Raw genomic sequence first — 57,671 nt, 5'->3', positions numbered from 1 at the left:
AGCTGGCGGATCACCCGGTCTTTCTGGTGGTGGGCGGCGCGGTCATCGCCGCAGCCGTCACCTTTGTCACCGGGTTCCTGCTGGAGCGCATCTTCCACCGCCGCTGGTGGGACTATACCAGGCACCGGTTCCAGTTCGAGGGCTACATCTTCTTCCCGCTGCTGCTGGTGTGGGGCCTGCTGGCCCTGGCGTCCATCTGGTTCCTGGACCCCCTGCTGGCCGGGGTGCTGGACCGTATCCCCAGACTGGCCGGGCTGATCGCCCTGCTGGTGTGCTGGGGCGTGGTGGCGGTGGACTTTGTGGTGTCCCTGGTGTCGGTGCTCCAGCTCCGCTTCCGGCTGCGGCGCCTGGCCCGGCTGTCGGAGAACTTCCGGGACCTGTCCGACGTGTTCGGCAACGCTATCACCCGCCGGGTCCAGCGCCGGGTCCTCCGGGCCCACGAGCTGGAGGCGGAAAAGCTGCTGGAGGCCCAGACAGAGCGGGAAGAAAAGCGCGGCGTCTTTGCCGAGGGCTGCTGCTTCCACAAGCTGGTGTGGCTCTTTGTCATCGCCGCCTTTCTGGGGGATATCATCGAGACGCTGTTCTGCCGGGTGACGGCGGGGGTGTGGATGAGCCGGAGCAGTCTGATCTACGGCGCCTTCAGCGTGGTGTGGGGCCTGGGGGCGGTGATGTTCACCGCCGTGCTCTACAAGTACAAGGACCGCAGCGACCGGTACATCTTCCTGGCGGGCACCATCCTGGGCGGCGCCTACGAGTATGCGTGCAGCGTGTTCACCGAGTTGGCGTTCGGCACCGTGTTCTGGGATTACAGCCACCTCCCCTTCAACCTGGGGGGACGTATCAACCTGCTCTACTGCTTCTTCTGGGGCATTGCGGCGGTGGTGTGGCTCAAGGGCATCTACCCCGTGCTCTCCGGCCTGATCGAGCGCATTCCGCCCAAGATTGGCCGGATCGGCACCTGGGTGCTGATTGTGTTCATGGTGTGCAACATGGCGCTGTCGGCGCTGGCCCTGGCCCGGTACAACCAGCGGCAGACCGCGCCCGACGCACCCACCACCATCCTCTCCGACTTCCTGGACCGCCACTACCCCGACGAGCGGATCGCAAAGGTCTATCCCAACGCCATTCTGGTGGAGGAGTAAATAAGAGAAAACAGCCTGCGGCGCCTGAACAGGGGGCCGCAGGCTGTTTCCATGAAAGCCGGGACTTAACAAAAAGACGGGGATTTGGTATAATCGTGCCGTAACACCCGGAAAAGGGCGGGAGAGAAGGGGTTCTATGACAGCGGAACAGAAGACCAGCGTGCAGAACAGCATCGGCCGCCTGGTATTTGTGGGACTGTGCATCCTGCTGGAGGTACTTTGGATCGTCCTGCTCTACATCAGGCTCAACGAGTATTCGGCCATCCTCAGTGCCGTCACCCGTCTGGCGGCCCTGGTGATCGTGCTGAAGCTGTACGGAAAACACACCAATGCGGCCTTCAAGATGCCGTGGATGCTGCTTTTGCTGGCATTCCCGGTGCTGGGGGTGTGCCTGTACCTGCTGATGGGCCGGTCGGGCGCCACCCGGCGGATGGCCCGGCGGTTTGAAGCGGTGCACCAGACCCTGGCCAAGGGTGTGCCCGTCCGGCCGGACGTGGTGGAGGAGCTGAAGGCCCAGGGGGGCCCGGCGGGCAATCTGGCCGGCTACCTGCAGCGGTACGGGGGCTTCCCACTGTGCCGGAACACGGACGTGGACTTTTACGCCGACGCCGCCGACGGGCTGGAGGCCCAGCTCCGCGACCTGGAGCGGGCGGAGCGGTTCATCTTCATGGAGTACCACGCGGTACAGGAGGGCGCGGCCTTCGGCCGGCTGAAGGACGTGCTGGCCCGCAAGGCGGCCCAGGGCGTGGAGGTCCGCTTTATCTACGACGACATCGGCAGCATCGGCTTCATCAACCGGGACTTTATCCGCCGGATGGAGCAGGTGGGGGTGCAGTGCCGGGTGTTCAATCCGGTCATCCCGGTGTTCAACGTGTTTCTGAACAACCGGGACCACCGGAAGATCACGGTCATCGACGGCGCGGTGGGGTTCACCGGCGGGTACAATCTGGCCGACGAGTACTTCAACCTGACCCACCCCTTCGGCCGCTGGAAGGACACCGGCATCCGGCTGGAGGGGGACGCGGTGACCAGTCTGACGGCCCAGTTCCTGGAGATGTGGAACGCCATCCGCCCCACCGACGGAGACGTGAGCGCCTACCTGGCGCCGGTGCCCTATCAGAGCAGGGAGGGCGGCTTTGTCCAGCCCTACGCCGACAGCCCCCTGGACCAGGAGTTCGTGGGGGAGAACGTGTATCTGAGCATGGCCGAGGGGGCCAGGGAACGGGTGTGGTTCACCACGCCCTACCTCATCATCAGCGACGAGATGAACCGTGCCCTGGGTCTGGCGGCCCGGCGGGGGGTGGACGTGCGCATCATCACCCCCGGCATCCCGGACAAGAAGCTGGTGTACAGCGTCACCCGGTCCTACTACGCCGGGCTGGCCCGCAGCGGCGTGCGCATCTACGAGTACACCCCCGGGTTCATCCACGCCAAGCAGTGCGTGGCCGACGGGGAGACCGCCGTGGTGGGCACCATCAACATGGACTACCGCAGCCTGTACCTGCACTTTGAGAACGCGGTGCTCTTCCACGGCTGCGCCGCGGTGAAGCAGGTGGAGGAGGATTTCCGGAACACCTTCCCCCAGTGCCGGGAGGTGACCGGGCAGTACAGCTCGGGCCGCTCCGCCGTGCTGCGGGTGGGCCAGTGCCTGCTGCGGCTGTTCGCGCCGCTGCTGTGACGGCTCATCTCCCCGGAGCTGCTCCGGGATACACAGGGAGGACTTTGCCTTGAAAGAGAAAAAGATTTCCGTCTCGTCCAACACAGCGCTGAGCATTCTCATGCTGGTCCTGGTGGCTGTGCTGCTCCTGTTCAGCGTGTTTCTGGTCCGGGTGAAGCTGCTGGAGAACACCCAGAATTTGGGCATGGCCCTGGCCAAGAGCTACGCGGTGGAGGAGGAGATGCATCTGGACAGCTTCCGCCAGATCATCATCCTGGCCGCCCAGTACGTGGACGAGATTGACAGTGACGCGGGCAACGGCAGCGAGGTCCAGAGCTGGCTCCAGGACTATTTCTCCAAGCTGACCGTGATGCTGGGGGAGAACATGGTGGACCCCTACGCGGTGATCGACGGGGAGATCGTGGCGGCCAACCCGTGGGACGGGGACGCCGCCTACGACTACCGGTCCACGGATTGGTACCAGGACGCGCTGGCGGCCGGGGGCGAGGTGGTGTTCAGCGACGTGTATCAGGACGCCATCACCGGCGAGCCGGTGTTCACCATCTCCAAGGCGCTGGCACGCAGCGGCGACGTGCTGGCCATGGACGTGTACATCCACAGCCAGGGCCTCCACAACACCACCCAGACCCTGCCCGGCAACAGCTCCTACTATCTGTGCGACACCAACGGCACGCTGCTGTACACGGTGACCAGGTGGCAGACGGATGAGAAGACCCTGCAGATGTACGCCGATTATCTGATGGAGGGGATAAGGGACGGCTCCCTCTTTGCATACGACACCTCCATCACAGATATGGAGGGCGTGGAGCGGGGCGTGTACTACTCCACCATGAGCAACGGCTGGACGGTCATTATGACCATCCCCATCAGGACCATCCTGATGGGGGACCGGAACATGGTGGTGAATCTGCTGGCCGGGGTGGCGGTGCTGCTCTTTGCGGTGCTGACCGCCATGGTGATCCGGGATTTGCAGCAGAACAAGCGGATTAAAAAGGCGGGCAACACCATTCGGATTCTCAGCGACTCCTTTTACGCCGTCTACCGGGTGAACTTCCGCGAAGGGACCTATGAGGCCATCAAGATGTCCAGGGATCTGGAGTCCCAGATGCCCCGGACGGGAGGATACGACTTCCTGCTGGCCACGGTAAAGCAGGTGGTGGAGTCGGGGACCTACCAGGAATTTGAGCTGAGCTTTTCGCTGGAAAGCATCCGCCAGCGGGTGAGCGAGCACATCGCCGACTACGGCGGCGACTACCGGCGCCGCTTCGGCGAGATCTATAAATGGGTGAACATCCGCACCCTCTATGATGAGAAGCTGGCCCCCGACGAGGTGATTCTCTGCTTCCGGGACGTGGACATCGAGAAGCGCCAGCAGCTCCAGCACACCATCATCCTCCAGGAGGCCCTGGAGGCGGCCAAGAAGAGCACAAAGGCCAAGTCGGATTTCTTCAGCAGCATGTCCCACGACATGCGCACCCCGCTCAACGCCATCATCGGCTTCTCCCAGCTGGCTCAGAACAGCCAGGGGGACTGCTGCAAGATGTGGGACTACATGCAGAAGATCGAGTTCTCGGGCAAGCAGCTGCTGGCTCTCATCAACGACATCCTGGAGCTGTCCAAGATGGAGGCGGGGAAGAACGCCCTCAACAACAAGCGCTTCAACCTGAAGCAGTACGTGGAGGAGTCGGCGGGGATCTTCCGGACCCAGGCGGAGCACCAGGGCAAGCACTTCTCCGTCGAGCTGGACATCCACAACGAGGAGGTGGTGGGGGACGAGTTCAAGATCGGCCAGATCCTCAACAACCTCCTCTCCAACTCCCTGAAGTACAGCAATCCGGGGGCGGACATCCGGCTGGAGGTGCGCCAGTTCGACTTCCAGCGGCACAGCAAGTACCAGATCGTGGTGGAGGACACGGGCATCGGCATGTCCAAGAGCTTCCTGGAGCATCTGTTTGACCCCTACGCCCGGGAGACCTGCTTCACCAGCGCCGTCACCGTGGGCACCGGTCTGGGTATGCCCATCGTCAAGAGCCTGGTGCAGCAGATGAGCGGCGAGATCTCGGTGGAGAGCACCCTGGGGAAGGGGAGCAAGTTCACCGTCACCCTGCCGCTGGAGGCGGTCTCCGGGGAGGAGGACGCCCAGGAGAAGAAGGAGGAGCAGAGCAGCCCCTTCCAGCTGGCGGGGCGGAAGATTCTCCTGGCGGAGGACAACGAGCTGAATATGGAGATCGCCACCGAGATCCTCTCCATGAACGACGTGGAGGTGCTCCAGGCGGTCAACGGCGCGGAGGCGGTGCGCATCTTCCAGGCGGCGGCGCCCTACTCCATCGACGCCATCCTGATGGACATGCAGATGCCGGAGATGGACGGCTGTCAGGCGGCCAGGGCCATCCGGGCGCTGGACAAGCCGGACGCGGCCACGGTGCCCATCATCGCCGTCACCGCCAACGCCTTTGCCGAGGACATCGCCAAGACCACCGAGGCGGGCATGAACGGGCACATCTCCAAGCCCATCGATGTGTCCCTGCTCTACCAGGCGCTGGAGAAATGTATGAAGCACGAATAAAAGAAAACCGGGCCGCCCCTCAGCAGGGCGGCCCGGTTTTGTCCAAAGGACAGGAAAAGCGGGGCATGGCGTCTGCCATGCCCCGCTCTGTGTGCGCTGAAATCTGGATTTAGCCCAGCTGAGCCTTCGCCATCTCGGTGAGGGCGGTGAAGGCGGCCTTGTCGTTGACAGCCAGCTCGGCCAGCATCTTGCGGTTGATCTCCACGCCGGCCTTCTTCAGGCCGTTCATGAAGGTGGAGTAGTTCATGCCGTTCATCTTGCAGGCGGCGCTGATGCGGGTGATCCACAGCTGACGGAAGTCGCGCTTCTTCAGCCGGCGGCCGGTGTAGGCGTACTTCAGGGACTTCATGACCTGCTCTTTGGCCATCTTGAAGTGCTTGCTCTTGGCGCCCCAGTAGCCCTTGGCCAGCTTGAGGACCTTATTTCTTCTCTTGCGCGTCATCATCGCGCCTTTAACTCTAGCCATTTGTAAAAAGCCTCCTATGTTATGAGTAAAAGGGGGTGGCCCCTCCGGCTCTCAGCGAGCCTCCTCTCCGGGAAGGAGATGGTAAGGTTCTTATTTGTAGGGAATCATGCGCTTGATGGCGGACTCGTTGGTCTTGTCCGCGTAAGCGCCGGCGCGGAGGCCTCTCTTGCGCTTGGTGTCCTTGCCGTGGCCGTTGAGCAGGTGGGACTTGAAGGCGTGGGCGCGCTTGACCTTGCCGCTCTTGGTGAGGTTGAAGCGCTTCTTGGCGCCGCTGTGGGTTTTGAGCTTAGGCATTTTAGTGATCTCCTTTACTGTTAAATACCTGGGACAGCCGCCGGGACGGCGGTTTTACTTCTTGGCGTCCTTACCGACCTTGGAGGACAGGAAGATGGACATGTGCCGTCCGTCCAGCTTGGGGTCCTTGTCCAGCGTGGCCACGTCGGCGCACTGCTCGGCAAACTTGAGCAGCAGATCCTTGCCGATCTCGGTATGGGCCATTTCGCGGCCGCGGAAGCGGACCGTCACCTTGACCCGGTCGCCGTCGGCCAGGAACTTCTGCGCATTGCGGACTTTGACATTGAAGTCGTTGACGTCGATGCCGGGAGACATGCGCACTTCCTTGATTTCCACCACGCGCTGGTTCTTCCGCGCCTCCTTCTCCCGCTTCTGCTGCTCGAACTTGAACTTGCCGTAGTCCATGAGCTTGCAGACCGGGGGAACCGCGGTGGGAGAGATCTTGACCAGATCCAGGCCCTGCTCCATGGCCTTCTCCAGAGCCTCTCTGGCGGACATGATGCCCAGCTGAGCGCCGTCGGCGCCCACCAGACGGACCTCTCTGTCCCGAATCTCCTCGTTGAGCTGATGACCCTGTTTGCTGATAGGAAAGCACCTCCAATTCGTTAAGCAAGCCAAGCCTGCACCTGGCTGAAACCGCAAAAAAAGCGGCTACCAACCGGTACCCGCGTCCAACACAACAACACCCGCCGCATCCTGGGAGGCGGCGCGCGCTGAACCATGTTGACCTCTTTGCCTGGGGCTGGAGGTGAGGACGGAGGTACCGTTCCTGCTTTATTGTGCTGAGATACTATACCACATATCATACTCACAGTCAAGTAAAAAATTTGTATAGAGAATGTAGAAAAGTTTTGAGGGGGCATGCGGGGGAAATGTGGTCAAAAGAGGAGAAATGCTGTACTATTTGTTCAAAATGCCCGTGGCAGCGGCGGGATATGAAAGGTAACTTGTAAAAATTTCGAACTAAACGGTCAAATGACGATTGCTCTTTGCTTAAGACTGCGTTATAATAGCCTTGCCAGCCCAGTGAGGGACGGAGAGACGTCTGTTGCCGAACTGGGCCATCTGTTTCTTGAAAGGAAGGTAGATCACATTGAAGAAGTCTCGTAAGATCCTGGCTCTCATTCTGTCCCTGGCAATGGTCTTCGCTCTGGCCGCCTGCGGCAACCAGGAGACCGGCGGAGACACCAACAGCCCCGCTCCCTCCGGCAGTCAGCCTGTTGAGGGCAGCCAGACTCCCGCTACCCAGTCCGGCGGCGAGGAGAACACCGCTACCGACATCAAGGTGGCCATGATCACCGACTACGGCGACATCACTGACCAGTCCTTCAACCAGACCACCTATGAGGCCTGCAAGGCCTACTGCGATCCCGCCGGCATCCCCTTTGAGTACTACAAGCCCGTCGGCGACTCCACCCCCGAGCGTGTGGCCATGATCGACGCCGCTGTGGCCGACGGCTACAACGTCATCGTGATGCCCGGCTACGCCTTTGCCGAGGCCATCAAGGAGACCGCTGAGCTGTATCCCGACACCACCTTCATCGCCCTGGACGTGGGCGAGGGCGACCTGGACCCCAACGGTGAGGGCTACACCCTTCCCTCCAATGTGTACTGCGCCGTGTACCAGGAAGAGCTGTGCGGCTACATGGCCGGCTACGCCGCTGTGAAGCTGGGCTACACCCACCTGGGCTTCCTGGGCGGCATGGCCGTGCCCGCTGTCCAGCGCTACGGCTACGGCTACATCCAGGGCGCTGACGCCGCCGCCGCTGAGACCGGCGCCGACGTGACCCTGGAGTATGTCTACGGCAACCAGTTCTTCGGCGACGCCGACATCACCGCCTACATGGACAACTGGTATCAGTCCCTGGGCGTGCAGGTCGTGTTCGCCTGCGGCGGCGGCATCTACACCTCCGCTGCCGAGGCTGCTGCCAAGGCCGGCGGCAAGGTCATCGGCGTGGATGTGGACCAGGCCGGCATCATCTCCGCCTACGGCGAGGATATGACCGTCACCTCCGCCATGAAGGGCCTGGCCAACACCACCCAGCACCTGCTGGATGAGGTTGTCAACGGCAACTTCGCCAACTACGGCGGCAAGATCGAGACCCTGGGTCTGGTGTCCGGCGACGATCCCGAGGCCAACTATGTCCAGCTGCCCATGGAGTCCACTCAGTGGAGCGACGGCTTCACCCAGGACGACTACAAGGCCCTGGTGAAGGCCATGTTCGACGGCGAGATCACCGTCTCCAACGACGTGTCCGTGGAGCCCGCTGCCAATGCCACCACCATCACCGTCAACAGCTACGAGAACATCAAGTAAGGAACAGATGCCGAAAGAGGGCGGGCCAGGTCCCGCCCTCTTTTTTTAAGCAGGCCACTGTGCACAAAGCGGCTTTGAATTTTTCTGGAAAATCCGTCAAATTTCCTTGGAAGAAATCATTGGATATTGTATAATGGTAGTGTCAATTAAGCGCAAGGCGGCTTTGCCCTCCGGCAGAAGCCCGGCGCGGAACTATATGAGGGGGAGGTCGTCGGCTTGGAACAAGCATATGCTATCGAAATGCTGAACATCACCAAGAAGTTTCCCGGCATTATCGCAAACGACAACATTACGCTTCAGTTAAAAAAGGGAGAAATCCACGCCCTTCTGGGCGAGAACGGCGCGGGTAAGTCCACTCTGATGAGCGTGCTCTTCGGGCTCTATCAGCCGGAGGAGGGCACCATCAAAAAGGACGGTCAGGTGGTCTCCATCAAGAACCCCAACGACGCCAACGACCTGGGTATCGGCATGGTGCACCAGCACTTCAAGCTGGTGGAGGTGTTCTCTGTTCTGGACAACATCATCCTGGGCGTGGAGCCCACCAAGGGTCCCTTCCTGAAGAAGGATGAGGCCCGGAAAAAGGTGGTGGCCCTCAGCGAGAAGTACGGGCTGAAGGTGGACCCGGACGCCATGGTGGAGGACATCACCGTGGGCATGCAGCAGCGCACCGAGATCCTGAAGATGCTCTACCGGGACAACGAGATCCTGATCTTTGACGAGCCCACCGCCGTTCTGACCCCTCAGGAGATCGACGAGCTGATGGAGATCATGCGCGGCCTGCGGGCCGAGGGCAAGAGCATCCTGTTCATCACCCACAAGCTCAACGAGATCATGGCTGTGGCCGACCGGTGCACCGTCCTGCGCAAGGGTAAGTATATCGGCACCGTGGACGTGGCCTACACCACCAAGGAAGAGCTGTCCAAGATGATGGTGGGCCGGGACGTGGACTTTGTGGTCCACAAGGAGCCCGCCAAGCCCGGCGACGTGGTGCTGGATGTGAAGGACCTGACCGTGGCCTCCAAGGTCCACAAGAACAACGCCGTGAAGGGCGTTTCTTTCCAGGCCCGGGCCGGGGAGATCGTCTGTATCGCCGGCATCGACGGCAACGGCCAGAGCGAGCTGGTGTATGGCCTGACCGGTATCGAGCCTGTTGTGTCGGGCACCATCACCTTCAAGGGCCAGGACATTACCAACGCCCCCATCCGCAAGCGGTCGGTCTCCGGCATGAGCCACATCCCCGAGGACCGGCACAAGTACGGCCTGGTGCTGGACTACACCCTGGAGGACAACATGGTGCTCCAGCGGTACTTTGAGCCCGAGTTCGTCCACGCCGGCTTCATGAAGCGGAAGGCCATCCGGGCCTATGCCGAGCGGCTCATTCAGGAGTACGACGTCCGCTCCGGACAGGGCCCCATCACCCTCGCCCGCAGCATGTCCGGCGGCAACCAGCAGAAGGCCATCGTGGCCCGTGAGATCGACAAGAACCCGGATCTGCTCATCGCCGTCCAGCCCACCCGCGGCCTGGACGTGGGCGCCATCGAGCACATCCACAGCCAGATCGTGGCCCAGCGGGACGCCGGCAAGGCCGTCCTCCTGGTCAGCCTGGAGCTGGACGAGGTCATGGCGCTGAGCGACCGGATCCTGGTCATGTACGAGGGCGAGGTCGTGGGCGAGCTGGACCCCAAGACCACTACGGTGGAAGAAATGGGCCTGTATATGTCGGGCGCCAAGAGGGAGGGGAAATAAAGGATGAAGCAAGGAAAAAAGTCCGGTTCCATCTGGAAGAACAAAGGCTTTCAATCTCTGGCGGCCTCGCTGCTGTGCATCCTGATCGGACTGCTGGTGGGCTATATCGTCCTGCTCATCATCAATCCCGCCGGCGCGACGGAAGCCATCAAGACCATTGTGGAGAACTTCCTCTACTATCCCAGCGCCGCGGCACAGCTGAAGTACCTGGGCAACACCCTGGTCAAGACCGTGCCCCTCATCATGTGCTCCCTGTCCATCCTGTTCGCCTATAAGGTGGGCCTGTTCAACATCGGCGCCGCCGGACAGTACGTGGTGGGCGCGGGCGCCAGCCTCTACTGCGCCCTGGCCCTGAATATGCCCTGGTATGTGTGCATCATCGCCGCCATCCTGGCCGGCTGCATCCTGGGCGGCATCTCCGGCGCCCTGAAGGCCTACTGCAACGTCAACGAGGTCATCTCCTGCATCATGCTCAACTGGATCAGCCTCTACGCGGTCAACATGCTGCTGGGCAACGTGAAGGAGACCGCCAGCCCCTACACCCTGACCCTGGCCAGCACCAACAAGAGCGCCATCCTGCCCAGCCTGGGCCTGGGCAAGTTCTTCAGCAACAACCAGTACGTGACCATCGCCATCCCCCTGGTGGTGATCATCTCCATCGTGGTGTGGGTGGTGCTGGAGAAGACCAAGTTCGGCTATGAGCTGAAGGCCACCGGCTTCAACAAGTACGCCGCCAAGTACTGCGGCATGAAGGAGAAGCAGAACATCATCCTCACCATGGTCATCGCCGGCGGTCTGGCCGCCATGGGCGCGGGCATGTTCTATCTCACCGGCTTCGAGCAGTGGCAGACCACCGCCTCCTCTGTGCCCGCCATGGGCTTCAACGGCATCGCCGCCGCCTTCCTGGGCGGCCTGAACCCCATCGGCGCCATCTTCTCCTCCTACTTCATCCAGCATATCACCAACGGCGGCGCCTACGTGGACAAGACCATGTACTCCGCCCAGATCGCCGACTTTATCTCCGCCCTCATCATCTACCTGTGCGGCTTCGTGCTGTTCTTCAAGAGCTTCATGGACCGCCGGGCCGACCGCAAGGCGGAGGCCAAAGCCCTGGCGGCTGCCAAGGCCGCTGAGAACGGGGAAGGAGGGGACAAGTAAATGGTACTGCTCATTCAGTATACGCTGATTTTTGCCTCCGTCCTGATCCTGGTGGCGCTGGGCGGCTGCTTCTCGGAGCACTCCGGTGTCATCAACATCGGCCTGGAGGGCATTATGGTCATGGGCGCCCTGGGCGGCGCGCTGATGATGAAGTTCCTGCCTGCCGGCACTCCCGCGCCGGCGGTCATCCTGGCGGTGGTCGTGGCCGCCATGGCCCTGGGCCTGGTGTACTCCCTGCTGCTGGCCGTGGCCGCCATCAACTTCAAGGCGGACCAGACCCTGGTGGGTACCGCCATGAACCTGCTGGGCACCGCCGCCGCCACCGTGTTCGTCAAGGCCATGAACACCTCGGAGAACGTGAACAACGTCTCCTCCACCATCCAGTATATCGAGCCCAAGAAGGCCTTTATCGTCAACATCGCCGGCTTTGAGTTCAACTGGTTCATGCTCCTGGCCGTCATCGCCCTGGTGCTGGCCTATGTGACGCTGTACAAGACCCGCTTCGGCCTGCGGCTGTGCGCCTGCGGCGAGCACCCCCAGGCGGCCGACTCCGTGGGCATCAATGTGTACAAGATGCGCTATGCCGGCGTGCTCATCTCCGGCGTGCTGGGCGGTCTGGGCGGTATCGTCTATATCACCGCCGGCGTCAGCGAGTGGAAGTTTGAGAACGGCGTGGCCGGCTTCGGCTTCCTGGCCCTGGCCGTCATGATCTTCGGTCAGTGGAAGCCCACCCGCATCGCCCTGGCCGCCCTGGTGTTCGGCCTGTTCCGGGCCCTGGGCAACGTGTACACCGGCTTCGACTTCCTGGCTGCCCTCAACCTGCCCAGCAGCGTGTACAACATGCTGCCCTATATCATCTCCCTGATCATCCTGGCCTTCACCTCCGGCAAGTCCCGGGCGCCCAAGGCCGAGGGTATCCCCTACGACAAGGGACAGCGCTGACCCCTGTCACAAGCTGATTCCAAGCGGACCGCCGCCCATCCGGGCGGCGGTCCGTTTGTCATTTCTGCCGAAAACAGACCCGCCGGGCGGCATTTTCGAGAGAAAACAGGGTCCGGCGCCGAAAAAACAGGGGAGGGGAAGAAATTTGCCTGCGAAAGGTTGACATCTGCATGTGATGCGCATACAATAATTGCACGCACAACAATAAGAACTGCAACTGAGGAGGCGACGGCACGTGCTTCTGCGGATTTTTTCCTACCTGAAGCCCTACCGGAAATACACCATACTGGCGGTGCTCTGCATCGCGGTGGAGGCGGTCTTTGAGCTGATCATCCCCTTCCTGATGGCGGACATCGTGGATGTGGGCGTCAAGAACGGGGACACCACGTACATTTTCACCCGGGGCGCCATGATGGCCGTGTGCGCCCTGCTGGCTCTGCTGTTCGGCGCGGGCAGCGCCCGCTTTGCCGCCGTGTGCGGCCAGGGTCTGGGCGCAGAGCTGCGGAAGGAGGAGTACCGCAAGATCCAGGCCTTCTCCTTTGCCAACACCGACCGGTTCCAGACGGCCTCCCTGGTCACCCGGCTCACCAGCGACGTGACCGCCGTGCAGAACGCCCTGGCCACCGGCCTGCGGCCCGCCGTCCGCTCCCCCATCATGATGGTCATGGCCCTGGGCCTGTCCTTTCGCATGAGCCCCAGGCTGGCGGTGGTGTTCCTGGTGGCGGCGCCCCTGCTGGGCATCCTGCTGTGGCAGATCGTCAGCCGGGTGCGGCCCATGTACGGCAAAATGCAGGCTGCCATGGACCAGGTCAACCGGATCATCCAGGAGAATCTGACCGCCATCCGGGTGGTGAAGGCCTGCGTCCGGGGGGAGTACGAGGTGGAGAAGTTCGAGGAGGTCAACAAGAACCTGCGGGACACCTCCGAGCGGGCCTTCCGGCTGGCGGCCCTGAACATGCCCGCCATGCAGCTGATCATGTACAGCACCATCCTGGCCATCCTGTGGTTCGGCGGACGGCTGACCATGGTGGGCGGCATGGAGGTGGGCGACCTGACCGGCTTCCTCAGCTACGTGCTCCAGGTGCTCAACTCCCTGATGATGTTCTCCGCCGTGTTCCTCATGCTCACCCGGTCCCTGGCCTCCTGCCGCCGGATCCTGGAGGTCATGGACGAGAAGATCGACATCACCGAGATCCCCGGCGTCACCGACCCGGACGCCAAGGTGGAGCGGGGCGAGATCGTGTTTGACGACGTGTCCTTCCGCTACCGGGCGGGAGCGGGGGAGAACGTGCTGGACCACGTGTCCTTCCGCATCGAGGCGGGGCAGACCGTGGGCATCCTGGGCCAGACCGGCTCGGCCAAGTCCACCCTGGTCCAGCTCATCCCCCGGCTGTACGACGTCACCGGCGGCGCGGTGTATGTGGACGGCCGGAACGTGAAGGAGTACCCCCTGGAGCACCTGCGGGACGCCATCGCCATGGTGCTCCAGAAGAACACCCTATTCTCTGGCACGGTGAAGGACAACCTCCGCTGGGGCAACGAACACGCCACCGACGAGGAGATCGACCAGGCCTGCCATATCGCCTGCGTGGACGAGTTCATCGACCGGCTCCAGAACGGGTACGACACCGAGCTGGGCCAGGGGGGCGTCAACGTGTCGGGCGGCCAGAAGCAGCGGCTGTGCATCGCCCGGGCCATCCTGAAAAAACCCAGGGTGCTCATCCTGGACGACTCCACCTCCGCCGTGGACACGGCCACCGAGGCCAAGATCCGCCAGGGCCTGGCCCAGGGCCTGCCCGGCACCACCAAGATCATCATCGCCCAGCGGGTGACCTCCGTCCAGGAGGCGGACCAGATCCTCATCCTGGAGGACGGAAAGATCAGCGCCGTGGGCAACCATGAGAGCCTGATGGCCTCCAACCCCTTCTACCAGGGGCTCTATCAGTCTCAGCAGAAAGGAGCGCTGGAATAATGGCTGCAATGGTAAGAGGCCGGGGGCCCAAGGACACCAAAAAGACCATACTCCAGCTCATGCGCTATCTGGGGCGGCACAAGCTGGCTCTGGTGGCCGTGGCCGTGATGGTGTTTATCGGCAGCGGCGCCAACATCTTCGGCACCTATCTGCTCAAGCCGGTCATCAACCAGTACGTGCTGCCCGGGGATGTGCGCGGCCTGATGGTGATGCTGCTGCTCATGGGCCTGATGTACCTGTCGGGGGCCGCCGCCACCTGGGGCTACAACCAGCTCATGGCCCACACCGCCCAGCAGGTGGTGGCGGAGATCCGCTCCGACCTGTTCGCCCACGTCCAGACCCTGCCCCTGCGGTATTTTGACACCCACACCCACGGCGAGCTCATGAGCCGCTTCACCAACGACGTGGACACCCTCACCAACATGCTCAACAACTCCTTCGCCATGCTCATCCAGAGCGCCATCATGGTGGTGGGTACCATCAGCATGCTGCTGGTGCTCAACTTCCGGCTGTCCCTCATCGTGGTGGCCTTTCTGGCGGCCATGGCCCTGTTCATCCGGTGGAACGGCAAGCGCAGCCGCCGGTACTACAACGAGCAGCAGGCCCGGCTGGGCGACCTGAACGGCTTCATCGAGGAGATGGTGTCCGGCCAGAAGGTGGAGAAGGTGTTCAACCACGAGCCCCAGGACTTTGAGATCTTCTGCCGGAAGAACGAGGACCTGCGGAAGGCGGCTACCAAGGCCGTCAACTACGCGGGCATGACCGTGCCCACGGTGGTCAGCCTGTCCTACTTCAACTACGCCGTGTCCGCCTGTGTGGGCGGCATGTTCGTGCTCTCCGGCCTGATGGACCTGGGCAGCCTGTCGGCCTACCTGGTGTACGTCCGGCAGAGCGCCATGCCCATGAACCAGTTCACCCAGCAGGTCAACTTCATCATGGCCGCCCTGTCCGGCGCGGAGCGGATCTTTGAGATGATGGAGGAGCAGCCTGAGCCGGACGAGGGCAAGGTGACCCTATGCCGGGCCCGGGAGAACGCCGACGGCACCCTCACCGAGGACCCCGCCGGCATCTACGCCTGGCGGGTGCCTCAGGCCGACGGTACGGTCAGGCTGGTGCCTCTGCGGGGGGACGTGCGCTTCCACAACGTGGTCTTCGGGTACAATAGCAAAAAGACCATCCTCCACAGCATCGACCTGTTTGCCAAGCCGGGGCAGAAGATCGCCTTCGTGGGCTCCACCGGCGCGGGCAAGACCACCATCATCAACCTCATCAACCGGTTCTACGAGCTCAACGAGGGCGCCATCACCTACGACGGCATCGACCTGCGGGACATCCGCAAGGACGATCTGCGCCGGTCCATGGCCATGGTCATCCAGGACGCCCACCTCTTCACCGGCACCATCCTGGAGAACATCCGGTACGGCAGGCTGGACGCCACCGACGAGGAGGTGAAGGAGGCGGCCAGGCTGGCCAACGCCGACTCCTTCATCCGCCGCCTGCCCGACGGGTACGACACCATGCTCACCTCGGACGGCGCCAACCTGTCCCAGGGCCAGCGGCAGCTGCTCACCATCGCCCGGGCCGCCGTGGCCCAGCCGCCGGTGCTGGTGCTGGACGAGGCCACCAGCTCGGTGGACACCCGCACCGAACAGCTCATCGAGCAGGGCATGGACCACCTCATGGAGGGCCGCACCGTGTTCGTCATCGCCCACCGGCTCTCCACCGTCCGCAACGCCCAGGCCATCCTGGTGCTGGAGCAGGGGCGGATCATCGAACGGGGCAGCCACGAGGAGCTGCTGGCCCAGAAGGGCCGGTACTACCAGCTCTACACCGGCCAGTTCGAGCTGGAGTGAGGAGGGGAGCGCCGTGAAAAAGCGTGAACTGCGGTCAATGCTGTTCCAGCTGGAGCTGAGCCGCCGGAGGCTGCTCCAGCCCTGGTTCTCCGGCCTGGGGCTCACCCTGGGCCAGGGGCAGCCCCGGATTCTCGCCCGCCTCCTCCAGGGGGACGGCCTGACCCAGCGGGAGCTGGCCGACGCCTGTGTGCTGGACGCCGCCACCCTCTCCCGGGCCCTGGACCGGATGGAGGAGACGGGACTCATCCGCCGGGTGGAGAACCCGGGCAGCCGCCGGTCCTACCTGGTCCGGCTCACCGACGCCGGGCGGGAGAAGGCCGCCCAGGTCCAGCAGGGGTTTGACCGGGTGGACGAGGTGCTCTGCCGGGGGTTTTCCCAGGCGGAGCTGGACCGGCTCCAGGAGGACCTGGAGCGCCTGCGGGCCAACCTGGACGGGTGCGAGGGCCTGTTCGGGGGAAAATCCACCTGACAAGTGGGAAAACATTTTACAAAATGTGCAAACAGCGGTATAATAAAGCCTGCCGGACTTGCGGGAAAGCGCGGTCCGGCAGGTATTTTATTGGCGAGGTATTGTATGAAGAAACTCATTCCCCTGTTCCTGAGCCTGGCGCTGCTGCTGTCCGGCTGCGGCCCTGCCGCCGCGCCGGAGGAGGACGGCACGCTGCACGTGGCGGCCATGACCTACCCCATCTATCTCTTCACCAGCCGGGTCATCGAGGGCGCCGAGGGGGTGGAGGCGGAGGCGGTCATCAACCAGCCCATGAGCTGCCTCCACGACTACACCCTGACCGTCAACGACATGAAGGCCATCCAGGGCGCCGACCTGCTCCTGCTCAACGGCGTGGGCCTGGAGGACGCCATGTCCTCCGCCATCGAGTCCAGCGGCGTGCCCACGGTGGACTGCTCGGGGGGCGTGTCCCTCCTCCACTACGGGGAGAGCGCCGAGGAGCACGCCGCCCACGGCGGCGAGGACGACCACGACGACCACGACCACGGCGAGTACGACCCCCACATCTGGATGGACCCGTCCCGGGCCGCCGTGATGGTGGAGAACATCGCCGCCGCCCTGTCCCAGGCCGACCCGGACAACGCCCAGCTGTACGCGGACAACGCCGCGGCCTATGCCGGCGAGCTGACCGCCCTGAAGGATGAGCTGCGGGACTGTCTCTCCGGCCTGGAGCCCAGAGAGCTCATCACCTTCCACGAGGGCTTCGGCTACTTTGCCGACGCCATGGGCCTGACCGTGGTCAAGGCCATCGAGGAGGAGGCGGGCAGCGAGGCCAGCGCCAGGGAACTGGTGGAAATTATTGATTTGATCGAGCAGTATCAGCTGCCCGCCATCTTCACCGAGGCCAACGGCTCGGACGCCACCGCCAACGCGGTGTCCCGGGAGACGGGGGTCAAGGTAGCCCAGCTGACCATGCTCATGAGCGCCGAGGCGGTGCCAGCGGACAGCGACGATCCCTACCGGGCCGGGCTGGAGCAGAATGTCAACACGATCCTGGAGGCCTATGAATGAGAAAACCAAAGCATGAGATCCAGGGCGCCGGCTGCGCGGGCGCCTGCTGCCTCCGGGTGGAGCACCTGGGGGTGGACATGGGTGGAGCGGACATCCTCCGGGACGTCAACTTCCACCTCCACTGCGGCCAGATCGTGGCTCTGATCGGCCCCAACGGCGCGGGCAAGAGCTCTCTGTTCAAGGCCGTGCTGGGCCAGATCCCCCACAGCGGCACCATCGAGTTCCAGAAGGCGGGGGGAAAGCACACCCGCCCCCTCATCGGCTACGTGCCCCAGTCCCCCGCCTTTGACCGGGGGGACCCGGTGAGCGTGTTCGACTTCTTCTCCGCCGCCATCTCCTCCTGGCCGGTGTTCCTGCCCGCGCCCAAGAGCCTGCGCAAGCGGGTGATCGCCTGCCTGGAGCGGGTCCACGGCGCCGACCTCATCGACAAGCGCATGGGCGCCCTGTCGGGCGGCGAGCTCCAGCGGGTGCTCATGGCCATGGCCCTGGAGCCGCTGCCCCATATCCTGATCCTGGACGAGCCCCTCTCCGGCGTGGACATCGACGGCGAGCGGCAGCTGCTGGACATGCTGGACGAGATCTGCACCCAGTACGACCTGTCCATCCTCCTGTCCACCCACGACTTCGCCACCCTGGAGGAGTACGCCGACCAGGTGATCCTCCTCAAGTCCACGGTGCTGAAGGTGGGCACGCCCGCGGAGGTTCTCTCCTCCGATGAGTTCAGAGCCGTGTTCCACCTGGACCTGAGAAAGGGGGCGGGGTCGTAATGGAGCTGTGGTATCAGATCGTATCCATTCTGCCCTTTGAATGGGCCGGGCCCGACGGGCTCTACTTTATGAAGAACGCCCTGCTGGCGGTGCTGGTCATCTCGCCCCTGTTCGGACTGCTGTCCACCATGGTGGTCACCAACCGGATGTCCTTCTTCTCCGACGCCCTGGGCCACTCCGCCTTTACCGGCATGGCCATCGGCGCCATCTTCGGCTTTGTGGACCCCATGTGGTGCGCGGTGATCTTCGCCATCGCCTTCTCCCTGCTCTTCACCCTGGTGCGCCACCGGACCCACATGGCCAGCGACACCGTCATCGGCGTCTTCTCCTCCACGGCGGTGGCCCTGGGCATCTTCCTGGCCACCCTGGGGGGCAGCAGCTTCACCAAGTTCAACAACCTGCTCATCGGCGACATCCTCAGCGTGGAGCCGGGCAAGATCGGCCTGCTGGCCCTCATCCTGCTGCTGGTGGTGGTACTGTGGCTGGCGTCCTTCAACCAGCTGATGATCTCCTCCATCCACCCCGCCCTGGCGGACAGCCGGGGCATCCGGGTGTTCTGGCAGGAGGCCCTGTTCTCCGCGGCCATCGCCGTGGTGGTCACCGTGTCCATGACCTGGGTGGGCCTGCTGGTCATCAACTCCCTGCTGGTGCTCCCCGCCGCCGCCGCCCGGAACCTGGCCCGCAACATGCGGCAGTACCACCTGTTTTCCATCCTGGGGGCCATTGTGGCCGGCATCGCCGGGCTGATGACCTCCTACTACGCGGGCACCTCTGCCGGCGCGTCCATCACGCTGTATCTGGCGGCCTTCTTCGCCGTCACCTTCCTGCTGCGGGGCCGCCGGGCCTGACATCACCGCCGGAGACGAGAGGAGGCGGAGTCCTTGAACAGAAAAAAGGAAAAGAATCAGGAGCGCTCCGCGCCCCGGAAGGTCCACCTCTGGAGCTCCCTCCAGACAAAATTCGCCCTGACCTACATCGCAGTCATCGCGGCGGTGCTGGTGCTGCTCAACACCTACCCCCTCCTGGCCTCCCGGGAGCTGGTGGAGACCTCCAAACAGACCGCCCTCCAGAGCCAGGCGTCCCTGATTTCCTCGGCATTGTCCAGCCTGCGCACCATGACCTACGACGGCGCCGACGGCGTCTTTCAGGAACTGCGGCTCCAGGACAACGTGGACCTGGCCCGCATCCGCATCCTGGTGACCGACGCGGCGGGCATGATCATCTACGACACCGGCGAGACCGGCGCCACCATCGGCCGGTATGCCCTGGTGGGCGAGGTGGTCACCGCCCTCAAGGGCCAGGGCTACGACGTGTTCACCTGCCAGTACCGGGACGGGGTGTTCCGCAACCGGGCCGCCGCCCCGGTGGTGTACCGGGGGTCCATCATCGGCGCCGTGTGCCTCTATGAGTACGACGCCGACCAGGGGGCCCTGCTCTCCGGGGTCCAGCGGAACCTGGGCCGGATCTCCGTGATCATCTGCCTGGTGGCCCTGCTGCTGAGCGCGGTGTTCTCCCGGGCCCTCACCCGGCGGATGGGCACCCTGCTCAAAGCCATCCGCATCGTGCGGGAGGGCGAGTACAGCCACCGGGTCCAGCTGGGGGGACACGACGAGCTGGCCCTGCTGGCCGACGAGTTTGACCAGCTGACCGGCCGCCTCCAGACCACGGAGGAGGTGCGCCGCCGCTTTGTGTCCGACGCCTCCCACGAGCTGAAGACCCCGCTGGCCTCCATCCGCCTGCTCACCGACTCCATCCTCCAGTCCGACCACATGGACCCGGAGACAGGGAAGGAGTTCGTCAGCGACATCGGCGAGGAGGCCGAGCGGCTCACCCGCATCACCGAAAAGCTGCTCACCCTCACCCGTATGGACAACGCCGCCCCGGTCCACACCGAGCCGGTGGATGTGAAATACGTGGTGGAGAAGGTGGAGCATATGCTCTCGCCTCTGGCCAAGGCGGTGGACGTGACGCTGCTGTGCCGGCTGGACGAGGGCTGCTTTGTCCGGGCCACCCAGGACGACATCTACCAGATCGCCTTCAACCTGATGGAAAACGCCATCAAGTACAACCTGCCCCAGGGCACCGTGACGGTGACGCTGTTCGTCCGTGGAAAGAGCGTCATCCTCCGGGTGGAGGACACCGGCGTGGGCATCCCGGAGGAGGATCTGCCCAAGGTGTTCGACCGGTTCTACCGGGTTGACAAGGCCCGCTCCCGGGAGGCGGGCGGCACCGGCCTGGGCCTGTCCATCGTGCGGGACACCGCCCGGCAGCACGGCGGCTCTGTGACCGTCCGCCGCCGGGACCCGGAGCCGGGCACCTGCTTTGAGGTCGTGTTTCCGCTCTGTCAGCCGGAAGGGGGGAGCGAGCAGTGAGACAGTGTGATTTGCGCCGGAACAGCGGTCTGCTGCTGGTCCTGTGGACCGGCCTGCTGCTCCTGTCGGCCTGCGCCCTGGTGGAGAGCGGGGAGGAGACCCAGCCCCAGGGGGCCTACAAGGTCTACTACGCGGTGACCGGGGAGGAGGCCACGGTCCAGGCGGTGGACTGGGAGTACCATGTCCCCTCCGGCGAGGACACCGCTTCCGCCCTGGCGGAGCTGGTGCTCTCCCAGCCCGAGACCCCCGGCCTGACCTCGCCCGCCCCCTCGGGCACCCGGCTGCTCTCCTGCCAGCTGGAGGAGGGGCAGCTGCGGCTGGACCTGTCCGAGCAGTACGGCGGCCTGTCCGGCGTGGATCTGACAGTGGCCAACTCCTGCCTCACCCTCACCCTGTGCCAGCTGGAGGGGGTGGAGGAGGTGTACATCACCGTGGAGGGGGAGGCCATCCCCTACCAGACCCTGCGGGCCATGGGCACGGACGACGTGCTCCTGCCCGGCACAGGGGAGGGAGAGCTGACCGTGGCGGTGGGGCTGTGCTTCCCCAGGGCCGACGGCAGCGGCCTGGGGGTGGAGTACCGCGACGTGGTGCAGAACGAGGGGGACACCATGGCCAGCGCCGTGTTTTCCGCCCTGCTGGAGGGCCCCCGGTACCGGGAGCTGACCAGCCTGATGCCCGAGGACACCAAGTTGCGGGGCATCTCGGTGGAGGGCGGCGTGTGCACCGTGAACCTGTCGCCCGAGTTTCTCGCCGCGCTGCCGGAGGACGAGCAGTCGGCCCGGCTGCTGCTCTACTCCATCGTCAACACCCTGTGCATGCAGGAGGACCTGTCCATCAGCACCGTGCAGATCCTGGCCGACGGCCACGCCATTGAGTCCATCGGCGGCGTGCCGGCCTCCGTGCCCCTGGAGCCGGACTGGACGCTGCTGGAGTCTTGACAGAGTCCAACCGGGCGTGTAGGATATTCCTGTTACAAAATGCCAACGCAGGGCCGGGAACCAGGCCCGCCGCCGGACAGACGGCTTACCCAAGAAAAAGGAGAGCATGACCATGAGTGACTACCGTATGAGCACCAACTGCATCCACGCCGGATATCGCCCCGGAAACGGCGAGCCCCGGAATATTCCCATTATCCAGTCCACCACCTTCCGGTACGCCACCGGCGAGCAGATGGGCGCCCTCTTTGATCTGGAGGCCAGCGGCTACTTCTATACCCGCCTCCAGAACCCCACCAACGACCACGTGGCGGCCAAGATCTGCGCCCTGGAGGGCGGCACGGCGGCCATGCTCACCTCCTCCGGCCAGGCGGCCAACTTCTACGCGGTGTTCAACATCGCCTCCTGCGGCGACCACGTGGTGGCCTCCTCCGCCATCTACGGCGGCACCTTCAATCTCTTCGCCGTCACCATGAAGCGGATGGGCGTGGAGTTCACCTTTGTGGACCCGGACTGCTCCGAGGAGGAGCTGGAGGCCGCCTTCAAGCCCAACACCAAGGCTGTGTTCGGCGAGACCATCGCCAACCCCGCCCTCACCGTGCTGGACATCGAGAAGTTCGCCAAGGCGGCCCACGCCCACGGCGTGCCCCTCATTGTGGACAACACCTTCCCCACCCCTGTGAACTGCCGCCCCTTTGAGTGGGGCGCCGACATCGTCACCCACTCCACCACCAAGTACATGGACGGCCACGCCAACGCGGTGGGCGGCGCCATTGTGGACTCGGGCAAGTTCGACTGGATGGCCCACGCCGACAAGTTCCCCGGCCTGACCACCCCCGACGAGAGCTACCACGGCATCACCTACGCCGAGAAGTTCGGCAAGGAGGGCGCCTACATCACCAAGGCCACCGCCCAGCTCATGCGGGACTTCGGCTCCATCCCCTCTCCCCAGAACTGCTATTACCTGAACATCGGCCTGGAGACCCTGCCTCTGCGGATGAAGCAGCACTGCTCCAACGCTCTGGCCGTGGCCCAGTATCTCCAGGGCCACGAGAAGGTGGCATGGGTCAAGTACCCCGGCCTGGAGGGGGATCAGTACCACGCCATGGCCGCCAAGTACATGCCCAATGGTACCTGCGGCGTGGTGTCCTTCGGCGTGAAGGGCGGCCGCGCGGCGGCCTCCAAATTCATGGCCGGGCTGGAGCTGGCCTCCATCGCCACTCACGTGGCCGACGCCAAGACCTGCGTGCTCCACCCCGCCTCCACCACCCACCGGCAGATGAATGACGCCGAGCTGGCTGCCGCCGGTGTGTCTCCCGACCTGGTGCGCCTGTCCGTGGGCATCGAGGACCCCGCCGACATCCTGGCCGACGTGGAGAAGGCCCTGGCCGGCGTGTAAACTGAAACTGAGAAAATCCCCCTCCTGCACACAGCGCGGGAGGGGGATTCACGCAATAGGGGAAAATCTATGAGGATGATAGGGATGGACCTGTTTTCAAAATACAGAGCGCTGAACATAGACGGCAGACTGATTTCTCTTGCATATGAGGAACGCGCAGAGCCCTATTTCTGCTACCCTGTGAATGCCAGAGTGATTGGCTTTGAAGGCTGCATATTGTATTGTTTCCTGCCTGAATATGGGGATATGGTCTTTGCGTCAAATCCCGAGAGTTGTGCGGATAAAAATGTCTATCCCCTTGCAGCAGACTTTAAGGATTTTATGCGGCTGATTCTGGCATGCGGTTCCGCCAATCCGGTTGAACAGATTGTATGGATGAATAAACAGCAGTTTGAGCAGCACTTACAGAGCGAAAGAGAAGCGCAGACACCGGAGCAGAGAGAGCTGATGTCCTTTCTGGCCCATGAGTTGAGCCTTACGCCCATGGAAAATCCCTTTGAATATGTAAAGTCATTGCAGTCAGAGTTTGATGACAGCAAAGTCCAATACAGTGATGAATACTACGATGTTCTTGGAATTGAGAGATAGTTTCCGCCTTTACAATCCCTTTTTTGTCGGCTGAAAAAGCTGAGCAGGAGATGACCATAAAACGAGGGGCCCCGCCGGTACCGGCGGGGCCTCGCGCTTTTGCTTTATTTACTTGGCATAGTAGTTGATCAGGCAGCCCGCCAGCACGATATCCCGCTCCTCGCGGGTCATGCCGGGCAGGCGGAGGGTGACGGTGCGCTCCTGGCCGTTCTGGATGAGGGTGGCCTCCACGGTCTCGTCCATAGACTCCAGCACCTTCCGGATGCCGGGCAGCCACAGCTTGTCTCCGGGCTGGACGTTCCAGTCCTTCACATCATCGGCCACAAAGGGCAGCATGCCCCAGTTGACCACGTTGGAGCGGTAGCGCTTGGTGGCGTACTCAGCGGCCAGGTTGGCGCAGCCGCCCAGCACGCGCTGGCAGGAGGCGGCCTGCTCCCGGGCGGAGCCGTCGCCGGGCTTGAGGGCCATGACAAAGGTGCCCAGGCCGGTGGTGCGGCCGTCCCGGCCGCCCAGGGCCTCCACAACGGCGGCGTCCTCCGGGTTCTTCCGCCGCAGCAGCTCCACCTCCTGGACCGCCTTGGCACGGGGGACGTACTGGGGGTCCTTGCGGCTCAGGGCGAACTGGGAGAGCTTGATGGGGTTGGAGCGGTAGGAGGAGGTCTCGCCGGAGGGGATGAGCTCGTCGGTGGTGGTCACCGGGTCATAGATAGCGGCGGCGGCGGTGAGGAGCAGGTTCTCCGGCATGGGGATCTGCTCGGGCCAGTCGGCGATGTTGGGGCCAAAGACCAGCTCGGTCTCGGGCTGGGGGTGGCCCACGCCGAAGTACACCCGGGCCTTGTAGGCGGAGTCGTCGTAGTGGTAGGGCTCGTTGGCGGGATCAGCGGGCACATCGGGCAGCTCGGTGGCGGCGGTGAGCACGCCGCCGTTGAGGGCGGTGGCCGCGATGGAGCGGGCGTCCATCAGGGCCACGTAGGCCACCTGGCCGTCGGCGGGCTTGGAGCCCTCCCGGTTGGGGAAGTTGCGGGTGGAGTGGCGGATGGAGAAGGCGCCGTTGGCGGGTACGTCGCCCGCGCCGAAGCAGGGGCCGCAGAAGCAGGAGCGGATGGACGCGCCGGCGGCCATCAGGTCGGCGATGTAGCCCTGCTTGGTCAGCTCCAGGTTGATGGGCATGGAGCCGGGGTAGCAGGAGAGCCAGAAGGCGTCGGAGCCGATGGCGTGGCCCTTGAGGATCTGGGCGGCCCGGACCAGGTTCTGGTAGGTGCCGCCGGAGCAGCCGGCGATGACGCCCTGGTCCACGTGGAACTGGCCGTCGTGGATCTTCTTGGTGAGGGAGGGCGCGCCGTTCTTCAGTTCCAGCTGGCGCACCGCGTCCTCCTCCACCTGGTGGAGCAGGTCGGCCATGTTGGCCTTGAACTCCTTGATGGTGAAGGCGTTGGAGGGGTGGAAGGGCAGGGCGATCATGGGCTCCACGGCGGACAGGTCCACCTCGATGACGCCGTCGTACCAGGCGCCGTCGGCGGGGGCCTGGGCCTGGTAGGCGTCGCCCCGGCCCAGGATACCCAGGTATTCCTTCACGGTCTCGTCAGTGCTCCACACGGAGGATAGGCAGGCGGTCTCGGTGGTCATTACGTCGATGCCGCAGCGGTAGTCCATGGACAGGTTCTTCACGCCGGGGCCGAAGAACTCCATCACCGCGTTCTTCACCGCGCCGATCTTGAAGGTGGCGCCGATGAGGGCCAGGGCCACGTCCTGGGGGCCCACGCCGGGGCGGGGCGCGCCGGTGAGGTGGATGGCGATGACCCTGGGGTAGGCGATATCGTAGGTCTTGCACAGCAGCTGGCGGGCCAGCTCGGGGCCGCCCTCGCCGATGGCCATGCAGCCGTAGGCGCCGTAGCGGGTGTGGGAGTCGGAGCCCAGGATCATCCGGCCGGGGGCGGCGTACCGCTCCCGCATGTAGGAGTGGATGACGGCCTGGTGGGCGGGGACGAACTCGCCGCCGTACTTCTTGGCGGCGGACAGGCCGAACACGTGGTCGTCCTCATTAATGGTGCCGCCCACGGCGCACAGGGAGTTGTGGCAGTTGGTGAGTACGTAGGGCAGGGGGAACTCCTTCATGCCGGAGGCGCGGGCGGTCTGGATGATGCCCACGTAGGTGATATCATGGGAGGCCATGGCGTCGAATTTCAGCTTCAGTTCGGCCATGTTGCCGGCGGTGTTGTGGGCCTTGAGGATGTGATAGGCCATAGTGCCGGATTTGGCCAGCTGAGGCGCGGGCAGGCCGGCGGCCGCACCCTCGGACTCGGAGAGGAAGCCGCCGTCCCGATAGTAGACGCCGGAGAGAGTCAGTTTGATGCTCATGGACGTACCTCCAATATCTTGTGGATTTTGAAATGGTTTTGCGGGCAGAGAACCGAGGACTTGTGTGACATCAGTTCGCTGATTCAATAAATATTATCATACCAAAGCGGCGGGGAAAGTGCAAGCGGCAGGGGTGGGAAAATGCGGATTTCCCCGGGACGCCGTCAGGACATATAAAAAATGTAAAAATTTATGTCAACCTTTTTGACCCAAATCCATTGACGGACAGAAGGGGATTCGGTAGAATAATAGGGAACGTGTGCCGGTGCCCCTGAGGCCCGGAATGAGATAGGCTTACAGAGAATAAGGAGTTCCCCATGAGACAGACAAAGAGAGCGGCTGCATTTCTGCTGATGCTGGCCCTGCTGGTATCCTTCCTGCCGGTCCAGGCGGCGGGGCCCAACGGGCTGCTGAATATCGAGGTACATAACGAGTCCGCGGGGCGCTACGAGCCCCAGCAGGCGGAGAAGGTGAACATCAGCCTGGACGGGACGGTCATCGACCTGACGGGCGACGTGCCCGGCCTGGCGCTGGGCGGGCGCACCATGGTGCCCATCCGCACGGTGGCCGAGGCTCTGGGGGCCACGGTGCTCTGGCCTCAGGGGAGCAACCAGGTCATCCTGCGCAAGGGGGTGGACACCATCGTGCTCACCCTGGGCTCGGCCAACGCGGTGGTCAACGGCAAGGTGGAGCCCCTGCCCGACGGCGTGCCCGCCTGTGTGGTGAAGTGCCAGGGGGTGGAGCGGACCATGGTGCCTCTGCGGTTCGTGTCCGAGCAGCTGGGCGCCCAGGTGGACTGGGACCAGGAGACCTTTACCGCCATCATCATCAGCGGGGAGAACGACACGGCCTACATCACCCGCATCCAGGCCGACTATGACCGCCAGACCGTGTTCATTGAGACGGACCGGAAGCTGGAGTACCGGGTCACCGACGGCAGCGGCAAGGTGACCCTGGACGTGCTGGGCGCGGAGCTGTCGGCGGGGTTCCCCGGCACCATCCCGGTGGACAACGACTTTATCGCCACGGTCCGCTACGCCCAGCACGGCTCCGATTTGTACGAGGGGTATGACCACGTGGTGCGGGTGGAGCTGACCCTGGCCGACGGCGTCACCCGGGAGAAGAACCTGACCATCGAGCAGCAGGACGACGGTATCCTCATCACGGCCTTCCGGCCCCAGGAGGAGGCGCCCCAGGTGCCGGATACCCCGGCGGAGGAGCCCACCGACCCGGTGAACCCGTCCAACCCCATCGACCCGTCCCGCCGGACCGTGGTCATCGACCCGGGCCACGGCGGCACCAGCAGCGGCGCGGTGTACGAGGGCATCCTGGAGAAGGACCTGACCCTGCCCATCTCCCTGAAGCTGGCCGCTCTGCTGAAGGCGGCGGGGTACAACGTGGTCATGACCCGCTCCACCGACGTGTATGTGGGATTGTACGAGCGGGCGGACATCGCCAACAGCGTGGACGCGGATATCTTTGTCTCCATCCACGCCAATGCCTTTGACGACCCGTCGGTCAACGGCCTCATCACCTACTACCACCCCTCCAGCGGACGGGGCAAGCGGCTGGCCCAGGCCATCCAGACCCCGGCCTGCCAGGCCACCGGCGCCAAGAACCGGAACATCGCCTCGGCGGACTTCGTGGTCCTGCGGGAGACCGACATGTGCGCCGTGCTGGTGGAGACCGGCTTTATGACCAACCACGACGAGCTGATGAAGCTCAACACCAGCTCCTATCAGGACAAGCTGGCCCAGGGCATCGCCCAGGGTATCATCAACTACCTGAACACGCTGGGCTGATTTCTTCAAAAAAGTACCGTCGGGCAGCTGCCCGGCGGTACTTTTTTGTGCTGTCACTGTTCCGTCAGCTTGCGGCGGACCGCCTCGTTGACGGCCTTGGGGTCGGCCTTGCCCCTAAGCTGGCGCATGACCTGGCCCACCAGGAAGCCGAAGGCCTTCTCCTTGCCGGAGCGGTAGTCCTCCACCGACTTGGGGTTGTCGGCAAAGGCCTTGTCCACGGCGGCCTCCACCAGGCTGTCGTCCCGGATCTGCTCCAGGCCGTGGTCCGCCACGTAGGCGTCCACGTCGCCGTCGCTGTCGAACACCGCCTCAAAGACGGTGACGGCGGTGTTGCGGTTGAGCTTGCCCTCGGCCACCAGGGCGATGAGCCGGGCCAGGGTGGCGGGGGAGAGGGGCATGTCCGCCGCCTCCATGCTCCGGGCGGACAGGGCCCGCAGCACCTCGCCCATGATCCAGTTGGACGCCTGCTTGGCGGGGGCGCCCAGGGCCACCACGGCCTCAAAGAAGTCGGACAGGGCCTTTTGGGAGGTGAGCATCTCGGTGTCGTAGGCGGGCAGGCCAAACTGGCGCTGATACCGCTCCATTCTGGCCGGAGCCAGCTCGGGCTGTGCGGAGCGCAGATGCTCCAGATACGCCTCCGACAGCTCCACCGGGGGCAGGTCGGGGTCGGGGAAGTAGCGGTAGTCCTGGGCGTTCTCCTTGGAGCGCATGGCGTAGGTGGCGTCCTTGTTCTCATCCCACCGGCGGGTCTCCTGGATCACCCGCTTGCCCTCCTCCAGCAGCTCAATCTGCCGCCGGCTCTCGTACTGGATGGCCCGGGAAATGGCCTTGAAGGAGTTGAGGTTCTTCATCTCGGTGCGGGTGCCCAGCTCGGTGGAGCCGGCGGGGCGCACCGACAGGTTCACGTCGCAGCGGAGGGAGCCCTCCTGCATCTTGCAGTCGGACACGCCCAGGTACTGGAGGGTGGAGCGCAGCTGCTCCAGGTAGGCGATGACCTCATCGGCGGTGCGGAAGTCGGGCTCGGTGACGATCTCGATCAGGGGCACGCCGCAGCGGTTGTAGTCGCAGCAGGTCTGGTCGGTCCAGGGGTCGTGGATCAGCTTGCCCGCGTCCTCCTCCATGTGCAGCTCGTGGATGCCGATGGTCTTGCCGCCGCCGATGTCCACCGCGCCGTCCCGGCAGATGGGCAGGTAGAGCTGGGAGATCTGGTAGGCCTTGGGCAGGTCGGGGTAGAAGTAGTTTTTCCGGTCAAAGCGGCTCTTGCGGGTGATGGCGCAGTTGAGGGCCAGTCCGGCCCGGACGGCGAACTCCAGCACCTTCTCGTTGAGCACGGGCAGGGTGCCCGGCATGCCGGTGCACACCGGGCAGCAGTGGGTGTTGGGCGCGCCGCCGAAGGCGGTGGTGCAGGAGCAGAAGATCTTGGTCTCGGTGGCCAGCTCCACGTGGGTCTCCAGACCGATCACAGTTTCCCAGGTCATTCAAATCACCCCTTCCTGATCTGCCTTCCCCTTGGGGGGAAGGTGGCCCTCAGGGCCGGATGAGGGGAAACGCTTATGCCAGTCGGTGTCCAGCTGGAAGGCATGGGCGGCGTTGAGCACCGCCGCCTCTCCCAGGGCCGGGCCGATGAGCTGGGCGCCGATGGGCAGGCCGCCGTCAAAGCCGCAGGGCATGGACAGCCCCGGCAGACCCGCCAGGTTGACGGGCACGGTGTAGATATCGCTCAGGTACATCTTCAGCGGGTCGCTGAGGCTCTCCCCCAGCTTGGGGGCGGTGGTGGGGGAGACGGGGGTGAGCAGCAGGTCGTACTGCTCAAAGGCCCTGTCATAGGCCTCCTTGATGAGGGCCTTGACCTGGAGGGCCTTTTTATAGTAGGCGTCGTAGTAGCCGGACGAGAGGACGAAGGTGCCCAGCAGGATGCGCCGCTTCACCTCAGAGCCGAAGCCCTCGGTGCGGGTGCGGCAGTAGAGGTCGGTCAGGTCCTCATACTCCGCCGCCCGCCAGCCGTACTTCACGCCGTCGTACCGGGACAGGTTGCTGCTGGCCTCGGCGCAGGCGATGATATAGTAGGTGGGCACCATATACTTCATCAGGGGGAAGGAGAAGGTCTCCACCTTGGCGCCTCTGGCCTCCAGCACGGCGGAGGCCTCCTTGACGGCGGCGGCCACCTGGGGCTCCAGGCCCTCGCCGAAGCAGTCGGCGGGCAGGCCGATCTTCATGCCCCGGATGTCCCCGGTCAGGCCGGAGAGCAGGCTGCCGGCGGGGGCGTCCAGGGAGGTGGCGTCCCGCCTGTCCTTCCCCTGGATCACGTCCAGCACGGCGGCGCAGTCGGCGGCGGTGCGGGCGATGGGGCCGATCTGGTCCAGGGAGGAGGCGTAGGCGATGAGGCCGTACCGGCTGACCGTGCCGTAGGTGGGCTTGATGCCGGTGACGCCGCAGAAGGAGGCGGGCTGGCGGATGGAGCCGCCGGTGTCCGACCCCAGAGCGAACCAGCACTCCCGGGCGGCCACCGCCGCCGCCGCGCCGCCGGAGGAGCCGCCGGGCACATGGGCGGTGTCCCAGGGGTTGTGGGTGGGGCCGCAGAAGGAGGTCTCAGTGGTGGAGCCCATGGCGAACTCATCCATGTTCAGCTTGCCCAGGGAGACGGCGCCCGCCTCCGTCATCCGGTCCACCACGGCGGCGTCGTAGGGGGGCGCGAAGTCGCCCAGGATCTTGGAGGCGCAACAGGTCTTGACGCCCCTGGTGCAGATGTTGTCCTTGAAGGCCATGGGCACGCCGTACAGGGGGCTTTTTGTCTCCTTCACCCCAGCCTGGAGGGCCTGGGCGCGGGCCATGGCCTGCTCGCCGGTGGCGGTGATGAAGCAGTTGAGGGCGGGCTCCCGCTCCGCCATCACGTCCAGGGCGGTCCGGGTGGCCTCGGCGATGGACACGTCCCCCGTCCGAATGGCCGCGCCCAGCTCCAGGGCGCTCAGTTCCAGCAGTTCTTTCACGATAAACCCTCCTTATTCCACAGCCCTGGGGACCCGGAAGGTCTCCCCGTCGCTGTCCGGCGCGCCGGACAGCAGGACCTCACGGTCCGCAGAGGGGACCACCGTGTCGGCACGGAGCACGTTCTTCAGGGGGAAGATGTGGCTCATGGGCTCCACGCCGTCGGTGTCCAGGGTGTTGAGGGTGTCCATATAGGTGACGATCTGTTCCAGCTCGCCGGCCATTTTGGCCTTCTCCTCCTGGGGCAGGCGGAGCCGGGACAGGGTGGAGACGTAGTCCACCAGCTCTTCGGTAATTTTCATAGCAACAGCATCCTTTCGTCCGATCCCCTCACAGAGCGGAGGGGGTATCGCGGGACAGAGATTTTCGGCAGAAAATCAATCGCCCTTTACGGTTCCAGCCGGGTGCGGTCCCGGGGGAAGAGGGTGGCCAGGCGCACGTTGTCCAGGCCGCACAGCTGCATGGTCAGCCGCTCCAGGCCGATGCCCAGGCCGCCGTGGGGGGGCGCGCCGTACTTGTGGAGCATGAGGTAGGACTCGAACTCCTCCGGGTGCATGCCCAGCCGCTCCATCTTGGCCACCTGCTGGCCGTAGTCGTGGATGCGCTGGCCGCCGGTGGTCACCTCCATGCCCCGGAAGAGCAGGTCGAAGGACAGGGTGTACTTGGGGTCCTCCGGGTCGTCCATGGCGTAGAAGGGCCGCTTTTTGGCCGGGTAGTGGGTGACAAAGACCAGGTCGCTGCCCCACACCTCCTTGGCGTACCGGCCGATGGCGTGCTCCTCCTCGGGCTCCAGGTCGTAGGGGTTGCGGATGGCGTAGCCGTACTTCTCCGCCGCCAGCCGCTTGGCCTCGTCGAACCGGACGCAGGGGACGTCCTTCATCTCGGGCAGGGTCACCCCCAGCCGGGCCAGGTCGTCGGCATACTCTTCGCCCAGCAGGCGGAAGCAGTAGCGGAGGAAGCCGGTCTCCACGGCGATGATGTCGTAGAAGCTGTCGATATACCCCATCTCGAAGTCCATGGAGGTGTACTCGTTCAGGTGGCGGGTGGTGCTGTGCTTCTCCGCCCGGAACACGGGGGCCACCTCGAACACCCGCTCAAAGACGGGCACCATGGTCTGCTTGTAGAACTGGGGGGACTGGGTGAGGAAGGCCTTGCGGCCGAAGTAGTCCAGGCGGAAGATGTTGCTGCCGCCCTCGGCCCCGGCGTGGACGATCTTGGGGGTGTGGATCTCGGTAAAATCCTGGCTCTGGAGGTACTCCCGAAAAGCCCGGGAGATGCCCGCCTGGATGCGGAACACGCTGCGCTCCCGCAGGCTGCGCAGCACGGCGGGGCGGAGGGAGAGGCGGGCGTCCAGCGTCAGGTTCAGCTTCCGCTTGGACACCGGCACCGGCATGGCAGCCGCGGGCCGGGAGAGCACCCGCACCGCCGCCGCGGCCAGCTCGGCCCCGCCGGGGGCCCGCTCCTCCTGGTGCACCGTGCCCAGCACCTCCACGGCGCACTCCTCGGTGACGCCGTCCAGGTCCACCTCCGGCGGGCACACGCACTGGAGCACCCCGTCCCCCTTGCGCAGGAGCAGGAAGGTGAGGCCTCCCATGTCCCGCAGGGAGTGGACCATGCCCCGGACGGAGACGGCCTGATTCTCCAGGGCACCTCCGATAATGTCGCGGATCGCGGGCTGCTTGACTGCGGTAAGAGCTGTCGCTGTGATCATGACCGTTCACATCCTTCTGAAAAAATAAAAGTTAAAAATTTCCACCGTGGAAAACGAAAAAAGCCCCGAGACTGCCAAAGCAGTTTCGGGGCGAAATAGACCTATTCCGCGGTACCACCCAAAGTTGCGGCGTCCCCATTGACGCGACCTCTTATACTCCTTAACGCGGAGGGGAACGGGCGGACCTACCCCTCCAGCGGAGGCTCGGCACGCCGGCTCAAAAGTGTTGCGCCTTCTCTTCTCTCCGGGGCGGGCTCTCAGTCGGTGGCCCGCGTTCTCTGTCGGATGCCCGAGGGGCGGTCTTTCTCGTCGCCTTTGTGATGTTGGAGGCATTATACGCCCATGGACGGACATTTGTCAACGGTTATTTTTTTCAAAAATTTCCCATGAAAGAAAAAAGGTGAACTTTACCGATGAAGTGTGCTATAATGGACAGCATTGAATCGGCCGCCGCCGGGACCGCCGGCCCCTGGCGCTGAGGCACATCCAAAGGAGAGAACCCAGACATGAAAATCATTGACATTCTCAACCAGGACAAGGTCACCCTGTCCTTCGAGGTCTTCCCCCCCAAGACTAGCGACTCCTACGAGTCGGTGGCAAAGGCCACCCAGGAGATCGCGGCCCTCAGGCCCGACTTTATGAGCGTCACCTACGGCGCCGGCGGCGGCACCAGCGACTACACCGTGGGCATCGCCGCGGGCATCCGGGACAGGTACGGCGTGGAGCCTCTGGCCCACCTGACCTGCGCCTCCTCCACCCGGGAGCATGTCCATGAAGTGCTGGGCAAGCTGAAGGAGAGCGGCATCAGCAACGTGCTGGCCCTGCGGGGGGACATCCCCGCCGGCGGCGCCCCGGCCCACGACTACCACTACGCCGCCGAGCTGGTGCGGGAGATCAAGGCCAGCGGAGACTTCTGCGTGGGCGGCGCCTGCTACCCCGAGGGGCACCCCGAATCCCCCACCAAGGCCAGCGATATCGACCATCTGAAGGCCAAGGTGGAGGCGGGCTGTGAGTTCCTCACCACCCAGATGTTCTTTGACAACAACATCCTCTACAACTTCCTCTACCGCATCCGGGAGAAGGGCATCACCGTGCCCGTGGTGGCGGGCATCATGCCCGTGACCAACGGCAAGCAGATGACCCGCATCTGCAAGCTGTCCGGCACCTATCTGCCAGAAAAGTTCAAGGCCATTGTGGACAAGTTCGGGGACAATCCGGCGGCCATGCGCCAGGCCGGCGTGGCCTACGCCGCCGGACAGATCATCGACCTGATCGCCAACGGCGTCAATCACATCCACATCTACTCCATGAACAAGCCGGAGATCGCCGCCGGCATTCAGGCCAGCCTGTCGGAGGTCCTGAAGTGACCCTGGAGGCGGACTACAGCGAGATCTGCCGGTACTTAGGCTACCGGAGGGACACACCGCCGGACAGCGCCATGGAGCAGACCATCCGCGCCTGCGCCAAGCGGCTGGAACAGGCGGTCACCCCCCGGTGGGTGAGCCGGGCGTTCCCCCTCGCCCACCTGCCCGACGGGGCGCTGGAGCTGGGGGAGGTCCGGGTGGAGAGCAAAAGCCTGTCCCGCAACCTGAAGGGCTGTGAGCAGGTGATCTTCTTCGCCGCCACCCTGGGGGTGGAGGCCGACCGGCTCATCGCCAGGGCTACCGCCGTGCGGATGAGCGAGGCGGTGATCCTCCAGGCCGCGGCGGCCTCCCTCATCGAGGTATGCTGCGACAGCGCCTGCGAGGAGCTGCGCCGTAAGGCGGAGGAGGAGGGCTGGTATCTCCGGCCCCGGTTCAGCCCCGGCTACGGGGACTTCTCCATCGCCCACCAGCGCGACATCACAACTTTGCTCCAGACCCCGGCCAGGATCGGCCTGACCGTGACAGAGCAGATGCTGCTGGCCCCCATGAAGTCGGTCACCGCGGTGATCGGCATGTCCCGTCAGGCGGCGCCCTGCCACCGGCAGGGCTGCGAGGCCTGTGACAAGACCGACTGCGCCTTTCGCAGATAACAGGAGGATGTATGAGTTTTTTGGAGAAACTGGGGCGGGAGCGCCTCTTTTTTGACGGTGGCACCGGCACTCTGCTGCAGGCCCAGGGCCTGAAGGGCGGCGAGCTGCCCGAGACCTGGAACCTGCGCTATCCCGAACGGATTCAGGCCGTGCACAGGGCCTATCTGGACGCGGGAAGCCACGTCATCTGCACCAACACCTTCGGGGCCAACGCCCTGAAGTTCCCCGACGGCGGAGAATGGGACCTGGAGGAGATCATCCGGGCGGCCGTGGACAACGCCAAGCGTGCCAGGGCGGAGGCGGGCCGTGAGGCCGACGCCTACATCGCCCTGGACATGGGTCCCACCGGGCGGCTGCTGCGCCCCATGGGGGACCTGGACTTTGAGGACGCGGTGTCCCTCTTTGCCAGAGTGGTCCGGGTGGGCGCCCAGGCCGGGGCCGACCTGGTGCTCATCGAGACCATGAGCGACGGCTACGAGGCCAAGGCGGCCGTGCTGGCGGCCAAGGAGAACAGCGACCTGCCCGTGGTGGTGACCACGGTGTACGACGAGAACGGCAAGATGCTCACCGGCGGCACTATCGCCTCCACCGTGGCCCTGCTGGAGGGCCTGCGGGTGGACGCCCTGGGCGTCAACTGCGGCATGGGTCCGGAGCAGATGCTCCCCCTGGCCGAGGAGCTGGTGAAGCTGGCGTCCGTGCCCGTGGTGGTCAACCCCAACGCCGGCCTGCCCCGGCGGGAGGGGGACAGGACCGTGTTCGACGTGGACCCGGAGAGGTTTGCCGCCGTTATGGAGCGCATTGCAAAGCTGGGCGTGTGGGGCCTGGGCGGCTGCTGCGGCACTACCCCCGACCACATCCGCGCCCTCACCGCCGCCTGCCGGGATATCCCCGTCACCCCGCCGGAGCGGAAGCGGCGGACTGTGGTGTCCTCCTTCTCCCGGGCGGTGGAGATCGGCCCCATGCCCGTCATCATCGGCGAGCGCATCAATCCCACCGGCAAGAAGCACTTCAAGGAGGCCCTGCGGAACCATGACCTGGAGTATATCCTGAATGAAGGGTTCGCCCAGGAGGAGGCCGGGGCCCACATCCTGGACGTGAACGTGGGCCTGCCCGAGATCGACGAGCCCGCCATGCTGGAGGAGGCGGTGTGCGCCCTCCAGAGCGTCATCCCCCTGCCCCTGCAGATCGACACCTCCGACACCCAGGCCATGGCCCGTGCCATGCGCCGCTACAACGGCAAGCCCATGATCAACTCGGTCAGCGGCAAGGCGGAGAGCATGGCGGCGGTGTTCCCCCTGGTGCGCAAGTACGGCGGCGTGGTGGTGGGCCTGGCCCTGGACGAGGGCGGCATCCCCGAGACTGCCGAGGGCCGCCTGGCAGTGGCCCGGAAGATCTACGACACCGCAGCGGAGTACGGCATCCCGCCGGAGGACATCGTGATCGACGGCCTGACCCTCACGGTCTCCTCCGAGCCCAAGGCGGCGGTGGTCACCCTGGAGACTCTCCGGCGGGTGCGGGACGAGCTGGGGGGACACACCATTTTGGGCGTGTCCAACGTGTCCTTCGGCCTGCCCCGGCGGGACATCATCAACGCCAATTTCTTTGCCATGGCCCTGGAGGCCGGGCTGTCCTGCGCCATCATCAACCCTCTGGCTGAGGGTATGATGGGGGCCTGGCGGTCCTACTGCGCCCTGGCCGGGCTGGACAGCCAGTGCGGCGGCTATATCGAGGCGTACAGCGGCCAGACCGCGGCCGCCGCTGCCACCCCTGCCGCCGCGGCCAGCCTGTCCCTGGAGGAGTGTGTGATGCGGGGCATGCAGGAGGAGGCGGCCCGGGCCGCCCGCAGGAACCTGGAAAAGGGCGTGGAGCCCCTGGAGCTGGTCAACACCGCCCTGATCCCCGCCCTGGACAAGGTGGGCCAGGACTTTGAGAAAAAGATCCTCTTCCTGCCCCAGCTGCTCATGAGCGCCGAGGCGGCCAAGGCGGCCTTCGAGGTGGTCAAGGCCGCCATGGCCAGCCAGCCCCAGGAGAAGCAGGGCAAGGTGGTGCTGGCCACCGTCAAGGGAGATATCCACGACATCGGCAAGAACATCGTCAAGGTCCTGCTGGAGAATTACGGCTTTGAAGTGGTGGACCTGGGCAAGGACGTGGCCCCGGAGACGATCGTGGAGGCGGCCGCCGCCCCCGGTGTCCGTCTGGTGGGCCTGAGCGCCCTCATGACCACCACGGTGGTCAGCATGGAGGAGACCATCAGGGCCCTGCGGGAGAGCGGCAGCGGCGTCAAGGTGGTGGTGGGCGGCGCGGTGCTCACCGAGGAGTACGCCGCCAGCATTGGCGCCGACCGCTACGCCAGGGACGCCATGGCCACCGTCCGCTACGCCAAGGAAGTCTACGCAACGGAGAACAGGGAGGAGAAGGCATGAAGAACTGGGAAGGGCTCCAGGCCGAGTGTATGGCCTGCCGGAAGTGCGCCCTGGCTGAGACCCGCCACAACGTGGTGTTCGGCGCGGGCAATCCCAACGCCGAGGTCATGTTCATCGGCGAGGGACCCGGCGAACAGGAGGACCTGAAGGGAGAGCCCTTTGTGGGCCGGGCCGGCAAGCTGCTGGACGACATGCTGGAGATCATCGATCTGGACCGGAGCAAGATCTACATCACCAACATGGTCAAGTGCCGTCCGCCCCAGAACCGGGACCCCCTCAACGTGGAGCAGGAGGCCTGCATCGGCTATCTGCGCAACCAGGTGGCCATCATCCGGCCCAAGATCATCGTGTGCCTGGGCCGGATCGCCGCCATGAAGCTGATCAAGGAGGACTTCAAGATCACCAAGGAGCACGGCCAGTGGGTGGAAAAGGCGGGGGTGCACATGACCGCCATGTACCACCCGGCGGCCCTGCTGCGCAACCCTGGCTGGCGTCCCGCCGCCTTTGAGGACCTGAAGTCCCTCCAGGCTAAGATCAGGGAAATCTGCACCAGGACCTATTGAGCGACAAAAAAATTCTCCTGCTGTCCCTCATGGCGGCAGGAGAATTTTTCTATGTGGGCAAAGAAATTGAAAAAAAGAATTGACAATCATATCCAGTACAGATATAATACAATGATTTAGATTCCAAGTCTGAATGGTCGGTTGGGGAAAAGAAAGGAGAAGGTATATGTACCACTATTTGGACGACAGGAAGTTTGAGAGCAGCATGCGGAACCTGGCAGGAGAAATCATGCAGAGCCTGTGCCATCGCTTGAAGGACGAGTATGACATCGGGGCGGGCTTCCAGCTGGTGGGCAGCGGCGGGAGGAATCTCATCTTGCAGAATGCCGACGAGCCGGTGGACCTGGACTACAACCTGGAGATCCGCAGATGTGAGGATTTTCGTGATTGCCGGGGCATCAAGGAGCGCGTCAGAAATGCGTTCAATGAGGCCCTGAATGAATATGGAATCGGGGACTGCCAGGACTCCACCTCCTGCCTGACAAGCCCGAGGATACAGTTCAGAAAAGGAAACAGAACGGAATTTTCCATTGATGTCTGCATTACGATGCGGAATAAAGCGGGCCACAGGCTGATTCATGAAAAAACAGGAATTACTATTTGCGACCAATACTACTGGAATATTGTACGGAACTCAGAGGAGCTCGAAGAAAAGGCAGACTGGATCAAAGAACATGGAAGATGGGCACAGCTGCGAGAGGAGTATCTGAAAATCAAAAACGGGTACCTGAGAGGCTGCGGCCGCTTAACCTGTCCAGGTGAGAATATGCTTATGAATCGCCCCTCCTTTGTCTGCTATATTGAAGCCGTAAACAATGTATATAATCAGATAAGACAGCAGATAAGACCGCAGAGCGCATGTAGCTGGCAGCAGCTTCAGAGCGGATACCGCATCATGCTCTGACAGCGGAGACGAAAGAGAAGCGAAAGGAGAACGGTATTCCATGGGAAAGCATTTCTTTGACTATGACGACGGGGATTTTGCCTATACCATCTCAGACCGCATGGCGATTGATTCCGATGGGGACCTGCTGATGCGGATGGACGACCATATGGCGATGGACATGGATTCGGGGGAGCTGCATATGGTGTCGGACTGGTCACGTGAGGAAGAAGAATGAACTGAAAAAGAGAAACAGCCGCCCGCTGTCCGAAAGACAGCGGGCGGCTGTTATATGTGGGTCACAGGTCCTGGAGATTCATGCGCTCCACCTCGTCCCGCTCCTGGAGACGGCGGCGGGTGATATGATAGATAACAATGTATACCGCGGTGGGCAGGTTGAGCAATACCAGCAGGAGGAGGGACATGAGCACGGCCGGAAGGGAGAAGGCAGCCAGATTGAACAGGAACAGGAGGGACAGAGTCACGGAACCGATGCCGGAGAGCACAGGGATAATCAGGCCGGGCCAGGGGGGTGTCAGCCGGCAGAGCAGATACTGCACCAGGCCCAAAATACAGATATAGACGAGAAGCGCACCTAGAAACAGAACGATAGCCAGAATAGTGGACATACAATTCACTCCTTCTTCTGCCTGCGGTACTCCTGAATCAGGAGCTTTGCCGTGTCGAAGTCCAGCTTCTCATTGACGGCCAGGCGTTTGATCAGCGCCACATAGGGGTCCTGGTCGGCCTCCTCGCTGAGCTTGATCTTCTGGATCAGCCGGTCCAGCCGGAGGCGGACAGTGGGGTAGGACACGCCGTACTGCCTGGCGATATCCTTGAGGGAGCCGGAGCACAGGAGAAAGTTGCGGATAAAGGCCGCGTCCTCCTCCTCCAGTTCGGCCATCCAGCCCGGGACTCGGTCAATGGACATGGACAGAACCTCCTCTCTGTGACTTTCATAATATTAATATAAACTTTAATTTTATAAAAGTCAATATGAAATATATTAAAAATAAAATAGATAAAAAATACCGCCGCCGGACTGCTGTCCAGCGGCGGTATTTGATCAGGCGCTTGTGCGGGAACGCTTCTTGGTCTGGAAGGACTTGATGACCTTCAGACGGGTGAACTCCTCCCGCTCCTTCTCCTCCAGCGCTTCGGTGATGAAGCGGATGGTGTTGTTGAAGCCGGGAATGACGATGTTCTTCAGGGCGTTGGCACGCTTCTGGGTTTTCTTGATGGCGGTGGCCAGGCGGTAGATGGAGGTCTCCACCTCCGCCAGCTGGCGCACCAGCTCCTTCACCTGGTGGAACTTGAGGTAGCACTCGTCCAGCTCGGAGCTGGTGGAGGCAAAGCCGTACTCGGGCCGGACCGGAGCGGACCGGTCGGGGATATGGGGCAGCTCCACGCCCATGACCGAGCGGTACTGCACCTCCAGGCTCTCGTCCACGTCAACGGCCTCGGCGATCCGGTCGCAGATGCCCAGCTTGATGTTGGCGGTCTGGAGGGAGGCATAGGCCTCGGTGAAGACGGTGTCGATCTGGTCCTGGACCTGCTTGGCGGTCTCCATCAGGGACATCATCTCCCGGATGAGGATGTTCCGCTTCCGGTCCATCAGCTCATAGCCCGTCTGAGCCAGTGCGCGGGAGCGCTTGGTGGCCATCAGGTTGCCTTTGGTTGGTAAGACAGCGGCCATTTACGGGCCTCCTCTCAGGTTAGTTGAGCTTCCCGTCTCCGCCGGCGGATTCGGGGTGCAGGATGGTCTTGTAGGCGCCCTCCACATAGTGGGCCTCGATGGTGGCGCTGCTCATACGATCCAGCTCGCTCTTGGGCAGGATGCTCAGCAGCTTCCAGCCCAGGTCCAGGGTCTGGTCGATGGTCCGGTTGTCGCCCATGTCCTGGTTGATGAACAGGGCCTCGAAGGCCTTGCCGAACTCCAGGTACTTCTTGTCGATTTCGGACAGCTCATCCTCACCGATAACGCTGGCCAGGCTCCGGGCGTCCTGCACCTTGGAGTAGGACGCGAAGAGCTGGTTGGACACGTCGGGGTGGTCGTCACGGGTGAAGCCCTTGCCGATGCCGTCCTTCATCAGACGGGACAGGGAGGGCAGGATGGAGATGGGGGGATAGACGCCCTTCTGGTCCATATCACGGTCCAGCACGATCTGGCCCTCGGTGATGTAGCCGGTCAGGTCGGGGATGGGGTGGGTGATATCGTCGTTGGGCATGGTCAGGACGGGCACCTGGGTCACGGAACCGGGGCGGCCCTTGATCATGCCGGCGCGCTCGTAGAGGGAGGCCAGGTCGGAGTACAGGTAGGAGGGGAAGCCCTTACGGGAGGGAATCTCGCCCTTGGAGGAGGAGAACTCACGGACGGCCTCGCAGTAGGAGGTCATATCAGTCATGATGACCAGCACGTGGTAGCCCAGATCAAAGGCCAGATACTCAGCGGCGGTGAGGGCGCAGCGGGGGGTCAGGATACGCTCGATGATGGGGTCGGAGGCCAGGTTCATGAACATGACCACCCGCTGGAGGGCGCCGGCCTCCTCAAAGTTGCGGCGGAAGAACTCGGCGGTATCGTTCTTGACGCCCATGGCGGCGAACACGATGGCGAAGTCGCCGTCCTGGTCGCCGACGCGGGCCTGGCGGACGATCTGAGCCGCCAGCTCGTTGTGCTTCATGCCGGCGCCGGAGAAGATAGGCAGCTTCTGGCCGCGGATCAGCGTGGAGCAGCCGTCAATGGCGGAGATACCGGTGTAGATGCAGGAGCGGGGGTACTGCCGGGACACCGGGTTGATGGCAGAGCCGTTGATGTTCCGGCGCTGCTCGGGGTAGATCTCACCCAGGCCGTCAATGGGCCGGCCGGCGCCGTCAAAGATACGGCCCAGCATCTCGTGGGAGAGGGCGATATCCATGGGCTTGCCGGTGAAGTGGGTGCGGGCGTTTTCCAGGGAGATACCCTTGGTGCCCTCGAAGACCTGGAGGATGGCCTTGTCGCCGTCAACCGTGATGACACGGCCGTAGCGGCGCTCGCCGTTCTCCAGGGTGATTTCGGCCATCTCGTCGTAGGCCACGTCCTCCACGCCCTGAAGGGCGATCAGAGAACCGGACAGCTCGGACAGGCCGATGTATTCCATGCGCATAAAATCACCTCAAAAATCTCGTCTCAGCGGTTGGCTTTGTCCACCTTGTCCAGGGCCTCGTCCACCTGTTTCTCATAGTCGGCGAACTTCTCCATCTGGTCGTTGGTGACTTCATACTTGATCTTGGCCAGGGTTTCGAAAATGCCGGTGGCCTTGAGCTGAGAGAGGGGGATGGAGCGGGCGATGAGGGCCTTGGCGCCGTCGTACAGGCGCAGGATGACCTGCATCATCTTCAGCTGCTTATCCAGGGGGACGTAAGTATCGATGGGGTTATAGGAGTTCTGCTGCAGGAAGCCCACGCGGATGAGCTTGGCGGTCTCAATGACCAGCTTCTGGTCCTCGGGCAGCACGTCCGCGCCGATCAGCTTGACGATCTCCATCAGGGAGGCCTCCTCCTGGAGGAGGTTGGCGATCTTGTTGCGGCAGGGGACAAAGTCGGTGCCCACGTTGGCGTCATACCAGGGCTTCAGATCGGTGGTGTACTCCGAGTAGGAGGTCAGCCAGTTGATGGAGGGGAAGTGACGGGCGTAGGCCAGAGCGCGGTCCAGGCCCCAGAAGGTACGGACATAACGCTTGGTGTTCTGGGTGACGGGCTCGGAGAAGTCGCCGCCCTGAGGGGAGACGGCGCCGATGACGGTGACGCTGCCCTCTTTGCCCTCCAGGGTCTTCACGTAGCCGGCGCGCTCGTAGAACTCGGCCAGACGGGAGGCCAGGTAGGCGGGGAAGCCCTCCTCGGCGGGCATCTCTTCCAGACGGCCGGAGATCTCACGCAGAGCCTCGGCCCAACGGGAGGTGGAGTCGGCCATCAGGGCCACGTGGTAGCCCATATCGCGGTAGTACTCGGCGATGGTCATGCCGGTGTAGACGGAGGCCTCACGGGCGGCCACAGGCATGTTGGACGTGTTGGCGATCAGGATGGTGCGGTTCATCAGGGGCTGGTGGCTCTTGGGGTCCAGCAGCTCGGAGAACTCCTCCAGGGCCTGTGTCATCTCGTTGCCGCGCTCGCCGCAGCCCAGGTAGACGATGATGTCGGCGTCAGACCACTTGGCCAGCTGGTGCTGGGTCATGGTCTTGCCGGCGCCGAAGGGGCCGGGGATGGCGGCGGCGCCGCCCTTGCCGATGGGGAAGAGGGTGTCGATGATCCGCTGACCGGTGATCAGCGGGCGGGAGATGGGCAGACGCTCGGCCATGGGCCGGGGGGTACGGATGCGGCAGTCCTGGGACAGGCAGAGCTTGAACACCTTGCCGTACAGGTTGGTGACCTCCACCAGGACCTCGTTGACGTTGTAGCTGCCGTTGGGCAGGACCCGGGTCACCTTGCCCTCCACGCCGGCGGGGGCCAGGCAGCGGTGCTGGATGAGGGAGGTCTCCTGGCAGTAGGCGTACTGAGTGCCGGGACGGATGGCGTCGCCCACCTTGACGGTGATGGTGGTGTCCCACAGCTTCTCCTCGTCCAGGGCGGAGATGTTGATGCCGCGGGTGATGAAGGGGCCGGCCTTGTCCTGGATCACGTTCAGGGGGCGGGCAATGCCGTCGAAGATATTGCTCAGCAGGCCGGGGCCCAGCTTGACGGACATGGGCGCGCCGGTGGTGGTGACGGGCTGACCGGGGGCCAGACCGGCGGTGTCCTCGTAGACCTGCACGGTGGTCACGCCGCCGCTCACGCCTACGACCTCGCCAATCAGACCCTCATTACCCACGTGCACCATGTCCATCATGGCAAGCCCCTGGCCGCCGACGACGGTGACAACAGGGCCGTTGACGCCCTTGATAACATATTGGCTCATAGTATCATCCTCACAACAAACAGGTAATCAGGGACCGGGGACGCGGTCTTACTCCTCGGTCAGATCGTCGGACAGGGACAGGCCGAAGATCTCGGCGAAGTGTCCGTTCAGCTCGGCCATGGCGGTGCCGAAGGTGGCATCCACGCGGCGGCCCAGGGAGGCGGACACGGCCGTCAGGCCGCCCAGCAGGATGGTGGGATCGGCCTCGAAGGTCACCTTCACGCCGCCCAGAGCGGCGGTGATGGCGGCGGACTGGTCCATATCCTCGGCGCGCAGGTGGATGACGATGTCATCGGCGCCCTTCAGGGTATCCACGGCCTGACGGGCCACCTCGGTCAGCCGCTTGCGGTAGTCGGGGGTGGCGCTGTACGCGACGATGCGGTCCCGCACCGCCTCGAAGACCTCGCTGGCGATGGCCTCACGGCGGAGGTAGAGGGTCTTCTTGTTGTCCAGCATGTGGCGGGAGACCTTGCGGCCCTCCTCGCTGCGGATGCGGGACACCTCGGTGCGGATGTAGTGGTAAGCCTCGGCCAGGATCTTGTCCTCGGCCTCGGAGTAGGAATTATCGTGCTGGGCCTTGATCTCGCTGAGGACCCGGTCGGTCTCAGCGGTGGCCTCAGCCAGAAGCGTGGACGTAAAGTGGTCCAGCTTTTTGTTCAGTTCAGACATGGAAGAAACCTCCTTTGGTTAAAAGAGGAGGACACAGGTCAAAGTTTGACCCCAATGGCCTCGCGGATATAACGGGTGATGGAGTCGGAGGCACGGCCGGTGCTGTGACGGTCCGGAATTTCTACCACCAGAGGGATATGGCAGCTCATTTTCAGGGGCTCCAGCAGGTCAGAGCACTTGGCCGCCAGGTTCTCCGTCACCAGGAGGACGGCGATGTCGGGGTCGGCCGCGGCGTCCTGAATGGCCTTCCGGGCCTCGGGGATCTCCCGGACCACCACGCCCTCGATACCCGCCAGACGCAGGCCCACCTGGGTATCGGTGCTGTCAGTGATAACAAAATACTTCATACAGACCTCCATGCGCCTTTCGGCGCGCAGTCAGGAAATAAAACCTCCGGCGGATGGAGGACCCCGCCGCTGCCCGCCCTGGGGCGGACAGCGGCGGAAGCCGGGCCAGAGAGACTGTGCCGGCTCCCGCGCAGGGGAGGTTTTGGCCGGCGCCGCCCTGTGGGGCGGGCCGGCCAGGGGGAACAGTCGCCTGTCGTATTAGGTGAACAGGAGGAGCAGGGCCACAATCAGGCCGTACAGGGCGACGCCTTCGGCCAGACCGACGAAGATCAGGGCCTTACCAAAGGCCTTGTCGTTCTCGGAGATGGCGCCCAGAGCGGCGGAAGCGGAGGAAGCGACGGCGATACCGCCGCCGATGCCGGACAGGCCCACGGCCAGAGCGGCGCCGATGTACTTCAGACCCATCATGATGCCGTTGGCGGAAGCGGTAGCGGCCTCAACGGACACGTCGGCAGCGCCGGCGGCACCGCCGATGCCCACCACGGTGCACAGCACCAGGCAGCCGAAGAAGGAGCAGACATTGGCCATCAGAGCGTTCTTGGCCCGCTTGCCGGTGTACTTGCGGATGCCAATGAGGAACAGGGGGCAGAAAACGGCAAAGGTAGCCAGAAGAAGAACCAGGTATTTCATTTTATAGACCTCCTAAAATCACTTGGAACCTATATTCAGCCCATTGGGCAGAATAAAAGATGCTGATTGTCCCATCTGGACGGCCATCAGGCCGCGCTGCGGGACGTGTAATCGATGATCTTGGGCTCGTAAGCCACACCGCCGTCGTCATAGAAGCGGCCGAACAGCTCATAGAACTCAAGACGGAGCACCTGAATACCGACCAGCAGGCCCTCAAAGCCCATGACGAACAGGTTGCCCAGGATCATGACGATGATGCCGCCCGGACTGGCCAGGCCGCCGGCCATGTTGGCCAGCATCTGGACCACCAGCATCAGGCCCACGTGGGTGATGGCGTAAGCGCCCACACGCATGAAGGACAGGGTGTTGGTGAGGAAGGACAGGCAGGTTTCAAACAGCTCGAAGAAGCCGGTGACGATCAGGCCGCCGATCTGGATCTCCTTCCACTCGGGGTTGCCCTCCAGCATGAGGGAGAGGGGCTCCTTGAAGAGGATGAGCACCAGGGGCAGCACGATGACGGGCAGGACGTAGGCGGGGACGAACAGGTTCACGCCGAAGAGCAGGGTGGACACGGCGGCGCCGATGAGGCCCAGGTAGAACACCATGCCGGCCACGCCGTTGGGCCCGAAGAGGATCTTCTCGAAGTTGTGCTGGCGCACGCCGTTGATGATGTTGACCACCATGACGAAGGCCAGCATGATCACGCCCAGGATGATGGACATGACCAGCAGCAGCAGAACGTTGCTCACTTCGCCCATGCCGGAGAGCACGCTCTCCTCCATGATCTTGAAGCCGGGGAGGATGTCCTCCATACCGAACACGCTGCCGTAGATGCAGCCGAATATGGCGCCGGACAGGCCGCAGCAGGTGATGATGTTGCCCAGCCACATCTTCTTCCACTTGGCCAGCGCAAAGCCGATGACGGCCAGGCACAGGCCCTGTCCCAGGTCACCGAACATGATGCCGAAGAACAGGCAGTAGGTGATGGCCATGAAGACGGAGGGGTCGATCTCGTTGTAGGCGGGCAGGCCGTACATCTCCAGGAAGGGCTGGAAGACCCGGCCCAGGAAGGAGTTCTTCAGCTTGGTGGGGGGCGTCATGTCGGGCAGGTCGCCCGCATTGTCCACCACGCAGGAGAGCCGGTCAAACTTGCCCAGCTTGGCCTGGATCTCCTCGATCTTGTCGCTGGGCACCCAGCCCATGAGGTAGAAGGTCTCACGGGAGTGGGCGGCGAAGCGGCGCATGTCGTAGGCGTCGTTCATGTAGCGCAGGTAGCAGTAGTCGGCCAGCAGCCGGTCGTGCTCGGCGGGCTTGAGGCCGAAGATGTCCTGCTTGGCCTGCTCGGCGGCCTTCTCCGCGGCCTCCGCCTCGGCGGTCAGCTCGATGATGGCCTGGTCGGCGGAGCCGTGGGCGTGGGCATCGATGTGGAGCCGGACGAAGTGGAGGGAGTTGAAGAGGGCGTCCACCTTTTCGTGGGCAGCCTTGGTGGTGAAATACACGCCGTAGACCAGCTTGGGCTCAATGCTGGTGGGGAAGAAGAGGATGCTGTCGTCCTCGTTGAGGGTCTTCTGGAAACTGTCGTAGGTCTCACGGGGCAGGTAACCGAACCGGAACCGGGAGAAGTCCAGGTTCCACAGATCCTCAAGGTTGGCGGCGACGCCCTTCAGCTTCTGCAGCTGGAGCACCAGGTTGCGGTCGTTCTTGGCCTCCTGAAGGAGGTCCTCCCGCTTCTGGGTCAGGTCGTTGACCCGCTTCTCCAGGGTGTCGAAGTAGTCGGAGAAGTTGGCGGGGTCGTCCCCCAGAGCAGACTCGAAGGGCTCGTACTCCAGGGGGATACCGGCCTCATCCGCCACCTGTTCGGCACGGCGGAGGAGGGTGGTATAGGGGTTGTTCAGCTCAAAGGGACGAAGCCCTTTGACATCCTTCATGGTCTGAAGGGTGTTTTCCGGGTGGAACTCCTGGTTGATGACGCACTCACGCACCACTGTGTCGAACTGATCCAGGGGTCCCGCAATGGTGAGTAACTTCATCGGGATGACTGACAAACAGACCATCTCCCTTTTCTTTCAAACTTTACGGGTGGGGTCATTCACCCACAAGACGGGCGAACTCCTCATCGTAATGGGCACCATATTTGACCGATTCGATGACGTTCACCAGAGCCTTCAGCTCGGTGGACTTCACGTTCAGGTAGGAAACAGCAGTGTAGATGGAGGGCGGTCCGGAGACCAGCTGCCGTTTATTAAAGGTGTAGAAGGAACGGCGGTAGCAGTCCTCCACACTGGCTACGTCCTGAGCGGTAAAGCGCCCGGCATACGGGGTATCCTGCAGTACTGCGAATACCTGAGAGACGTCGGAAGCGTCGCACATGGCCTTGATCTTCTCCGGCTTGAGCTTGTAGTTCATGGGGAAGAGCGCCGAGTAGTACTGGTCGTCGCCGGGGAAGTAGGTCTTGAGCCGGAGAATGTGGATGATGTTGAGCAGGTCCACCCGCTCGCCCATTCCCCGCAGCAGCAGCGACTTGGTCTCGCCGGCATAGGACTTGTAGATGATGCGGTAGATGTGGGAGAAGTAGGTGGAGCGGAGGAGGGCCTCCGTGGTGGTGTAATCGGGGAGCACATTCGGGTCATCGGGCCGGATGTGGAGCAGAGGCTCGTAATAGATGCTGCCCTGCACAGCGGCCAGCAGGCCGTTATAGTCCTTGCAGGAGGCGAGAGCCTTCCGGTTCACCTTGAAGGGCAGGTTGGGCATGGCGAGCACGCCTTCCCGGACCCGTCCGTGGGACTTGAGGCGGCGCAGCGTGCCTAAGATGGCCAGCAGCTCCGCCTGCCGCAGGGGAAATGCCACCAGGTTCTTGTCGGGACGGGGGACAAAGTGATTGAGTCCCTCATATTCCCGCCAGACCTGAAGGCGAAGGGCGTCCTCCAGCTCCATGCGGCCAACGTAGCCGGAGGGGGTCATGGCGGACAGAGCGGCGGACACCGCGGCAGACCAGCCGGGCTGGCTGCGGAGGTAATCCAGGATGCTCTGCTCGTTGGGCAGACCCGCCATGTGCTCAAAGTCAGAAAAACGAAGGCGCTTGCCGTACAGCGCCTTTACCTTGGCGGCAAGGGCACCGTATCGCATATAGCTGTCGATCATGTCACGACCACTCCTTTCTGCGCCCATAGGATAGGGGAGCCGGGCGCATCAGGACTGGCCGCCCACGATTCTGAGGAAGAGCGTGTCCACCCACTGGTCTTTGTTCTGCTGATAGGCCCGCTCCACCTTGTCCATGGCCTCCTTGAGACGCTGGTCCAGCTTTGCGATGTCCTCTTCAGCACTCTTCCGCTCGGCCTTTTCCACCGTTTCGATCCGGTGCTTGGCACGGGCGAAATAGTCCTCCCGCATGTGGGAGATGTCCCGCTCCAGGTCGGCGTCCAGAGACTGCTGTTTTTCCTGCGCCTCACGGGCGATCTCCTGTGCGGTATGCTCCGCGGCAATGATTCTGTTTACCAGATCAATGTATTCCGTTTCCATACTGTACTGTCACCTCCGGGTGCGTTTCCCAATTGGAAAAGAAAACGCGCGAATAATTAGCTATGCATCAATTACACCTCATCATAGCACTTTGGTTCAGGAATTTCCACTGGAAAATAGACAAAATTTTGACCGGTATGGGGCGGCGGATTCTGTCATTCGGCAAATAGGGACGGGGGTGGGGAAGAAATGGTTGGACAAGCTGGAAAATGTGTGAAAAAGCCTTGCAGGAGGGAGAATTTGGCTCTACAATGGGTCGGACCGAAAAGCCCGGAGGCGTTGGAATCCCAGGCTTCGGGGCGGAGAGCCCGGCTGCGGGCGGAGGCGTGGACAGCGCGGCGGTTTTTGCCCCGGCGGGGCGGAAGCGCCGGGCAGAGGCGCGGAGTGAAGCAGGGGTGAAATGTTGCACAGACGGGGGGGCAAAATGTCGTTTTTGGGGAGCGAGGTTTGGCCGGAGCACAGGCCTCCGGCGGAAGAAAAAACGCCCGCCGCCCCTTGCGGCGCTGCTCCATACGCATTATAATAGGAATATTAAGCGGAGGACGGCTCCGCACCTGCCGCAGGGCGGCGGGCGAAACACAATGACAGGAGGAGATCTGCATGACCAAGCTGCTCCAGCTCTTGGAAGAGGACTGCACCCTTACCCACGAGCAGCTCGCCGCGATGGCAAATATGACGGTGGAGGAAGTGGACGCCGCCATTAAGAAATATGAAGAGGACAAGGTGATTCTGGGCTACCAGGCCATTGTGGACTGGAACACTACGGACCGGGAGGACGTGACCGCCCTGATCGAGGTGAAGGTGATTCCCCAGCGGGAGGAGGGCTTTGACCGCATCGCCGAGCGCATCTACCAGTACGACGAGGTGGAGGCCCTGTATCTGATGAGCGGCGCCTTTGACTTCACGGTGATCATCTCGGGCCGCACCCTGCGGGAGGTGGCCTCCTTTGTCAGCGACCGGCTGGCCCCGCTGGAGGGCGTCACCAGCACGGCCACCCACTTCATTCTGAAAAAATACAAAGAGAAGCACCTGATCTTCGAAAAGCAGGCGCCGGGAGAAAGGGAGTTTATTTTCGTATGAATTACCAGCAGATCATGTCCCAGCGGATCCAGGAGGTCCAGCCCTCCGGCATCCGCCGGTTCTTCGATATTCTGGAGGAGATGAAGGACGCCATCTCCCTGGGCGTGGGCGAGCCCGACTTTGTCACCCCCTGGCACATCCGGGACGCGGGCATCTACTCCCTGGAGAAGGGCCGCACCCGCTACACCTCCAACGCGGGCCTGGCCGAGCTGCGGCGGGAGATCGCCTCCTACCTGGAGCGCCGCTTTGACCTGAAGTACGACTTTGCCAGCCAGATCGTGGTGACCGTGGGCGGCAGCGAGGGCATCGATCTGGCGCTGCGCTGCCTGGTCAATCCCGGCGACGAGGTCATCATCCCGGTGCCCTCCTTTGTGTGCTACGGGCCTCTGACCTCCATGGCCGGCGGCACTCCCGTGCTGCTGGAGACCCGGGCGGAGGACGAGTTCCGCCTCACCCCCGAGCTGCTGAAGAAGGCCATCACCCCCAAGACCAAGGCCCTGGTGCTGCCCTTCCCCAACAACCCCACCGGCGCGGTGATGGAGCGGTCCGACCTGGAGGCCATCGCCGAGGTGCTGCGGGGCACCGACATCATGGTCATCTCCGACGAGATCTACTCCGAGCTGACCTACGGCATGCACCACACCTCCATCGCCAATATCCCCGACATGTATGAGCGCACCATCGTCATCAACGGCTTCTCCAAGAGCCATGCCATGACCGGCTGGCGCATGGGCTACGTCTGCGGTCCCAAGGAGATCATCAAGCAGCTGCTCAAGCTCCACCAGTTCGGCATCATGTCCGCCCCCACCGTGAGCCAGTACGCCGCCGTGGAGGCCATGCGCAACGGCGACCGGGACATCGAGCGCATGCGGGACGAGTACGACGGCCGCCGCCGCTACCTGGTGGAGGGCCTGCGCCGCATCGGCCTGCCCTGCTTTGAGCCTAAGGGCGCCTTCTACGTGTTCCCCGACATCCGCTCCACCGGCCTGAGCTCCGATGAGTTCTGCGAGCGGTTCCTGATGGAGGAGAAGGTGGCCGTCATCTCGGGCACCGCCTTCGGTCCCGGCGGCGAGGGCTTCATCCGCTGCTGCTACGCCACCTCCATGAAGGACATCGCCGAGGCCCTGACCCGCATGGACAACTTCCTCACCAACCTGCGCAAGAAGCAGGCCCGCTCCGCCGGAAACTGAGCGGGGCATCCATCAACGCCGAGAAAGGGGACGCAGAGATGTATATTACCTGTCTGGATATGGAGGGTGTGCTGGTGCCGGAGATCTGGATCGCCTTTGCCGAGGCCAGCGGCATCCCTGAGCTCAAGCGCACCACCCGGGACGAGCCCGACTACGACAAGCTGATGCACTGGCGTCTGGGGGTGCTGAAGGAGCACGGCCTGGGCCTGAAGGAGATCCAGGCCACCATCGCCTCCATCGATCCGCTGCCCGGTGCCAAGGAGTTCCTGGATGAGTTGCGCAGCTTCACCCAGGTGATCATCCTCAGCGACACCTTTGAGCAGTTCGCCCAGCCCCTGATGAAGAAGCTGGACTGGCCCACCCTGTTCTGCAATACCCTGGAGGTGGCCCCCGACGGCATGATCACCGGCTTCAAAATGCGCTGCCCCCAGTCCAAGCTGACCACCGTCAAGGCCCTCCAGTCCATCGGCTACGACACCATCGCCTCGGGCGACAGCTTCAACGACCTGGGCATGATCCAGGCCAGCAAGGCCGGGTTCCTGTTCCGCACCACGGAGCAGATCAAGGCCGACTACCCCCAGATCCCCGCCTATGAGGCGTTTGACGACCTGCTGGCCGCCATCCGCAACGCCATGGACTGACCGGCCGGAACGCCGGCGGAAAGTGAGTGAGAGACATGGATAGATGCTTTGACGGACTGCCCTTCGTCCCGGCCGACATCCTGCTGCCCCAGAACTGTGAGTATGCCAAGTGGTCGGTGGCGCCCTGCGACCAGTACACCTCCCAGCCGGAATACTGGCAGCGGGTGGAGGAGTATGTGGGCTCCGCGCCGTCGGCCCTGCGGCTCATCCTTCCCGAGAGCTGCCTGGAAGGGCCGGATGTGGAGACCGACATCATGGATGTGAACAACACCATGACCCGCTACCTGCGGGAGGGCCGGTTCCGCACCCTGCCCGACGCCATGATCTACGTGGAGCGCACCCTGTCCGGCGGCCGGGTCCGCCGGGGCCTGCTGGGCATGGTGGACCTGGAGCAGTACGACTACGAGCCCGGCTCAGGCACCCTGATCCGGGGCACCGAGGGCACGGTGCTCAGCCGCATCCCGCCCCGGGTGGCGGTGCGGAAGAACGCGCCCATCGAGCTGCCCCACGCCATGCTCCTGGCCGACGACCCGGACTGCACTGTCATGGACCCGCTGACCGCGGCCCGTGACCGGCTGGAGGTGCTCTACGACTTTGACCTGATGGAGCAGGGCGGCCACCTGAAGGGCTGGCTGCTGGGGGAGGACGAGAAGGCCACCGTGGCCTCCGCCCTCCGGGCCCTTGCCGACCCCGCCGCCTTCCGCCTGCGGTACGACAGGGACAGCGGCGCGCCCCTGCTCTTCGCCGTGGGGGACGGCAACCACTCCCTGGCCGTGGCCAAGGAGTGCTATGAGCGGCAGAAGCGGCTCACGCCCCCGGAGCGGTGGGCCTCGCTGCCCGCACGGTATACCATGTGTGAGCTGGTGAATCTCCACGACCAGTCTCTGGAGTTCCGGCCCATCCACCGGGTCCTCTTCGGCGTGGACCCGGAGGACATGATCCGGCAGCTCCTGGCCGCCTTCCCGGGGGCCCACCTGGGGCCGGGGGAGGGCCACTCCCTGGCCTTTGTCCATCGGGACGGCGCAGGGGTGGTGACCGTGCCTCATCCCACCTCCCGCCTGCCGGTGGGCACGCTCCAGCCCTTCCTGGACGACTACGCCATCGCCCACCGCTGCCGTATGGACTATATCCACGGCGCCGACGTGGCCCGGGAGCTGGCCGCCCGGCCGGGGAACGTGGCCTTCCTGCTCCACGCCCTGGACAAGGAGCGGCTGTTCTCCATCATTCTGCACGACGGGGTCCTGCCCCGCAAGACCTTCTCCCTGGGGGAGGCAAATGAAAAGCGCTTCTATCTGGAGGCGCGGAAAATCAGATAAGAGCGGGGGTGGGCGGCCAGCCGCCGTCCACCCCCCTTTGCCGGAGGAGACCTGTATGGCCACAATGGAAGTGCGCGCCTTTGCCAAGCTGAATCTGACCCTGGACGTGCTGGGAGCCCGGCCGGACGGATACCACGACCTGCGGATGGTGATGCAGTCCGTGTCTCTCCACGACACCATCACCCTGGAGACGGGCACCGGCCGCGGGCTGACGGTGGAGACGGACAAGGAGTTCCTGCCCACCGACGAGCGGAACCTGGCCGCCGCCGCCGCCCTCCGGTTCTGCGAGGCCACCGGCACGGACCTGGGAGGGCTGGCCCTGCGGATCGAAAAGCGCATCCCCGTGTGCGCCGGCATGGCCGGCGGCAGCACGGACGCCGCCGCGGTGCTCCGGGCCCTGAACCAGATGACAGGGGTCAACCTGCCGGTGGAACAGCTGGCGGAGATCGGAGCGCGGGTGGGGTCCGACGTGCCCTACTGCGTCTACGGCGGCACCGCCCTGGCCGAGGGCAGGGGAGAGCGGCTCACCCCGCTGCCCCCGCTGCCCCAGTGCCACGTGGTGCTGTGCAAGCCCCCGTTCCCGGTGTCCACCCCCGAGCTCTTCGGCCGCATCGACTCCGTGAAGCTCCGCTGCCGCCCCGACACGGCGGGCATGCTGGAGGCCCTGGAGCGGCGGGACCTGGAGGGTGTGGCCCGGCGGCTGTACAACGTATTCGAGGATGTGCTCCCCGAGCGGAAGGCCGCTGAGATCGCCTCCCTCCGCAACGCCCTCATCCAGTACGGCGCCCTGGGGGCCTGCATGAGCGGCACCGGCCCCACCGTGTTCGGGCTCTTCGACGACCCCGCCGCCGCCCATGCGGCATGGGAGGAGCTGGCGGTGTCCTACCGGGACACCTTCCTGACCCAAGTGGTATAAACGGCAAAAAGATGGCCCGCTGTCTCAGACAGCGGGCCATCTTGCTGTTTTCTTATGCTTCTTTGCCGCTGACCGCCCGGTTGATGGCGGACAGGATGCCCTTGAGGGGGGCCAGGTTAATGTTGTGGGAGATGCCCACGCCGAAGTGGTCCTTGCCCTCCTGGTCCCGCAGCTGGATGTAGGCCACGGCCATGGAGTCGGAGCCGTCGGAGATGGCGTGCTCCTTGTAGTCCACAAAGGTGAAGCGGTCCATCTTCTGGCCGTGGATGGCGTTGAAGAAGGCGTCGATGGGGCCGTTGCCCGAGCCGTTGACCTGGAAGGTGGTGTCCTTGTGGCGGAGGGTACCGGCGAAGGTGACGTGGGAGTGGCCCTCCTCATCGGTGAACTCGGCGAAGGAGTGGCGCACCAGCTGGTAGGGTGCGGTGGCGTCGATGTAGTTCTCCTTGAACAGCTCGTAGATCCGCTCCGGCTTGAGCTCGGTGCCCACCCGGTCGGTCTCCACCTGGACGATGTGGCCGAATTCGGGGTGCATGGCCTTGGGCAGATCAAAGCCGAAGTTGTGGTGCATGACGTAGGCCGCGCCGCCCTTGCCCGACTGGGAGTTGATGCGGATGATGGGCTCGTACTGCCGGCCCACATCCGCCGGGTCGATGGGCAGGTAGGGGATCTCCCAGTACTCGCTGCCGCTCTCCTCCATGTAGGCGGTGCCCTTGTTGATGGCGTCCTGGTGGGAGCCGGAGAAGGCGGTGAACACCAGCTCGCCGGCGTAGGGCTGCCGCTCGCCCACCTTCATCTTGGTGCACCGTTCGTACATGGACTTGATCTTGTTGATGTCGGAGAAGTCCAGCTCCGGGTCCACGCCCTGGGTGTACATGTTCAGGGCCAGGGTGACCATGTCCACGTTGCCGGTGCGCTCGCCGTTGCCGAACAGGGTGGCCTCGATCCGCTCCGCGCCGGCCAGCAGGCCCATCTCGGCGGTGGCCACGCCGCAGCCCCGGTCGTTGTGGGGGTGGAGGGAGATGATGGCGCTGTCCCGGCTGGGCAGCTTGGAGATGAAGTACTCCAGCTCGTCGGCGAAGTAGTTGGGCATGCAGTTCTCCACTGTGGTGGGCAGGTTGAGGATGATCTTCTTCTCCGGCGTGGCGTGGATGGCCTCGATGACCGCCTGGCAGATCTCCACGGCGTAGTCCATCTCAGTGCCCATGAAGGACTCGGGGGAGTACTCGTACCGCAGGTCCATGCCCTCGGCGATGACGGGCTGGGACAGCTCGTAGATGAGCTGGGCGGCGTCGGTGGCGATCTTGGTGATGCCCGCCATGTCCATGTGGAACACCACCTTGCGCTGGAGGGTGGAGGTGGAGTTGTAGAAGTGGAGGATGACGTGTTTGGCGCCCCGGATGGCCTCAAAGGTCTTCTGGATCAGGTGGGGCCGGGCCTGGACCAGAACCTGGATGGTCACGTCGTCGGGGATGTGACCGCCCTCGATGAGCTCCCGGCAGATCTCGTACTCGGTCTCGCTGGCGGAGGGGAAGCCGATCTCGATCTCCTTCACGCCGATGTCCACCAGGGTGTGGAAGTACTCCAGCTTTTCCTGGAGGTTCATGGGGTCCACCAGGGCCTGGTTGCCGTCCCGCAGGTCCACCGAGCACCAGATGGGGGCCTTGGTGATCTGCTTGTCGGGCCAGGTGCGGTGGTCCATCTTCAGGGGGACAAAGGGGATGTACTTTTCATAGGCTTTTTTCATGACAGGGACCTCCTTTGGTCGTACGGTCAGGGGACGAAAAACGCCCCTGACCTAAAACAATTAGGTCAGGGGCGTAGAATACGCGGTACCACCCTGCTTCCGCCAACCGTCTCCGGCAGGCGCTCATTGGCCTCCAACAAGGCCGTGGCCGGTAACGGGGCCGGACGTTCCGCCCTACTGCAGTTCGGGCGGACGGCTCAGGGACCAGTATCCGCACGGCATCCTCACACCGGTTCGCACCTGCCACCGGCTCTCTGAGCGGGATGTGCCGCGCCTTCTTCCCTTCCTCGCCTTTTGCAATGTGATTGCATCTATTCTAGCGGAAGAAAGGACATTTGTCAAGTAGCAGGTCAGGAGCACAGGGCCTGGCGGAAGAGCACCGAGGGCAGGGGCGTGCCTGACAGGACCATCTCGCTCATCCGCGCCCGGGTGGTGGGGGAGAGGCAGCACAGGCACCGGTCTGCGTCCAGCCGGGCGGTCTCGCCGTCCACGCCCAGGTGCTCCCGGAGATAGGCCTCCAGCAGGACCCGGTCGGTGTAGAGCCTGTTGGCCCAGCGCAGGCCGGAGGAGGTGAGGCGGACCCGGCCGTAGCGCCGCCGTTCGATCATGCCCTCCCGGTCCAGGATGCCCAGCATATGGGCCACGCTGGAGGCGGCCACGTTCAGCCGCCGGGACACGTCCACCGAGCGCACGGCCTCCAGGCCGCCGCCCAGCTCGTAGATGGTGAGCAGATAGCGGCAGGCGGTGTGGGAGAGTTCCATGGCGCCTCCTTCCTCAGCCCGCCAGCGCCCGGCCCAGGTCCCGGCAGGCGGCCAGAGCGTCGTCGTCGGGCATCTCGTTGCAGATCAGGCCCTCGCCGCCCTGGAGGACGGCGCCGGCGGCGGCGGTACGGTCGTACCAGTCCCGCATCCACTGGCCGTCGCCCCAGCCGTAGGAGCCGAAGAGGGCCACCGGCTTGCCGGACAGGCTGCCGGACAGTTCCTCGAAGAAGGGCTCGAACTCCCCCTCTTCCAGCACCTCGGCGCCCATGGCGGGGCAGCCCAGAGCCAGCCGGTCGTACCCGGCGGCGTCGGCGGCGGAAATTTCAGATACGGAGAAGAGGGACACGTCGGCCCCCGCCTCCCGGGCGCCCTCCGCCACGGCCTGGGCCATGGCCTCGGTGTTGCCGGTGCCGCTCCAATAGATGACTGCAAGCTTGCTCATAATAAAACCTCCTTGAATTTTGAGAGAAATGGAATGGTTGAAATCACGCCGCCGGGTATTCCGCCGCACCCAGCAGGCCCAGTAGGGAGCGGCCCTGCGCCAGCCGGGTGCACAGGGCGGAGCGGCAGAGGGCGAACTTTTGGAACTGCCGCCTGGCCCCCTCCACGTCCTGATAGACCTTCCACTCGCCGCACAGCCGGCAGTTGCTGCCGCCGTGGGCCATAAAGGCCGCCACATCCCCGGGGGGATAGCCCAGAAACAGGCCCAGCTCGTGGGGGAACGCACCTCCCGCAGTGATACGGCTGCTGAGGCGGCGGAGCAGGGCGGCGCAGGAGTCTCCGACCGGGTAGCCGGTCTCCGCCAGCAGCTCCGCCACCGGGGCGGAGCGGAGACACCGCTCCAGCAGGGCGGGGCGGTAGACCAGCAGGAGAAAGCGCCGGCGGCACCGGCACAGCACCTCCATCCGGATGCCCCGCGCCGCCAGAAGGCGGGAGTAGTCCGCAGCCAGACGGGGAAGGGCGGGGTAGTCCTCCGCCGAGAGGGAGATGAGGCTGGCGGGTTTGAGCCCTACCAGCGCCGGAGCGCAGTGGTAGGCCACCGAGCGTTCAAACCGGGCGCGGGACATTGGTACGCCTCCTTTTGTTAGCTATAGCTAACCTAATAGGAAAAAGAAAATGCAGAACACCTGCACGGAGGTTAGCTAGAACTAACCTACTGGAAAGATAGCACATCCACAAGCGGTTGTCAACAGCTAATTTGCACGGACAGACAGCGGGGCGAAGAAGAAAGACGATTGGACAAAAAATACGCAGGATCTGGCCTTGCTTAAACAGGCGGCAGAAGTTAGAATAGAACTAAAGAAAGGCCCCAATGGGCAAGGTATAAGAATGAAAAAAGGAGAAATGTGCCATGATTCGGATCTATGCAGCGGAAAACTATGAAGAGATGAGCGAGAGGGCGGCGCGGATCATCGCGGCCCAGGTGATCCTGAAGCCGGAGTGCGTGCTGGGCCTGGCCACCGGCTCCTCTCCCA

52 protein-coding genes and 1 pseudogene (1 of these 53 running past the window's edge) are annotated in these 57,671 nt (G+C 63.7%); 30 read left to right on the top strand and 23 right to left on the bottom strand.

Annotated elements, in window-relative coordinates:
* The 3 genes from WMO64_RS11015 to WMO64_RS11005 form a co-directional block, all read left to right on the top strand.
* On the top strand, positions 1–1,142 hold the 3' portion of the coding sequence (locus tag WMO64_RS11015) for a putative ABC transporter permease (protein WP_349231996.1). The gene continues 181 nt to the left of window position 1, outside the view; 1,142 of the gene's 1,323 nt are visible here — the last part of the coding sequence; the start codon falls outside the window, past its left edge; its stop codon occupies positions 1,140–1,142.
* 136 nt (positions 1,143–1,278) lie between these two features.
* The gene (cls, locus tag WMO64_RS11010; protein WP_294518120.1) at positions 1,279–2,820 is read left to right on the top strand and encodes a cardiolipin synthase; all 1,542 of its coding nucleotides are present in this window, start codon (positions 1,279–1,281) and stop codon (positions 2,818–2,820) included.
* A gap of 49 nt (positions 2,821–2,869) precedes the next feature.
* Positions 2,870–5,386, top strand: coding sequence for an ATP-binding protein (locus WMO64_RS11005; RefSeq protein WP_349231995.1), 2,517 nt, complete (start codon positions 2,870–2,872; stop codon positions 5,384–5,386).
* 109 nt (positions 5,387–5,495) lie between these two features.
* On the opposite strand, the gene rplT is transcribed toward WMO64_RS11005, so the two are convergent.
* The 3 genes from rplT to infC form a co-directional block, all read right to left on the bottom strand.
* Positions 5,496–5,852, bottom strand: coding sequence for a 50S ribosomal protein L20 (gene rplT, locus WMO64_RS11000; protein WP_006574163.1), 357 nt, complete (start codon positions 5,850–5,852; stop codon positions 5,496–5,498).
* A 90-nt stretch (positions 5,853–5,942) separates the two neighbouring features.
* A complete protein-coding gene (gene rpmI / locus WMO64_RS10995; RefSeq protein WP_006574162.1) occupies positions 5,943–6,146 on the bottom strand; it encodes a 50S ribosomal protein L35 in 204 nt (67 codons plus the stop codon).
* Positions 6,147–6,200: 54 nt separating this feature from the next.
* On the bottom strand, positions 6,201–6,764 hold the full coding sequence (gene infC / locus WMO64_RS10990; protein WP_349231994.1) for a translation initiation factor IF-3: 564 nt from the start codon (positions 6,762–6,764) through the stop codon (positions 6,201–6,203).
* A gap of 475 nt (positions 6,765–7,239) precedes the next feature.
* Between infC and WMO64_RS10985 the strand changes: the two genes are divergently transcribed.
* From WMO64_RS10985 to WMO64_RS10920, 14 genes are all read left to right on the top strand, one after another.
* Entirely contained in the window at positions 7,240–8,463 is a 1,224-nt protein-coding gene (locus tag WMO64_RS10985; protein WP_349231993.1) for a BMP family lipoprotein, read from the top strand.
* A gap of 240 nt (positions 8,464–8,703) precedes the next feature.
* Positions 8,704–10,209 carry an ABC transporter ATP-binding protein gene (locus WMO64_RS10980; protein WP_349232006.1) on the top strand — a complete coding sequence of 502 codons (1,506 nt, stop codon included), beginning with the start codon at positions 8,704–8,706 and terminating at the stop codon, positions 10,207–10,209.
* A 3-nt stretch (positions 10,210–10,212) separates the two neighbouring features.
* A complete protein-coding gene (locus WMO64_RS10975) occupies positions 10,213–11,367 on the top strand; it encodes an ABC transporter permease (RefSeq protein ID WP_349231992.1) in 1,155 nt (384 codons plus the stop codon).
* Positions 11,368–12,309, top strand: a complete 942-nt coding sequence (locus WMO64_RS10970; protein WP_349231991.1) for an ABC transporter permease — start codon at positions 11,368–11,370, stop codon at positions 12,307–12,309.
* A gap of 235 nt (positions 12,310–12,544) precedes the next feature.
* Entirely contained in the window at positions 12,545–14,281 is a 1,737-nt protein-coding gene (locus WMO64_RS10965) for an ABC transporter ATP-binding protein (protein ID WP_294518137.1), read from the top strand.
* Positions 14,281–16,134 (top strand): ABC transporter ATP-binding protein, encoded by a 1,854-nt coding sequence (locus tag WMO64_RS10960; protein WP_294518139.1) that lies wholly within the window; start codon positions 14,281–14,283, stop codon positions 16,132–16,134. Before WMO64_RS10965 ends, WMO64_RS10960 begins: the two co-directional genes overlap by 1 nt.
* 13 nt (positions 16,135–16,147) lie before the next feature.
* Complete coding sequence (locus WMO64_RS10955) at positions 16,148–16,603, top strand: MarR family winged helix-turn-helix transcriptional regulator (protein ID WP_294518141.1); 456 nt, start codon at positions 16,148–16,150, stop codon at positions 16,601–16,603.
* Positions 16,604–16,708: 105 nt separating this feature from the next.
* The gene (locus WMO64_RS10950) at positions 16,709–17,653 is read left to right on the top strand and encodes a metal ABC transporter substrate-binding protein (RefSeq protein ID WP_349231990.1); all 945 of its coding nucleotides are present in this window, start codon (positions 16,709–16,711) and stop codon (positions 17,651–17,653) included.
* A complete protein-coding gene (locus WMO64_RS10945) occupies positions 17,650–18,420 on the top strand; it encodes a metal ABC transporter ATP-binding protein (protein ID WP_294518145.1) in 771 nt (256 codons plus the stop codon). The genes WMO64_RS10950 and WMO64_RS10945 overlap by 4 nt, the downstream gene beginning before the upstream one ends.
* Complete coding sequence (locus WMO64_RS10940) at positions 18,420–19,268, top strand: metal ABC transporter permease (RefSeq protein WP_294518147.1); 849 nt, start codon at positions 18,420–18,422, stop codon at positions 19,266–19,268. Before WMO64_RS10945 ends, WMO64_RS10940 begins: the two co-directional genes overlap by 1 nt.
* Before the next feature lie 33 nt (positions 19,269–19,301).
* A complete protein-coding gene (locus tag WMO64_RS10935; protein ID WP_349231989.1) occupies positions 19,302–20,792 on the top strand; it encodes a sensor histidine kinase in 1,491 nt (496 codons plus the stop codon).
* Positions 20,789–21,730, top strand: a complete 942-nt coding sequence (locus WMO64_RS10930) for a GerMN domain-containing protein (protein WP_294518151.1) — start codon at positions 20,789–20,791, stop codon at positions 21,728–21,730. Before WMO64_RS10935 ends, WMO64_RS10930 begins: the two co-directional genes overlap by 4 nt.
* Before the next feature lie 112 nt (positions 21,731–21,842).
* The gene (locus tag WMO64_RS10925; protein WP_294518154.1) at positions 21,843–23,126 is read left to right on the top strand and encodes an O-acetylhomoserine aminocarboxypropyltransferase/cysteine synthase family protein; all 1,284 of its coding nucleotides are present in this window, start codon (positions 21,843–21,845) and stop codon (positions 23,124–23,126) included.
* An 84-nt stretch (positions 23,127–23,210) separates the two neighbouring features.
* A complete protein-coding gene (locus WMO64_RS10920; RefSeq protein ID WP_294518156.1) occupies positions 23,211–23,714 on the top strand; it encodes a hypothetical protein in 504 nt (167 codons plus the stop codon).
* A gap of 108 nt (positions 23,715–23,822) precedes the next feature.
* On the opposite strand, the gene WMO64_RS10915 is transcribed toward WMO64_RS10920, so the two are convergent.
* The gene (locus tag WMO64_RS10915) at positions 23,823–26,072 is read right to left on the bottom strand and encodes a hydratase (RefSeq protein WP_349231988.1); all 2,250 of its coding nucleotides are present in this window, start codon (positions 26,070–26,072) and stop codon (positions 23,823–23,825) included.
* A gap of 317 nt (positions 26,073–26,389) precedes the next feature.
* Between WMO64_RS10915 and WMO64_RS10910 the strand changes: the two genes are divergently transcribed.
* On the top strand, positions 26,390–27,874 hold the full coding sequence (locus tag WMO64_RS10910; protein WP_294518160.1) for an N-acetylmuramoyl-L-alanine amidase: 1,485 nt from the start codon (positions 26,390–26,392) through the stop codon (positions 27,872–27,874).
* Between the two features lie 53 nt (positions 27,875–27,927).
* Here the strand turns inward: WMO64_RS10910 and gatB are convergent, their stop codons facing one another.
* The 4 genes from gatB to aspS form a co-directional block, all read right to left on the bottom strand.
* Positions 27,928–29,352, bottom strand: a complete 1,425-nt coding sequence (gatB, locus tag WMO64_RS10905) for an Asp-tRNA(Asn)/Glu-tRNA(Gln) amidotransferase subunit GatB (RefSeq protein ID WP_349231987.1) — start codon at positions 29,350–29,352, stop codon at positions 27,928–27,930.
* Positions 29,353–30,861: an Asp-tRNA(Asn)/Glu-tRNA(Gln) amidotransferase subunit GatA gene (gene gatA / locus WMO64_RS10900; RefSeq protein WP_349231986.1), complete on the bottom strand. Its 1,509-nt coding sequence runs from the start codon at positions 30,859–30,861 to the stop codon at positions 29,353–29,355.
* A gap of 12 nt (positions 30,862–30,873) precedes the next feature.
* Positions 30,874–31,161 carry an Asp-tRNA(Asn)/Glu-tRNA(Gln) amidotransferase subunit GatC gene (gatC, locus tag WMO64_RS10895; RefSeq protein ID WP_294518167.1) on the bottom strand — a complete coding sequence of 96 codons (288 nt, stop codon included), beginning with the start codon at positions 31,159–31,161 and terminating at the stop codon, positions 30,874–30,876.
* An 86-nt stretch (positions 31,162–31,247) separates the two neighbouring features.
* Positions 31,248–32,570, bottom strand: a complete 1,323-nt coding sequence (aspS, locus tag WMO64_RS10890) for an aspartate--tRNA(Asn) ligase (RefSeq protein WP_349231985.1) — start codon at positions 32,568–32,570, stop codon at positions 31,248–31,250.
* Positions 32,571–33,076: 506 nt separating this feature from the next.
* Between aspS and metF the strand changes: the two genes are divergently transcribed.
* The 6 genes from metF (at position 33,077) to WMO64_RS10860 (ending at position 38,691) form a co-directional block, all read left to right on the top strand.
* Positions 33,077–33,937, top strand: a complete 861-nt coding sequence (gene metF / locus WMO64_RS10885; RefSeq protein ID WP_294518171.1) for a methylenetetrahydrofolate reductase [NAD(P)H] — start codon at positions 33,077–33,079, stop codon at positions 33,935–33,937.
* Complete coding sequence (locus tag WMO64_RS10880) at positions 33,934–34,584, top strand: Vitamin B12 dependent methionine synthase activation subunit (RefSeq protein ID WP_349231984.1); 651 nt, start codon at positions 33,934–33,936, stop codon at positions 34,582–34,584. The genes metF and WMO64_RS10880 overlap by 4 nt, the downstream gene beginning before the upstream one ends.
* 11 nt (positions 34,585–34,595) lie before the next feature.
* Positions 34,596–37,007, top strand: coding sequence for a homocysteine S-methyltransferase family protein (locus WMO64_RS10875; RefSeq protein WP_349231983.1), 2,412 nt, complete (start codon positions 34,596–34,598; stop codon positions 37,005–37,007).
* Positions 37,004–37,570 carry a uracil-DNA glycosylase gene (locus WMO64_RS10870; RefSeq protein ID WP_294518178.1) on the top strand — a complete coding sequence of 189 codons (567 nt, stop codon included), beginning with the start codon at positions 37,004–37,006 and terminating at the stop codon, positions 37,568–37,570. Before WMO64_RS10875 ends, WMO64_RS10870 begins: the two co-directional genes overlap by 4 nt.
* Before the next feature lie 166 nt (positions 37,571–37,736).
* Positions 37,737–38,474, top strand: coding sequence for a hypothetical protein (locus WMO64_RS10865; RefSeq protein WP_349231982.1), 738 nt, complete (start codon positions 37,737–37,739; stop codon positions 38,472–38,474).
* A gap of 40 nt (positions 38,475–38,514) precedes the next feature.
* A complete protein-coding gene (locus WMO64_RS10860) occupies positions 38,515–38,691 on the top strand; it encodes a hypothetical protein (protein WP_349231981.1) in 177 nt (58 codons plus the stop codon).
* Between the two features lie 61 nt (positions 38,692–38,752).
* Here WMO64_RS10860 and WMO64_RS10855 read toward each other — a convergent pair whose 3' ends face one another.
* The 11 genes from WMO64_RS10855 to WMO64_RS10805 form a co-directional block, all read right to left on the bottom strand.
* On the bottom strand, positions 38,753–39,082 hold the full coding sequence (locus WMO64_RS10855; protein ID WP_349231980.1) for a hypothetical protein: 330 nt from the start codon (positions 39,080–39,082) through the stop codon (positions 38,753–38,755).
* Positions 39,083–39,087: 5 nt separating this feature from the next.
* A complete protein-coding gene (locus WMO64_RS10850; RefSeq protein WP_294518182.1) occupies positions 39,088–39,384 on the bottom strand; it encodes a DUF2089 family protein in 297 nt (98 codons plus the stop codon).
* A 135-nt stretch (positions 39,385–39,519) separates the two neighbouring features.
* Positions 39,520–40,149, bottom strand: a complete 630-nt coding sequence (locus WMO64_RS10845; protein ID WP_294518184.1) for a V-type ATP synthase subunit D — start codon at positions 40,147–40,149, stop codon at positions 39,520–39,522.
* A 19-nt stretch (positions 40,150–40,168) separates the two neighbouring features.
* On the bottom strand, positions 40,169–41,596 hold the full coding sequence (locus tag WMO64_RS10840) for a V-type ATP synthase subunit B (protein WP_294518186.1): 1,428 nt from the start codon (positions 41,594–41,596) through the stop codon (positions 40,169–40,171).
* 23 nt (positions 41,597–41,619) lie between these two features.
* On the bottom strand, positions 41,620–43,383 hold the full coding sequence (locus tag WMO64_RS10835; RefSeq protein WP_294518188.1) for a V-type ATP synthase subunit A: 1,764 nt from the start codon (positions 43,381–43,383) through the stop codon (positions 41,620–41,622).
* 48 nt (positions 43,384–43,431) lie between these two features.
* Positions 43,432–44,052, bottom strand: a complete 621-nt coding sequence (locus WMO64_RS10830; RefSeq protein WP_294518190.1) for a V-type ATP synthase subunit E — start codon at positions 44,050–44,052, stop codon at positions 43,432–43,434.
* A 38-nt stretch (positions 44,053–44,090) separates the two neighbouring features.
* Positions 44,091–44,399 (bottom strand): V-type ATP synthase subunit F, encoded by a 309-nt coding sequence (locus tag WMO64_RS10825; protein WP_294518192.1) that lies wholly within the window; start codon positions 44,397–44,399, stop codon positions 44,091–44,093.
* A gap of 198 nt (positions 44,400–44,597) precedes the next feature.
* Complete coding sequence (locus WMO64_RS10820) at positions 44,598–45,029, bottom strand: ATP synthase subunit C (protein WP_148317651.1); 432 nt, start codon at positions 45,027–45,029, stop codon at positions 44,598–44,600.
* Between the two features lie 86 nt (positions 45,030–45,115).
* The gene (locus tag WMO64_RS10815; RefSeq protein WP_294518196.1) at positions 45,116–47,083 is read right to left on the bottom strand and encodes a V-type ATP synthase subunit I; all 1,968 of its coding nucleotides are present in this window, start codon (positions 47,081–47,083) and stop codon (positions 45,116–45,118) included.
* A gap of 31 nt (positions 47,084–47,114) precedes the next feature.
* The gene (locus WMO64_RS10810) at positions 47,115–48,170 is read right to left on the bottom strand and encodes a V-type ATPase subunit (RefSeq protein ID WP_349231979.1); all 1,056 of its coding nucleotides are present in this window, start codon (positions 48,168–48,170) and stop codon (positions 47,115–47,117) included.
* Positions 48,171–48,218: 48 nt separating this feature from the next.
* A complete protein-coding gene (locus WMO64_RS10805; RefSeq protein WP_349231978.1) occupies positions 48,219–48,548 on the bottom strand; it encodes a hypothetical protein in 330 nt (109 codons plus the stop codon).
* 600 nt (positions 48,549–49,148) lie between these two features.
* Here WMO64_RS10805 and WMO64_RS10800 point away from each other — a divergent pair.
* Genes WMO64_RS10800 through ispE form a run of 5 tightly spaced genes read left to right on the top strand, consistent with a single transcriptional unit; the run spans position 49,149 to position 53,691 of the window.
* Positions 49,149–49,628, top strand: a complete 480-nt coding sequence (locus WMO64_RS10800; protein WP_294518202.1) for an Lrp/AsnC family transcriptional regulator — start codon at positions 49,149–49,151, stop codon at positions 49,626–49,628.
* On the top strand, positions 49,625–50,818 hold the full coding sequence (locus tag WMO64_RS10795) for a pyridoxal phosphate-dependent aminotransferase (RefSeq protein ID WP_294518205.1): 1,194 nt from the start codon (positions 49,625–49,627) through the stop codon (positions 50,816–50,818). Before WMO64_RS10800 ends, WMO64_RS10795 begins: the two co-directional genes overlap by 4 nt.
* Before the next feature lie 38 nt (positions 50,819–50,856).
* Entirely contained in the window at positions 50,857–51,459 is a 603-nt protein-coding gene (gene thrH / locus WMO64_RS10790; RefSeq protein ID WP_349231977.1) for a bifunctional phosphoserine phosphatase/homoserine phosphotransferase ThrH, read from the top strand.
* Positions 51,460–51,494: 35 nt separating this feature from the next.
* A complete protein-coding gene (locus tag WMO64_RS10785) occupies positions 51,495–52,775 on the top strand; it encodes a DUF1015 domain-containing protein (protein ID WP_349231976.1) in 1,281 nt (426 codons plus the stop codon).
* A gap of 55 nt (positions 52,776–52,830) precedes the next feature.
* Positions 52,831–53,691 (top strand): 4-(cytidine 5'-diphospho)-2-C-methyl-D-erythritol kinase, encoded by an 861-nt coding sequence (gene ispE / locus WMO64_RS10780; protein ID WP_349231975.1) that lies wholly within the window; start codon positions 52,831–52,833, stop codon positions 53,689–53,691.
* Between the two features lie 52 nt (positions 53,692–53,743).
* Here the strand turns inward: ispE and leuA are convergent, their stop codons facing one another.
* The 4 genes from leuA to WMO64_RS10760 all read right to left on the bottom strand — a co-directional run bounded on the left by leuA (position 53,744) and on the right by WMO64_RS10760 (position 57,263).
* Positions 53,744–55,435 carry a 2-isopropylmalate synthase gene (leuA, locus tag WMO64_RS10775; RefSeq protein ID WP_294518213.1) on the bottom strand — a complete coding sequence of 564 codons (1,692 nt, stop codon included), beginning with the start codon at positions 55,433–55,435 and terminating at the stop codon, positions 53,744–53,746.
* Positions 55,436–55,785: 350 nt separating this feature from the next.
* Positions 55,786–56,196 carry a metal-dependent transcriptional regulator gene (locus WMO64_RS10770; RefSeq protein WP_294518215.1) on the bottom strand — a complete coding sequence of 137 codons (411 nt, stop codon included), beginning with the start codon at positions 56,194–56,196 and terminating at the stop codon, positions 55,786–55,788.
* Between the two features lie 13 nt (positions 56,197–56,209).
* Positions 56,210–56,638, bottom strand: coding sequence for a flavodoxin (locus WMO64_RS10765; RefSeq protein WP_294518217.1), 429 nt, complete (start codon positions 56,636–56,638; stop codon positions 56,210–56,212).
* 43 nt (positions 56,639–56,681) lie between these two features.
* A complete protein-coding gene (locus tag WMO64_RS10760; RefSeq protein ID WP_349231974.1) occupies positions 56,682–57,263 on the bottom strand; it encodes a DUF3793 family protein in 582 nt (193 codons plus the stop codon).
* 284 nt (positions 57,264–57,547) lie between these two features.
* On the opposite strand from WMO64_RS10760, the pseudogene WMO64_RS10755 reads away from it, so the two are divergent.
* Positions 57,548–57,671 (top strand): annotated as a pseudogene (locus WMO64_RS10755) (glucosamine-6-phosphate deaminase); the annotation flags it as partial.

Origin of the sequence: Pseudoflavonifractor intestinihominis (assembly GCF_040096055.1) — a bacterium.
GTDB lineage: Bacteria > Bacillota > Clostridia > Oscillospirales > Oscillospiraceae > Pseudoflavonifractor > Pseudoflavonifractor intestinihominis.
The sequence above is the reverse complement of the archived record's forward strand: the minus strand, read 5'-3'. Positions and strand labels throughout refer to the sequence as shown.

Bases quoted from the DNA above. Each gene is read 5' to 3' on its own strand.
- WMO64_RS10805 (WP_349231978.1), bottom strand. From the start codon at position 48,548: ATGGAAACGGAATACATTGATCTGGTAAACAGAATCATTGCCGCGGAG.
- WMO64_RS10940 (WP_294518147.1), top strand. From the start codon at position 18,420: ATGGAGCTGTGGTATCAGATCGTATCCATTCTGCCCTTTGAATGGGCC.
- rplT (WP_006574163.1), bottom strand. From the start codon at position 5,852: ATGGCTAGAGTTAAAGGCGCGATGATGACGCGCAAGAGAAGAAATAAG.
- WMO64_RS10785 (WP_349231976.1), top strand. From the start codon at position 51,495: ATGGATAGATGCTTTGACGGACTGCCCTTCGTCCCGGCCGACATCCTG.
- WMO64_RS10845 (WP_294518184.1), bottom strand. From the start codon at position 40,149: ATGGCCGCTGTCTTACCAACCAAAGGCAACCTGATGGCCACCAAGCGC.
- cls (WP_294518120.1), top strand. From the start codon at position 1,279: ATGACAGCGGAACAGAAGACCAGCGTGCAGAACAGCATCGGCCGCCTG.
- WMO64_RS10815 (WP_294518196.1), bottom strand. From the start codon at position 47,083: ATGGTCTGTTTGTCAGTCATCCCGATGAAGTTACTCACCATTGCGGGA.
- WMO64_RS10865 (WP_349231982.1), top strand. From the start codon at position 37,737: ATGTACCACTATTTGGACGACAGGAAGTTTGAGAGCAGCATGCGGAAC.
- WMO64_RS10925 (WP_294518154.1), top strand. From the start codon at position 21,843: ATGAGTGACTACCGTATGAGCACCAACTGCATCCACGCCGGATATCGC.
- leuA (WP_294518213.1), bottom strand. From the start codon at position 55,435: ATGAAAAAAGCCTATGAAAAGTACATCCCCTTTGTCCCCCTGAAGATG.
- WMO64_RS10850 (WP_294518182.1), bottom strand. From the start codon at position 39,384: ATGTCCATTGACCGAGTCCCGGGCTGGATGGCCGAACTGGAGGAGGAG.
- WMO64_RS10795 (WP_294518205.1), top strand. From the start codon at position 49,625: ATGAATTACCAGCAGATCATGTCCCAGCGGATCCAGGAGGTCCAGCCC.
- WMO64_RS10975 (WP_349231992.1), top strand. From the start codon at position 10,213: ATGAAGCAAGGAAAAAAGTCCGGTTCCATCTGGAAGAACAAAGGCTTT.
- WMO64_RS10960 (WP_294518139.1), top strand. From the start codon at position 14,281: ATGGCTGCAATGGTAAGAGGCCGGGGGCCCAAGGACACCAAAAAGACC.
- gatB (WP_349231987.1), bottom strand. From the start codon at position 29,352: ATGACCTGGGAAACTGTGATCGGTCTGGAGACCCACGTGGAGCTGGCC.
- WMO64_RS10920 (WP_294518156.1), top strand. From the start codon at position 23,211: ATGGACCTGTTTTCAAAATACAGAGCGCTGAACATAGACGGCAGACTG.
- WMO64_RS10800 (WP_294518202.1), top strand. From the start codon at position 49,149: ATGACCAAGCTGCTCCAGCTCTTGGAAGAGGACTGCACCCTTACCCAC.
- WMO64_RS10855 (WP_349231980.1), bottom strand. From the start codon at position 39,082: ATGTCCACTATTCTGGCTATCGTTCTGTTTCTAGGTGCGCTTCTCGTC.
- WMO64_RS10770 (WP_294518215.1), bottom strand. From the start codon at position 56,196: ATGGAACTCTCCCACACCGCCTGCCGCTATCTGCTCACCATCTACGAG.
- WMO64_RS10840 (WP_294518186.1), bottom strand. From the start codon at position 41,596: ATGCGCATGGAATACATCGGCCTGTCCGAGCTGTCCGGTTCTCTGATC.
- WMO64_RS10910 (WP_294518160.1), top strand. From the start codon at position 26,390: ATGAGACAGACAAAGAGAGCGGCTGCATTTCTGCTGATGCTGGCCCTG.
- WMO64_RS10810 (WP_349231979.1), bottom strand. From the start codon at position 48,170: ATGATCGACAGCTATATGCGATACGGTGCCCTTGCCGCCAAGGTAAAG.
- WMO64_RS10835 (WP_294518188.1), bottom strand. From the start codon at position 43,383: ATGAGCCAATATGTTATCAAGGGCGTCAACGGCCCTGTTGTCACCGTC.
- thrH (WP_349231977.1), top strand. From the start codon at position 50,857: ATGTATATTACCTGTCTGGATATGGAGGGTGTGCTGGTGCCGGAGATC.
- WMO64_RS10830 (WP_294518190.1), bottom strand. From the start codon at position 44,052: ATGTCTGAACTGAACAAAAAGCTGGACCACTTTACGTCCACGCTTCTG.
- WMO64_RS10860 (WP_349231981.1), top strand. From the start codon at position 38,515: ATGGGAAAGCATTTCTTTGACTATGACGACGGGGATTTTGCCTATACC.
- ispE (WP_349231975.1), top strand. From the start codon at position 52,831: ATGGCCACAATGGAAGTGCGCGCCTTTGCCAAGCTGAATCTGACCCTG.
- aspS (WP_349231985.1), bottom strand. From the start codon at position 32,570: ATGATCACAGCGACAGCTCTTACCGCAGTCAAGCAGCCCGCGATCCGC.
- WMO64_RS10945 (WP_294518145.1), top strand. From the start codon at position 17,650: ATGAGAAAACCAAAGCATGAGATCCAGGGCGCCGGCTGCGCGGGCGCC.
- WMO64_RS10980 (WP_349232006.1), top strand. From the start codon at position 8,704: ATGCTGAACATCACCAAGAAGTTTCCCGGCATTATCGCAAACGACAAC.
- WMO64_RS10765 (WP_294518217.1), bottom strand. From the start codon at position 56,638: ATGAGCAAGCTTGCAGTCATCTATTGGAGCGGCACCGGCAACACCGAG.
- WMO64_RS10915 (WP_349231988.1), bottom strand. From the start codon at position 26,072: ATGAGCATCAAACTGACTCTCTCCGGCGTCTACTATCGGGACGGCGGC.
- WMO64_RS10970 (WP_349231991.1), top strand. From the start codon at position 11,368: ATGGTACTGCTCATTCAGTATACGCTGATTTTTGCCTCCGTCCTGATC.
- metF (WP_294518171.1), top strand. From the start codon at position 33,077: ATGAAAATCATTGACATTCTCAACCAGGACAAGGTCACCCTGTCCTTC.
- WMO64_RS10820 (WP_148317651.1), bottom strand. From the start codon at position 45,029: ATGAAATACCTGGTTCTTCTTCTGGCTACCTTTGCCGTTTTCTGCCCC.
- rpmI (WP_006574162.1), bottom strand. From the start codon at position 6,146: ATGCCTAAGCTCAAAACCCACAGCGGCGCCAAGAAGCGCTTCAACCTC.
- gatC (WP_294518167.1), bottom strand. From the start codon at position 31,161: ATGAAAATTACCGAAGAGCTGGTGGACTACGTCTCCACCCTGTCCCGG.
- WMO64_RS10760 (WP_349231974.1), bottom strand. From the start codon at position 57,263: ATGTCCCGCGCCCGGTTTGAACGCTCGGTGGCCTACCACTGCGCTCCG.
- WMO64_RS10875 (WP_349231983.1), top strand. From the start codon at position 34,596: ATGAGTTTTTTGGAGAAACTGGGGCGGGAGCGCCTCTTTTTTGACGGT.
- WMO64_RS10870 (WP_294518178.1), top strand. From the start codon at position 37,004: ATGAAGAACTGGGAAGGGCTCCAGGCCGAGTGTATGGCCTGCCGGAAG.
- WMO64_RS10950 (WP_349231990.1), top strand. From the start codon at position 16,709: ATGAAGAAACTCATTCCCCTGTTCCTGAGCCTGGCGCTGCTGCTGTCC.
- WMO64_RS10825 (WP_294518192.1), bottom strand. From the start codon at position 44,399: ATGAAGTATTTTGTTATCACTGACAGCACCGATACCCAGGTGGGCCTG.